We start from the raw sequence: 56,095 nt of genomic DNA on the forward strand, positions 1-56,095 counted from the left end.
TTCCAGGTTGGTATTGAACAGCGAACGCGTGGTCAGTCTCACGGGTGTTGCTTCGCGCGTTTGTGCCTGGCCGGCGTAGGTCGTCAGTTCCTGTTGGAAAATCCGTCCGATGTAGCCGGCGCCCATGAACGCCTGGCTCATGGCCGTGGCATCGACGTTGAGTTGCAGCGTCGGTTCGCGTCCGGCGAGCAGGTCGGCCTGGAAGTTGGCGGGCACGTTAATGACAAAGGTGTAGCGGCCACTGTCCATGACCTTGTCCAGTTCGGCATAGGGCAAGGCCACCGGGTGCTGGAACTCCGGCGGTTGCAGGACCTGGGCCAATTGGCGCGAAAGATGGCTCTGGTCTTCGTCCACCATTGCGACACTGGCGTTGTGGACGCCGATCACCGAGCCGGCGGCCGGCATGTAGATCGCCACGGTGAAGGCGTAGCCCAAAAACAGCAGCAGGACGGAGTCGTAGCGCAGGCTGGTCAGCTCCTTGAGCCCCAGACGCCAGATATGTGAAAGCGTGTGCATCAGGCCTCCTGCTTTTTCAGCATGATCAGGCTGAGCCCGGTGAAACCCAGGAAAAATCCGCCCAGCGCCAGGCATTGCGGCCATAGCTGTCGTAGATCCAGGGCTTTGGTGAAGGTGCCGACGGCGATATCCAGGAAGTAACCGGCGGGAAACAACTGGCCCATCACCGAAGCGGCACCTTCCAGGGACGAGCGCGGCACGATCAGCCCCGAAAACTGGATGGTCGGCAGGCTGGTGATGATCATGGTGCCGAGGATCGCCGCGATCTGGGTGCGGGTGAACGCCGATATCAGCATTCCCATGCTGGTGGTCGCCAGTACATAGAGCAGGCCGCCCACCGCCAGCGTCAGGCCGCTGCCCTTGAACGGCACGCCGAACAGCCAGCGGTTCATCGCTGTCAGCAGGGCCAGGTTGATCAGGCTGACGGCCAGGTAGGGCACTTGTTTGCCCAGCAGGAACTCCAGGCGGGTCAGCGGCGTGGCGTAGAAATTGGTGATCGAGCCCAGTTCCTTCTCCCGCACGATGCCCAGCGCCGTCAACATGGCCGGAATGAACGCCAGGATCAGCGCCATGACTCCGGGGCCGATGGCGTTGACGCTGACCACGTCCTGGTTATAACGAAAGCGCGTCTCCAGTGTCGCGCCGGGTTGCCGGGTCGGCGCGCGGCTGCTGAATTCAGCCAGTTGCTCAAGGTTGGCCTGGTGCACGGCCTGGACGTAGTTGCGACTGGTCTCGGCCCGGAACGGTATGCCGCCGTCCAGCCAGGCGCCCACCGTTGGCTGGCGGCCGGCGTAAAGGTCACGACCGAAGCCTGGGGGGATCTCCAGGGCCAGCTTGATTTCCGAGCGCTGCAAACGTCGATGCAGCTCCTTCGCGTCGCGGATGATCGGCTGCTCCTCGAAGTAGCGCGAGCTGCGGAACGCTTCCAGGTAGGCACGGCTTTGCGGGCTCTGATCCTGGTCATACACGGCGAAGGCGAGTTTCTCCACATCGAGGGAAATACCAAAGCCGAAGACCACCATCATGAACAAAGCTCCCAGCAGGGCGAAAGCCATCCGCACTTTGTCGCGCAGCAGCTCCTTGCCTTCCCGACTGGCGACGGCCCACAGGCGACCGAGGCTCAGGCCGCGCTGGTCCCGGGGGGCGTCGGCACTGTCGAGGGTCACGGGGGGGGCGTCTTGCTGCGTCTGGCCCTGGGCTTTTTCCAGGCATGTGACGAACGCGGCTTCCAGCGTCTGGCCGTTGAACTGCGCCTGCAAGGCCGCTGGTGTGTCGCATGCCAGGACCTTGCCGGCGTGCATCAGCGAAATGCGATCGCAGCGCTGGGCTTCGTTCATGAAGTGCGTGGAAAGAAAAATCGTCACGCCCTGTTCGCGAGACAGCTCGATCAACAGCCGCCAGAAATCATCCCGTGCAGCGGGGTCGACACCCGAGGTCGGCTCATCGAGGATCAGCACTTCCGGGCGATGCAGCACGGCCACCGCCAAGGACAAACGTTGGCGCAAGCCCAGTGGCAGCGCGCCGGAGGGCTGGTCCGCCAGTGCCTGAAGATTGAAACGCTGGATCAGTTCGTCGATGCGCTGGCGGCTCTGCGTCGTAGGCAGGTCGAAGAGCTTGGCGTGCAGTTCCAGGTTTTGGCGCACGCTCAGTTCGCCGTACAGCGAAAAACTCTGGGACATGAAACCCACCCGCTTGCGGGTGGCCAGATCCTTGGCGTTGACCGGGTTGCCCAGCAACTGGGCGCTGCCTTCGCTGGCGGGGATCAGCCCGGTCAGCACCTTCATGGTGGTGGTCTTGCCGCAACCGTTGGAGCCCAGGAAGCCAAAAATTTCACCGCGACCAATGGCGAAGCTGACGTTGTCGACGGCGGTGAAATCGCCGAAGCGCAAGGTGAGGTCGTGGGCTTGGATGGCAATGTCGGTGGTGTTGGCGCTCCTGGGGGGAATCACCAGCGGTTCGGCATCGCGACCGCTGTCGCCCTGGAAATGGGTGAAGGCCGCGTCGAGCTTGCCGTCCGGGGTGACCTTGGCCAGCTCTGTGCTCAGGCCCTTGGCGATCAGGCGACCGTTATCGAGCATCAGGCAATGCTCGAATTGTTCGGCCTCTTCCATGTACGCGGTGGCGACCAGTAGGGTCAGTTGCGGGCGTTGTCGGCGCACGTCTTCTATCAGTTCCCAGAAGCGTCGTCGGGACAGCGGGTCCACGCCCGTGGTGGGTTCGTCGAGAATCAGCAGGTCCGGTTCATGGATCAGCGCGCAACACAGGCCGAGCTTTTGCTTCATGCCGCCGGACAGCTTGCCCGCCGGGCGATCGGCAAAGCGCTGCAGGTCGGTGGCCAGCAGCAAGGTGCCCATGCGTTGTTCGCATTCAGCCCGCGATAGCCCGAACAGCGTGCCGAAGAACCGAATGTTCTCGCGTATCGACAGGTCCGGGTAAAGGTTGCCCCCCAGCCCTTGGGGCATGAAAGCAATGCGTCGGTAGAGGGTATTGCGATGGCGTCGGTCGTCGATCGAGGCGCCGAGCACGTCCAGTTGGCCGTGCTGGAGTTTCTTCACTCCGGCAATCAGCCCCAGCAGGCTCGACTTGCCGGCGCCGTCCGGGCCGATCAGGCCGCAGCGAGTGCCGACGGGCAAGCTGAAGGCGATATCGCTCAGCGCCACCTGCTGGCCGTAGCGATGCGCGATGCCCGAGGCGTGCAATGCCTCGTCGAGGGTAGCGCTCATTGCAAGTTGGCCGGCCAGTCGATGGGGGCGGTGCGTACGTAGCCGGCGCCGGGCATGCCGGGTTTGGCCTGGGGCACTTCGCCGGGTTGGGTCAGGCGCACTTTGACGCGGAACACCAGTTTCTGGCGCTCATCACGGGTCTCGACTTCTTTCGGGGTGAACTGTGATTTGGCCGCGACGAAGCTGACTTTGGCCGGCAGCGGTCGCTCGGGCAGGGCGTCGAGCAGCAGTCGCGCTTCATCGCCCACCGCCAGCTTCCCGGCCACCGACGCTGGCAGGTAAAGATTCATGTATTGGTCGTGCGGATCGATCATCAGCAGTACACGGCCGCCGGCTCCCAGCACTTCACCTGGCTCGGCCAGGCGCAACTGGATCACGCCGTCGAGCGGTGCCCGCAACGTACTGTCATCAATTTCACTGGTGAGCTGGGCCACTTGGGCCAGGGTCGCACCGATGGCCGCATTCGCCGCCGCTACCTGGGCCCGGGCGGCGTTGACCGCGGCGTTGGCGGTGTCGACGCGGGCTTGTTGCTGGTCGATGACCTGGCCGCTGGCGTAACCGCGCTTGAACAGTTCCTGGCTCCGCTTGAGCTCCTGGTGAGCGAGCAATTGCTCGCTCTGGCGCAACTGCACGTTGGCTTCGGTGGCGGCGACGTTCTGCCGGGCGCGCACGACTTCTGCCTCGGCCTGGTTGCGCTGGGCCTCCAGGGTGCGGGTATCCATGCGCGCCAGCACTTGGCCCTTGATGACGTTGTCGCCTTCGTCGACATGAACGTCGGCCAGGCGCCCGGGCGTCTTGCTGGCGATCTGTACTTCAGTGGCCTCCAGGCGACCGTTGCCCATGCTCAAGCCTTCCGGCAGGCGATCGTGGCGTGATTTCCAGTAGCCGAAACCGCCAGCGGCCAGCAACACCGTCATCAAGGCGAGGGCAAAAAAACGAGAGGTACGATGGTTCGTCGACATGTCCGGCATCCTGCGGCTATAGCATCGAAGTCTGCGGGATCAATGGCCGACCCAGCTTGATGTCCATCAACTCATTGGCGATCAGCGCAGGGCAATCACTGCGGCCCATTGTTCGGCCGTGACAGGCATCACCGACAGTCGCGAGCCTTTCTGCACCAGTGGCATTTCAGCCAGGGCGGTCTGTTGCTTGAGGTAGTCGAGCTTCAGCACGTGGGGAAATGTTTCGACGTGGGCCACGTCGATCGCGGTCCAGGGGTTTTTGTCCGGGCCGGCCTTGGAGTCGAAGTAATGGCTGTCGGGTTCCAGCGCCGTTGGGTCAGGATAGGCCGCGCGGACGATCCGGCCGATCCCCGCAATGCCTGGCTCGGGGCAACTGGAGTGGTAGAAAAAGAACGCGTCGCCCACCGCCATGTTCCGCAGAAAGTTACGCGCCTGGTAGTTGCGAACCCCATCCCAGCGTGCCTGGTCGAGCTTTTCCAGACCTTGGATGGACAATTCGTCAGGTTCGGACTTCATCAACCAGTAGGCCATGCTTTCTTCTCCTTGGCAGTGGGGATAAAAATAGTTCAGCGATTTTATGACAAACCGACAGTCGGTTGACGTCAGAGTTTGCGTGTCGGGGCCGGTTGCCGCAAAATGCCGGCCTTCCAAGCTTGACGCTGCTGCACGGCCAATAAGAAAACCGCTGCTGTCATCGTGTGTGATATGCCTTGAGGGGGGCAATCGATGAAACGCAAACCGGATTTGTTGTGGATCTTAGTCATTCTGTTCGGCCTGGGTGTCGTGACCACGGGTTACGCCCAAAGCCTGTGGGCCAACAAGGCCGACGCGCCGGTGGAAATCACCCAACCCGCGCCATCGCTCAAACGCTGAACCCGCGTTCCTGGCGCCGCTGATGACCGCGGCGTCTACCCCGCGATATACCAATGCCTGTCGCTGACCGTTCCCTGCAGCGGCACGTCCCAGCTTGCCTGCGCCAATCGTTCGACTTTCTGGCATTCATGGGCCAGCCCTAATAGCGTCGGCTTGCGCCACTGCTTGCGCCGTGCCAGATACGCCAGGCTGCGGTCATAAAAGCCGCCGCCCATGCCCAGTCGACCACCCGCATCGTCAAACCCCACCAGTGGCAACAACACCAGGTCCAGCGTCCAGACCTTGCGTTGCCGGGCGATGTTCTTGCGCGGCTCAGGAATACGAAATCGGTTGGGCTGCATTTTTTCGCCGGGGTGGATGCGCTGGAACACCATCTTGGTCTGCGGCCAGGGGCTGAGTACTGGCAGGTAAGTGGCCTTGCCTCGGCGCTGTGCTGCGCGCAGCAGCAGGCGCGGGTTGATCTCGCCGTCGTTGGGCAGGTACAAGGCGATGTGCCGCGCACGGCGAAACAGCGGATGCTGGGCCAGTTGTTTGTACAGCCCACGGGCGGCTTGCCGTTGCTGGGCGGGCGTCAGGGCGCGACGGGCCTGGCGCAGCAGGCGTCGAAGTTGCGGGCGGGGCAGCAACGCAGGTTCGGTCATATCAGTGCTTCACGCAGTGGCGATGCCACAGCGTAACCGCAAAACCGGCTGCTCAGAAATCCCTGCGCCAGAAACGACAATGCCAGTCCACATGGACTGGCATTGTCTGGAGTCAGGCTCCCCGGATGAACCGCTGTCGGCTTAGCCCTTGAACCCGAAAGTTCAAGGTGGAAGTTGCAGGGGGCGTTAAGGCTTTCCGTCAAGCGGACATGCACACCGGCCCCAACGTGCAACCCCCGTGGTTGTGCGTATCGGCTCAGGGACATCACCAACTGGCAAGCACCCCAGGGAGTGAGGCGAGTATACCCCAGGCAGCCTCGCGAATCAGCCTTTGCTGACATCTGGATCGGTGGCGAGCACCAGATCCACCCGATCGAGCAGGTCGCGCACCTGTTCACGGGTCGAGCCGCTGACCTGCAGGTCAGGCGTATCCTGGCGATGCAACAGGTCGTGGGTGATGTTCAAGGCGGCCATCACGGCGATGCGGTCGGCGCCGATGACTTTGCCGCTGCTGCGGATCTCGCGCATCTTGCCGTCCAGGTAACGGGCGGCGCTCACCAGGTTGCTACGTTCTTCCTGGGGACAGATGATCGAATATTCTTTGTCGAGGATCTGCACTGTAACGCTATTGCTTGAACTCATGAGTCTTGCTCCAGGGCCTTGAGGCGCGAAATCATCGATTCGACCTTACGCCGGGCGATTTCGTTTTTTTCAATGAGATGCGCGCGTTCCTCGCGCCAGGTTTTTTCCTGAGCTAATAGGAGTCCGTTTTGGCTCTTAAGTTGCTCGACCCGGTCAATTAGCAGTTCGAGTCTGGCCATCAGCGCTTGCAGGTCGGTGTCTTCCATTGTGTCCACTGAAGATTGTGTCTGATGGAGGGTATGGGTCGCACAGCCTCTGATAGTCTTGGCGAGTCTGTCGATGTAGGATACAAGGCCTCCATTCTAGACATAGCGCCGTCTGGCGCCTAGCTGCCCATGCCCATTCAGAAATCCCCGTATCAAGCATTCGCCGTCCTGCTGAGCAACAACGGTCATCCTGTCACGCCTGCCGAACTGCATGGCCTGCTGCTCGGTCGCAGCTGCGCCGGTGCCGGTTTCGATGCCGATGGCTGGTTGGTCGACGCCGCCGAGCTGCTGGAAGGCGAGCCGACGGACCAAGTGCGCAATGCGCTCATCGGCCTGCAGGAAATGGTCAAGGGTGAGTTGACCAGCGATGACATGACCGTCGTCCTGCTGCTGCCCACTGACGACGCCCCCTTGGCCGAACGCGCCGCTGCGCTGGGCCAATGGTGCCAGGGTTTCCTCGCCGGCTTCGGCCTGACCCGCCGCGAATACGCCTTGAGCGAAGAGGTCACGGAGGTGTTGCAGGACTTGGCCGCGATCTCCCAGGTCCAGGATGCCCTGGAAGAATCCGATGACGGCGAAAGCGACTACATGGAAGTGATGGAGTACCTGCGGGTCGCCCCATTGCTGCTGTTCACCGAGACCAAGAAAACCGATGCAGCGGCCCCCAAGCCGTCCTTGCATTAATTTTTAGAGGGAACCCCATCTGCCCATGATTCATATCCCGAAATCGGAATACAGCCGTCGCCGCAAGGCCCTGATGGCGCAGATGGAACCCAACAGCATCGCAATCCTGCCCGCCGCCGCGGTTGCGATCCGCAACCGTGATGTCGAGCACGTCTACCGCCAGGACAGCGATTTCCAGTACCTCAGCGGCTTTCCCGAGCCGCAAGCGGTGCTGGTGCTGATGCCGGGCCGCGCCCATGGCGAATACATCCTCTTTTGCCGCGAACGCAACGCCGAACGTGAATTGTGGGACGGCCTGCGCGCCGGCCAGGAAGGGGCGATCCGTGACTACGGCGCCGACGATGCATTTCCCATCACCGACATCGACGACATCCTGCCGGGCCTGATCGAAGGCCGCGACCGGGTGTATTCGGCCATGGGCAGCAACCCGGAATTCGACCGGCACCTGATGGAGTGGATCAACGTGATTCGCTCCAAGGCCCACCTCGGCGCCCAACCGCCGAACGAATTCGTTGCCCTGGATCATCTGTTGCATGACATGCGCCTGTATAAATCGGCGGCGGAAGTGAAGGTGATGCGCGAAGCGGCGCGGATCTCCGCCCAGGCGCACATCCGGGCGATGCAGGCGGCGCGCCCGGGGCTGCATGAGTTCAGCCTGGAAGCCGAGCTCGATTATGAGTTCCGCAAGGGCGGGGCGAAGATGCCGGCCTATGGCTCGATCGTCGCGGCGGGGCGCAACAGCTGCATTCTGCATTACCAGCAGAACGACGCGCTGCTCAAGGACGGTGACCTGGTGCTGGTCGACGCCGGCTGTGAAATCGACTGCTACGCCAGCGATATCACCCGAACCTGGCCGATCAGTGGCAAGTTTTCACCCGAGCAGAAGGCGATCTACGAAGTGGTGCTGGCGGCTCAGGAAGCCGCGTTTGCCCAGATCGCGCCGGACAAGCATTGGAATCAGGCCCACGAAGCGACGGTGCGGGTGATTACCGAGGGGTTGGTGCACCTTGGGCTGCTGGAGGGTGAGGTGGATGCGTTGATCGCCAGCGAGGCCTACAAGGCGTTCTACATGCACCGCGCTGGCCACTGGCTGGGCATGGACGTGCATGACGTGGGTGAATACCGGGTTGGTGGCGAGTGGCGGGTACTTGAGGTCGGCATGACGCTGACGGTCGAGCCGGGCATCTACATCAGCCCGAACAACCGCAGCGTAGCGAAAAAATGGCGCGGCATTGGCGTGCGCATCGAGGATGACGTGGTAGTGACCAAAACCGGTTGTGAAATCCTGAGCCACGGCGTACCGAAGACGGTCGCCGACATCGAGGCCCTGATAACCGCCGCACGGGATCAAGCGACATGAGCCGGGTCAACGTGGTGATCATCGGCGGCGGCCTGGTCGGCGCGAGCCTGGCGCTGGCTCTGCAGGTCGGTGCCAAGACCCGGGGCTGGAAGATCATGCTGATCGAGCCCTTCGCCCCCGGCGATGCCTGGCAGCCAAGCTACGATGCCCGGTCCTCGGCATTGTCCTACGGTGCCCGGCAAATTTATCAACGCTTGGGTGTCTGGCAGGAGATTTCCCGCCGCGCCGAGCCGATCAAACAGATCCATGTCTCCGACCGCGGGCGGTTTTCCACGGCGCGGCTGTCCGCCATGGAGGAGGGCGTGCCGGCGCTGGGCTACGTGGTGGAGAACGCCTGGCTCGGCCAATGCCTGTGGCAAGGCCTGGACCCTGAGGTGGTCAGCTGGCGCTGCCCGGCGCAGGTCACCCGGATGGAACCGCTGGTCGGTGGTTATCGCCTGACCCTCGACGACGAAACCACCCTGGAATGCGACCTTGCCGTACTGGCTGATGGTGGCCGCTCCGGCCTGCGCGAGCAGTTGGGTATCGGCGTGCGCAGTCGGCCCTACGACCAGAGCGCCTTGATCGCCAACATCACCCCCAGCGAAGCCCACAACGGCATGGCCTTCGAACGTTTCACCGATGACGGCCCGATGGCCTTGTTGCCGCTGCCGGAGAATCGTTGTGCGCTGGTCTGGACCCGCCAGGGCATGGACGCGCAACGGCTGGCGGCGCTCGACGAGCGCAGTTTCCTCAGCGAATTGCAGGGCGTGTTCGGTTATCGCCTGGGCACCCTGAAACAGGTGGGCGTGCGACATCTGTACCCGCTGGCGCTGGTGGAGGCCGAAGAACAGGTCCGTCCGCACTTGGCGATCCTGGGCAACGCCGCCCACAGCCTGCACCCGATTGCCGGGCAGGGGTTCAACTTGTCCCTGCGCGATGCCCAGGCCCTGGCCGATGCCTTGCTCGACAGCGAAAGCGAGCCTGGGGATTTTGCCGTGTTGCAAGCCTATCGCGAGCGCCAGCGAATGGATCAGGCCCTGACCGTGGGCTTCTCCGACCAGGTCACGCGGCTGTTCGCCAGCAGCCTGCCGTTGGTGTCCCTGGGCCGCAATCTCGGCCTGTTGGGCCTCGACTTGCTGCCTCCGGCCAAGCGCTGGTTCGCCCGTCAGGCCATGGGGCTGGGGACGCGTCCCGATGCTTGAGGCAGGGGCTGTCATTTCTTCTCATGGGCGGCTGATGTCGCCCGCAAAACAGGCTTAGAGCATGGAATTGCGTGCAGATCTGCTGATTGTCGGCGCCGGTATGGTCGGCAGCGCCCTGGCGCTGGCGTTGCAGGGCAGTGGCCTGCAAGTGCTGTTGCTCGACGGCAGCCCGATGAGCGTCAAACCCTTCGATCCCCAGGCCGCGTTCGAGCCCCGGGTCAGTGCCTTGTCGACGGCCAGCCAGCGGATCCTCGATCGCCTGGGCGTCTGGGACGGCATCACCGCCCGGCGCGCCAGCCCCTATACCGACATGCACGTCTGGGACGGTAGCGGCACCGGGCAGATCCATTTCTCGGCCGCCAGCCTGCACGCCGAGGCGCTTGGGCACATCGTTGAAAACCGCGTTGTGCAGGACGCCTTGCTGGATCGGCTGCATGACGGTGACCTGGGCCTGCTGGCAAATGCCCGGCTGGAACAGATGCGTCGTTCCGGTGACGACTGGCTGCTGACCCTGGCCGATGGCCGCACGTTGCGGGCGCCCCTGGTCATCGCGGCTGACGGCGCGAACTCCGCGGTGCGTCGCCTGACCGGCGTCGCCACGCGCGAATGGGATTACCTGCACCACGCCATCGTCACCAGCGTGCGCAGCGCCCGGCCGCATCGAATGACGGCCTGGCAGCGTTTCACCGACAGCGGCCCGCTGGCGTTCCTGCCACTTGAGCGTGACGGCCAGCACGACTGGTGCTCGGTCGTCTGGTCCACCCCCCCCGGTGAAGCGCAGCGCTTGATGGCGCTCGATGAAACTGAATTCTGCAGCGAACTGGAACGAGCTTTCGAAGGCCAGCTCGGTACGGTACTGAGTGCCGACCCGCGCCTATGCGTGCCGCTGCGCCAACGACATGCCAAGCGCTATGTGGCCGAAGGGCTGGCGCTGATCGGCGATGCCGCCCATACCATTCATCCGTTGGCCGGGCAGGGCGTGAACCTGGGCTTCCTCGACGCCGCCATGCTGGCCGAAGTGCTGTTACAAGCGGCCGGGCGTGGTGAACGTCTGGCAGGCGTGAAGGTGCTGAGCCGCTACGAGCGGCGACGCATGCCCCATAACCTGGCGTTGATGGCGGCGATGGAGGGTTTCGAGCGCTTGTTCCAGGCCGATCCACTGCCGGTGCGCTGGTTGCGTAACACCGGGCTGAAGCTGGTAGACCGGATGCCTGAGGCCAAGGCGTTGTTTGTGCGCGAGGCGCTGGGGTTGATTGGGGATTTGCCGGATCTGGCCAAGGCCTGAGATGTGCGTTGGGGCTTATGGCCTCATCGCGGGCAAGCCTTGCTCCCACAGGTGTGCAATGTGGGACGAGCTTTTGTGGGAGCAAGGCTTGCCCGCGATGGCGGACACCAAAACACAGCGCGTCTCAAGGCTGCAACATTTGGAAATGTGTCCGGCCATTGTTCGATTGAGATGCCAAATGTGACTCCTTATCATTTGCGCTTCGTTCACAATCCAGAGACCGCTACCATGTTGGCATCCAAGCGCCTGCTGTCCGTCCTCGCCTTGACCCTGATCGGTACCACTGCTGCCCAGGCCGCCGATGAGGTGGTGGTCTACTCTTCGCGTATCGATGAACTGATCAAGCCCGTTTTCGATGCCTACACCAAGAAGACCGGCGTGTCAGTGAAGTTCATCACCGACAAGGAAGCGCCATTGATGCAGCGGATCAAGGCCGAGGGCGAAAACGCCACCGCCGACCTGCTGCTCACCGTCGACGCCGGGAACCTCTGGCAGGCCGAGCAAATGGGCATCCTCCAACCGTTCACCTCGCCGGTGATCGATGCCAACATCCCTTCTCAATACCGCGCTTCTTCCCACGCCTGGACCGGCTTGAGCCTGCGGGCGCGGACCATTGTCTACTCCACCGACCGGGTTAAACCTGGTGAATTGACCACCTATGAAGCGCTGGCTGGCAAAGAGTGGGAAGGCCGCCTGTGCCTGCGGACCTCGAAAAAGGTCTATAACCAGTCCCTGACCGCCACGCTGATCGAAACCCACGGGACGGAAAAAACCGAGGAACTTCTCAAGGGCTGGGTCCGGAACCTGTCCACCGACGTCTTCTCCGATGACACCGCACTGCTTGAGGCAATCAACGCCGGGCAGTGCGACGTCGGCATCGTCAACACCTACTACTATGGCCGCCTGCACCAGCAGAAGCCGGACCTGAAGGTGAAGCTGTTCTGGCCAAACCAGGCCGACCGCGGCGTGCACATCAACCTCTCGGGAATTGGCTTGACCAAGCATGCACCGCATCCGGATGCCGCGAAGAAGCTGGTGGAGTGGATGACCACGCCAGAAGCGCAAAACATTTTCGCCGACGTGAACCAGGAATTCCCGGCCAACCCGAAAGTCGAGCCATCCAAGGAAGTGGCGGCCTGGGGCAAGTTCAAGGCCGATACCTTGCCGGTGGAAGTCGCGGGAAAACGCCAGGCCGAAGCCATTCGCATGATGGATCGCGCTGGCTGGAACTGAACCTGTGGTGAGGGAGCTCGCTCCCACCGGACCTGTCGGACCTGCGTAGGAGCTGTGTAGGAGCTGTCGAGTGCAACGAGGCTGCGATCTTTCCCCAGCCACTTGAATCTCAAGCGAAAGATCAAAAGATCGCAGGCTTCGCCAGCTCCTACAGAGCCCAGCGGGAGCAAGCTCCCTCGCCACATGACCGTTTGCTTAACGAGAGTATTCCTTGGCCCACCCCGCCCAACGCCGCTGGTATCCCCTGGTCTTCGCCATCGCCGCGCTGGTCTTGTTGCCCCTGAGTGTCTTGCTGCTGTCCTGGCAGAGCATCGACCAACAGATCTGGTCCCACTTGTGGGAGACGCAAATGCCGCGTTTGTTGGGCAACACCCTCACGTTGATCCTTGGCGTGGGTGTCGGGGTGACGTTGCTGGGTGTCAGTCTGGCCTGGCTGACCAGCCTGTGTGAATTCCCCGGGCGACGCTGGCTCGACTGGGCGTTGATGCTGCCGTTTGCGATTCCAGCCTACGTGTTGGCGTTTGTCTTCGTTGGCCTGCTGGACTTTGCAGGCCCCGTACAGACGCTCATGCGTGAATGGTTCGGCAGCGACCTGCGCCTGCCCCGGGTTCGTTCCACCGGTGGGGTGATCCTGGTGCTGGTGCTGGTCTTTTACCCTTACGTCTATCTGCTGGCGCGCAGTGCATTCCTGGCCCAGGGCAAGGGTTTGATGGAAGCTGCCCGAGTGCTCGGGCAGTCGCCGTGGCAGGCGTTCTGGCGCGTGGCGCTACCGATGGCCCGGCCGGCCATCGGTGCGGGCGTGGCGTTGGCGCTGATGGAGACCCTGGCGGATTTCGGCGCGGTGTCGGTGTTCAACTTCGACACCTTTACCACCGCGATCTACAAGACCTGGTATGGCTTCTTCAGCCTCTCCAGCGCTGCCCAGCTGGCCAGCTTGCTGTTGCTGGCGGTGATGCTGGTGCTCTACGGCGAACGCCGGGCCCGCGGTGCCCACCGAGCGAGTAACGAGCGCCCCCGAGCCAAGGTTTTGTATACGTTGCGTGGTCTCAAGGCCGTGGCAGCCAGCAGTTGGTGCTTCCTGGTGTTCGCCTGTGCCTTTGTCATTCCGATGCTGCAGTTGGTGGTGTGGTTCTGGCAACGCGGTCGTTTCGACCTGGACGAACGTTATGCCGGGCTGATCGTCCACACCCTCTACCTGGGCGGCCTGGCCGCGCTGATCACCGTTTGCGTGGCCTTGCTGCTGGCGTTCGCCCGCCGGCTGGCGCCAACCCGCCCGATTCGTGCCGGCGTCGGCCTGGCGAACCTGGGCTATGCCTTGCCCGGTTCAGTGCTGGCGGTCTCGATCATGCTTGCATTCAGCTACCTGGACCGTGAGTTGGTCATCCCGCTGTCGACCTGGCTCGGCGGGGCAGGCAAGCCGTTGTTGCTGGGTAGCCTGTCGGCGCTGTTGCTGGCGTATCTGGTGCGCTTCCTGGCCGTGGCCTACGGTCCGTTGGAGAGCAGCCTGGCGCGGATTCGGCCGTCCTTGCCCGAGGCGGCACGCAGCCTTGGGGTCAGTGGGCCACGACTGTTTTTCAAAGTGTATCTGCCCTTGCTGTTGCCCGGCACCTTGAGCGCGGCGTTGCTGGTGTTCGTCGACGTGCTCAAGGAAATGCCCGCGACCCTGCTGATGCGCCCGTTCGGCTGGGACACGCTGGCGGTGCGGATCTTCGAGATGACCAGCGAAGGGGAGTGGGCCCGGGCCGCGCTACCGGCGCTGACGTTGGTACTGGTGGGGTTGTTGCCAGTCATCGGATTGATACGACGTTCGGCCCATCGAAACAGCTAGGTGCCAGTCCCACCTCATGCGGCTACAATGCGCGGCATTCGGTGCGGTCCGTCTGTCGGACCGGGCAACTGAGAACGTCAGAAAACTCCTTTTTTCAAACGTTCGCGCTATGCAGTGCCCGTCCGCACCTTCGCCAAGCCCGGAAGGAGAAACCCATGGGACAGCGTACGCCTCTGTATGACCTTCATCTCGCCCTCGGCGCAAAGATGGTCGATTTTGGCGGTTGGGATATGCCTTTGCATTACGGCTCGCAAGTCGAAGAGCACCATCAGGTGCGTCGAGACTGCGGAGTGTTCGATGTATCCCACATGACCGTGATCGATGTCGACGGCCCCCAGGCCAAGGTTTGGCTGCAGCGTTTGCTGGCCAATGATGTCGATCGTTTGCAGGACACAGGCAGTGCCTTGTACAGCGCGATGCTCAATGAGCGCGGCGGCATCGTCGACGACATGATCATCTACCGTGTCGAGGACGGTTATCGATTGGTTTTCAACGCCTCGACTCGCGATCAGGATCTGGCCTGGATGCAGGCACAGCTCGGTGGCTACGACGTGCAGTTGCATGAGCGCCCCGAACTGGCGATGCTGGCGATCCAGGGGCCCCAGGCCCGGCAGAAGATAGCCGAACTGGTGACACAGCCGCGTGGGCAAATCATCCAGCAACTCAAGCCTTTCGAAGGTCGCGCCGACGGTGAATGGTTCATCGCCCGGACCGGCTACACTGGCGAAGATGGCTTGGAAATCGTCCTGCCCGCCCAGGAGGCGCCGGGTTTCTTCAACGACCTGGTAGGTGCTGGTATTTCGCCGATTGGCCTCGGCGCCCGCGATACTTTGCGCCTGGAGGCCGGCATGAACCTCTACGGCCAGGACATCAGCCAGGACGCTTCGCCGTTGGCCTCGAACATGGCCTGGAGTATCGCCTGGGTGCCGGCGAGCCGCCAGTTCATTGGGCGCAGCGCCCTGGAAGCCGAGCTTGCCAGCGGTGTGCAGCACAAATTGGTCGGGCTGGTGCTGGAAGAACGGGGTGTTTTGCGCGCCCATCAGGTGGTTCGCATCGCCAATGTTGGCGAAGGGGAGATCACCAGTGGTAGCTTTTCTCCTACGCTTAGCAAGTCGATCGCTCTGGCACGTGTTCCGATGGCTACGGCTGACCGGGCCGAGGTGGAAATTCGCGGTAAGTGGTACCCGGTACGGGTGGTCAAACCGACCTTCGTCCGCCATGGCAAAACCCTGATCTAACCTTTTTGCGGCGGGCCGCTGGCCGCTGACACTTTCTCTTGAGGACACAGAATATGAGCGATATCCCTGCCGAACTGCGTTTTGCCGAAAGCCATGAGTGGGCGAAAAAGGACGACGACCTGATCGTCGTGGGCATCTCTGACCATGCCCAGGAGGCACTGGGTGACGTGGTGTTTGTCGAGTTGCCGGAAATCGGCAAGGTGTTCGCGGCCGGTGATGCGGCGGGTGTGGTGGAGTCGGTGAAGGCTGCCTCGGACATCTATTCGCCCGTGGCAGGTGAAGTCGTCGAAGTCAACGAAGCCCTGGGCAGCGAGCCGGAAGCATTGAACAACAAGCCTTACGATTCGTGGATCTTCAAGGTCAAGCCATCCAATGCTGAGGCTGACCTGGCCAACTTGCTTGATGCGGCGGGCTACAAGGCCGCTATCGGCGAGTAACGCCTGATACCTGTGGGACAGCCTGGGGTGTTCACCGGGCAAAAAAATGCCGCTCAATCGAGCGGCATTTTTTATTGGCCGGGCATCAGTCCTGGGCGCCGGCGTTTTTCGCCAGGATCGCGTTGGCCAGTTCCATGTCGGTGGCTTGCAGGCCTGGGTTGTCGGCACGCACTTTCTGCATCGCCGCTTCCAGGTAGGGGCCCCGAATACCGCCGTCACTGGCGACGAAGCTGCCGGCGTCGTCCTGGGCGGCGGCGATCAGCTTGTGATCCTTGAAAGTCAGGTAGGTGGAACCGGTGGTCGCACCGGATGAGATGACGTTACGCCAAAACGTGTCGGCCATTGCCGAGCCAGCAGAAAGAGATAGCAAGGCTAGGGTCGCGACAGCAAGTTTGAGACGCATGATAGGTGACTCCACTGGGTTAACTATGACGTTGGATTACCTGCGCCGTTGTTCAGTTCCATGGCTTCTCAGTCAGCCCGTTCCACCTGCAGCACCACGCCTTCCTGCGCCACCACCCTGACCCGCGTGCCCACGGATGACTCGGGCCCCTTGGCCAGCCAGACGCTGTCGGCCACCTTGATCTTGCCGCGGCCATCGATAATCGCTTCATGAACCTGGAAGACCTTGCCGATCAGCTCTTGCCCGCGCAGGTTCAGGTGCGGTTGATCGCTTTGGCGCACCGCGCTGCGCTGGCGCCGCCACCAGTACAATGCTGTTGCGATGGAGAAGAGGCCGAACAACAGGAACTGCAGCTCCCACGGCATCTGCGGCAAGATGAACGTGAGCACACCGACTGCCGCGGCGGCCATGCCGATCCACAACAAGTAGCCGCCGGCGCCGAACACTTCAAGGATCAGCAGGATGACGCCCAGCGCCAGCCAGTCCCAGTACGACATGTGTTGCAGGAACATCCACATACGCGTGCCTCAGGCTTTCTTGCTGTCGAAGGTGGCCTTGACGATCTCGCCAATGCCGCCGACCGCACCGATGACCTGACTGGCTTCCAGTGGCATCAGGATCACCTTGCTGTTGTTGGCCGAAGCCAGTTTGCCCAGCGCATCGATGTATTTCTGCGCGACGAAGTAGTTCACGGCCTGGACGTTGCCGTCGGCAATTGCCTGGGACACCACCTGGGTGGCCAGCGCTTCGGCTTGTGCCTGGCGCTCGCGGGCCTCGGACTCCAGGAACGCGGCCTGGCGGCTGCCTTCGGCCTCGAGGATTTGCGCCTGCTTCTTGCCTTCGGCGGTGAGAATCGCCGACGCTCGCAGGCCCTCGGCTTCGAGGATCTGGGCACGCTTGATACGTTCGGCTTTCATCTGCCCCGACATGGCGGCCATCAGGTCGGCCGGCGGGCTGATGTCCTTGATCTCGATCCGGGTGATCTTGATGCCCCACGGCGCTGTGGCTTCATCGACGGTGCGCAGTAATTTTTCGTTGATACCATCGCGCTGGCTCAGCATCGCGTCCAGTTCCATGGACCCCAGCACGGTACGGATATTGGTTTGCAACAGGTTACGGATGGCGTGCTCGAGGTTGTTGACCTCGTAGGCCGCCTGGGCCGTATTGACCACCTGGAAGAAACACACGGCGTCGATCTGCACGGTGGCGTTGTCGGAGGTAATGACTTCCTGCGGCGGGATATCCAGTACGCTTTCCATGACATTGATCTTGTGCCCGATACGATCCATCACCGGAATGATGATGTTCAGGCCGGGCTTGAGCGTGTTGGTGTAGCGGCCAAAGCGTTCGACGGTCCATTGGTAGCCCTGGGGCACGACCTTGAAACCCATGAAGAGAATGGCGACCACGAGGCCGATGAAAAGTAAAAGTACGCTACCAATCTGCATGACGGTTCCCTGTGCGAATTGAGATGGACCTGCGAGCCCTGAGTGTAAGGCAAGCGACCATTATCTTCCCTATAGTCCTTGTGCCGTGGAGATTTAGTGACACGTTGAGCCCTGTAGGAGCTGCCGAAGGCTGCGATCTTTTGATCTTGATCTTGATCTTTCGCTTCCGGCTCAATTGTCTGGGACAAGATCGCAGCCTCGTTGCACTCGACAGCTCCTACCCAGCCCCTACGGCTCAGCGGGGATCAACTTCCCGTCGCTATTTCTGTTCGCTCTGCGGCGTCACCCGCAGCACTTCCTCAACGGTGGTCAAGCCTGCCGCCACTTTTTGCGCCCCGGACAGTCGCAGGCTGCGCATGCCTTCCTTGAATGCCTGGTGGCGCACCGCCAGGAGGTCGGTGTCGGGGTGGATCAAGGCCTTGACGCTGTCGGTCAGTTGCATGATTTCGTAGACGCCGGCACGGCCGCGGTAACCGGTGTCACGGCATTCCAGGCAACCGACGGCTTGTTGGGCATTGCCCGGCAGCGGCGCCTGCCAGGGCCGGGTCAGGGCTTGCCAGTCATCTTCATCCAGGGTCAGGGGGGCCTTGCATTGCGGGCACAGGACGCGCACCAGCCGCTGGGCCATGACCCCGAGCACGGTGGCCTTGATCAGGTAATGGGGCACACCCAGCTCCAGCAGGCGACTGATGGCGCTCGGCGCGTCGTTGGTGTGCAGCGTCGACAGGACAAGGTGCCCGGTGAGCGCCGCCTGGATCGCCATTTCGGCGGTCTCCAGGTCGCGGATCTCACCGATCATGATGATGTCCGGGTCTTGTCGCATCAGCGCCCGCACCCCGGCAGCGAAGGTCAGGTCGATGTTGTGCTGGACCTGCATCTGGTTGAAGGAGGCCTCGACCATTTCAATCGGGTCCTCGATGGTGCAGAGGTTCACTTGCGGCGTCGCCAGTTTCTTGAGGGTGGTGTAGAGCGTGGTGGTCTTGCCGGAACCGGTGGGGCCGGTCACCAGGATGATGCCGTTGGGCTGGCGGGTCATGTCCTGCCAGCGACGCAGGTCATCGGCGGAGAAACCGAGTTGGTCGAAGTCCTTGAGCAACACTTCCGGGTCGAAGATCCGCATGACCATTTTTTCGCCGAACGCGGTGGGCAAGGTCGACAGGCGCAATTCCACTTCGCCGCCGTCCGGGGTCTTGGTCTTGACCCGACCGTCCTGGGGTTTGCGTTTTTCCGCGACGTTCATCCGCCCCAGGCTCTTGAGACGACTGACGATTGCCATCGTGACCTGCGGCGGGAACTGATAGACGGTGTGCAGCACCCCGTCGATGCGAAACCGCACGGTGCCCTGCTCGCGGCGCGGTTCGATGTGGATATCACTGGCGCGCTGCTGGAAGGCGTACTGGAACAGCCAGTCGACGATATTGACGATGTGGGCGTCGTTGGCGTCCGGCTCCTGGTCGCTGGCGCCCAGGTTGAGCAACTGTTCGAAATTGCTCAGGTTGCTCGGTTGCTGATCGACCGTGGTGGCGCCGCTGACCGATTTGGCCAGGCGATAGAACTCCACGCTCAAGCGCTGGATGTCCACCGGGTTGGCGACCACCCGCTTGATCGGCAGTTTGAGCACGTGGGTCAGGTCGGCTTCCCAGCTGTTGACGTAGGGCTGTGCGCTGGCGATGGTGACGGCGTCACGATCGACCGCCACCGCAAGGATCTTGTGGCGCTGGGCAAAGGCATAGGACATCAAGGGCGTCACGGCCGCGACGTTGATTTTCAACGGGTCGATGCGCATGTACGGCTGGTCGGCCTGCTGGGACAGCCACAGGCTCAGGTTCTCCAGGTCCAGGTGCTTGCCAGGTCGGCTGAGATCGTCCAGGTGCTGGTTGGCGATGAACTCCAGCGGATGCAACTGGCTATTGGCGCTGTGACGTCGGCGGGCGTTCAGCGCGGTTTCGGCTGAATCCTGGCTGATGAGGCCCTGGGCGACCAGTTGGCGTAGCAGATCGTTGAGGTCCAGCCAGCGGTCCTGAGTGGCGTGTTTGGTGGACATGCGGGTTCCTATTGGACAATTGCAGCAAAGCCGCGATACAGACGCTTCGGCGTCCTCGCTCGGTCTGCAAAAGAATAGTCCCGACGCCGTAGGCCGTTGGGCCACTACCTGAACAATGCGTTACCAATTCTTGCCCGTAGGCGTTCAGCAGACGGCTTGGGCCGGCCCAGCGTGCGCAATATCGGCGTCCTGCAGGTCCACCGAGCAGACGCTGATCAAGTTACGTAATTTTTCAGCGATGACCTGGGCACGGTGCCAGCTCAGTCCATCCATGACGATGTCCAGCGACAGCATCTCGTCGAGGCGTTCGATACGAACCTGCTGCGGCGTCAGGCCCTGCAAGGCAAACAGGTTCAACGCCCGGCACAGTAAATCCGGCTCGGCTTCGGCCAATATCTGGTACTGCACCCGGCAATGGGGATTGGCTGCGTGCCAGACGTCGGCGCGGGTCGGGGTTATGGCAATGGCTTCGAGTGGGGGCATGTTCGTCTCCTTGGTGGCGGGAGAAATATTTACATGCGCTCCGGGGTATTTCTTATCTAAGATGAGTGATTATCGCGATATTTCGATTCCCTTTATTCTCAAAATCAATCATTTCGGGTTTGATTATGCACGGCGAACTGGATAGCTACGACCGCAGGATACTGGCACTGCTACAGGAGGACGCCTCGCTATCCAGTGCGCAGATCGCCGAACAGGTCGGTTTGTCTCAATCGCCGTGCTGGCGGCGGATCCAGCGGATGAAGGAGGAGGGCATCATTCGCGGCCAGGTGACCTTGCTGGATCGCAAGAAAATTGGCCTCAACACGCAGATCTTCGCCGAAATCAAACTCAACGCCCACGGTCGCTCGAACTTCACCGAGTTCACCGAGGCGATCCGCGGCTTCCCCGAAGTGCTGGAGTGTTACGTGCTGATGGGGTCGGTGGATTTTCTGCTGCGCATCGTCACGGCGGACATCGAGGCGTATGAGCGATTCTTTTTTGAAAAGCTGTCGATGGTGCCGGGGATCCAGGAAGTGAACTCGATCGTGGCGCTGTCGGAGATCAAGTCGACGACGAGTCTACCGGTGTTGCGCTGAGTTCTATGGAGGATGTGCTGGCCTCTTCGCGAGCAGGCCCGCTCCCACCATGGATCCTTCAGTGAACACGAATAGCGCGTACGACCGATAGCCCATATGGGAGCGAGCTTGCTCGCGATGGCGGTATTACAGGCGCAGCAAAGTCTTCCAAGCCCGATTCTGGTAAACCGCGATTGCCTGCTGCTTACGCGCATCCAGCGTTTCGTCGGTGATCGGTTGGTTGGCCAGTTGCGCTAGTTTGTTCAGCTCGCCGTAGAGGCGATCCATTTCCGGGATATCCAGCGCAAGGCGGGCGTGGTGTAGCCAGGCCTGGATGCGCTCGATGCGCGGCAGTTGCTCGGCCAGGTCTTCCGGCTGCTGCTGGTAGCGTTGCAGTTGCAGGGACGAGGATTCTTCGCCGAGCAGGCGCGGCAGCCAGCTGCCCAGTTGCGCCGCGCCCTGGCGATTGCCCCGGGTGTTGCGCTCGGCGGCCCAGCTGCGAGCCAGCAGCCAGCGTGAAGTGTTGAGGGAAAACAGGCCCCAGCGTGGGTCTTGCAGCTCTTCCAGGAACTGTTCCGGCGCCGCCTTGCGCACGTCTTCGTCATCCAGGCCGGCCTGGACCAGTGGGCGCCAGTCTTCCAGCAACGCGTCCAGGGCCAGGCGCAAGTCGTGGGTCGATTGGCGCGGCGCGGCCTGGCCGAGGCTGCTGAGCAAGGCACGCAGCTCGGCGAGGTTTTCCACCCAGTCCTGCAGCAGGCGCCAGTGGCCGTTGAAACGGTATTGTTCGGCCAGGCGCTGGCTGCTGCCGAGCAAATGCCAGCTCAGCGCGGCGAAGGCGTCATCCAATGGCGTTTCGGCGGTCAGTTGCGGGGCCGGCAGGCTCAGGGCGTAGCTGCCTGCGTCATACAGGCGATAGCCACGCTCGGCCTTGCTGATGTCGCAAGGCATCAAGGGCAGGGTCGCGGCCAGCTCGGCGGCCAGTTCCAGCAGGGCGGCGGGTTCACCTTCGCGCAGTTCCAGCTCCAGTTCGCAGATTTCTTCCTTCTGCTTGCCGACCACGACGTAGCCCAGGTCCAGGGCGGCTTCAATGACCACCTTGCTTTTGCCACGGCCCCAGGCGATTTCAGCGCGTTCGCGAACGAAATCGGTGGTGAAGATGGCCTTGAGGGTTTTCTTGTCCAGTTCGGCCAAGGCCTCGGGCCAGCATTCGCCGTCGAGTTTTTTCAAGTCGAGCTTGGCCTTGGGCAGGTGCCAATCGTACTCGTTGCGCTCGGACAGGCCGGCAACGCTCTGGCCGCGGGTCTTGAGGGTCTGGATCACCTCTTCGCCGTCGCGACGCAGGCGCAGGGCGACCTTGGCCCGGGCCAAGTCACGCTCCGGCGTGTCGAAATACTGGTTCATCAGTTCGTGGCGTTCCCAGCCACTCTTGTTGCGTTTTTTCAGCAGCGGATGCTCGCGCAAGGCTGCCAGGGTCTCGCGGCTGACGCGGAGTTTGATTTCGGTTTCTTTCTGCATGGCCGGAAAATCCAGGGATCGGGTGCGCAGCCGGGGGAAAGTGTGGCTGCCAAGGCCGTGCAGTGTACAGGAGTCACCCGCCCTAGGTGCTGCGACGGTTTATTCCTGGCGTCGGATGGTTCTATGATGGACATCAATCTGTAAGCCCGGAGTCAGCGATGCCTTTGCCGTCCATGAAAGATCAATTCGCTGCCCTGATCGCCACGCCTTCGGTCAGTTGTACCCAGCCTGGGCTGGACCAGTCCAACGGTGCCGTGATCGAGCTGCTGGCAGGCTGGCTCACTGAGCTTGGGTTCTGCTGTGATATCCAGCAGGTCAGCCCCGGCAAATTCAACCTGCTGGCCAGTTTCGGCAGTGGCCCCGGCGGCCTGGTGCTGGCTGGCCACAGCGATACGGTGCCGTTCGACGGCGCGTTGTGGCAGACCGATCCGTTGAAGCTCACCGAGGTCGATGGCCGTTGGGTTGGCCTGGGCAGCTGTGACATGAAGGGCTTTTTCGCCTTGGTCATTGAAGCGGTCAAGCCGCTGCTGGACCAACCGTTCAAGCAACCGTTGCTGATCCTCGCCACCTGTGATGAAGAAAGCTCCATGGCCGGCGCCCGGGCCCTGGCCGATGCCGGGCGACCGCTGGGGCGTGCGGCGGTGATCGGTGAGCCGACGGGCTTGCGGCCGATTCGCCTGCACAAAGGCGTGATGATGGAGCGCATCGACATTCTCGGGCGCAGCGGCCACTCCTCCGACCCGAGCCTGGGCCACAGCGCGCTGGAAGCCATGCACGATGCCATGGGCGAACTGCGCGGGCTGCGCCTGCAATGGCAGCGTGAGTTCCGTAACCCGCAGTTCACTGTGCCGCAACCGACCCTGAACTTCGGCTGCATCCATGGTGGCGACAACCCCAACCGGATCTGCGGCCAGTGTTCCATGGAATTCGACTTGCGGCCCTTGCCGGGCATGGACCCGCAAGTGCTGCGGGCAGCGATCCAACAGAAGCTCGACCCCATCGCCGAACGCCATAAAGTCAAGATCGACTACGCACCGCTGTTCCCTGAAGTGCCACCCTTCGAGCAGGCCGAAGACTGCGAGCTGGTACGGGTGGCCGAGCGACTCACCGGCCATCGTGCCGAAGCAGTGGCGTTTGGCACCGAAGCGCCTTATCTTCAGCGCCTTGGCTGCGAAACCCTGGTGCTCGGCCCTGGCGATATCGCCTGCGCCCACCAGCCGGGCGAGTACCTTGAAATGTCACGTTTGCAACCTACCGTACAGCTGTTGCAACAATTGATCGGTCATTACTGCCTGACACCGGCCACGGTCGGTTAAATTGCCCCCTCGCGGGGCCGTATTCATCACTTGAGGAGAGCGCGCGTGTCGCCAAGCCTGTTCCGACGATAACCACCAGCCCGTTGTGCGTTCTGTTTCGTCTTTTTTTTGGCTGTTATTTATTACAGGTCCAGGTTCATGCCCGAATACGTCAATTGGCTTCGTCACGCTTCGCCCTACATCAACGCCCACCGCGATTGCACCTTCATCGTCATGCTGCCCGGCGACGGGGTGGAACACCCTAATTTCGGCAACATCGTCCATGACCTGGTCCTGCTGCACAGCCTCGGCGTGCGCCTGGTGCTGGTCCATGGTTCGCGGCCGCAGATCGAGACCCGCCTCGCCGCACGGGGCCTCACGCCCCATTACCACCATGGCATGCGCATCACCGATGCCGAGACCCTGGAGTGTGTGATCGACGCGGTCGGTCAGTTGCGCATCGCCATCGAGGCTCGCCTGTCCATGGACATGGCGTCCTCGCCCATGCAGGGCTCGCGGCTGCGGGTTGCCAGCGGCAACCTGGTCACGGCACGGCCGATCGGTGTGCTCGAAGGCGTGGATTATCACCACACCGGTGAGGTGCGCCGGGTCGATCGCAAGGGCATCAATCGTTTGCTGGACGAGCGCTCCATCGTGCTGCTGTCGCCGTTGGGTTATTCGCCCACCGGAGAGATCTTCAACCTCGCCTGTGAAGACGTTGCCACCCGGGCGGCCATCGACCTGGCAGCCGACAAGCTGCTGCTGTTCGGTGCCGAGCAGGGGCTTATCGGTGAGGACGGGCGGCTGGTTCGCGAATTGCGCCCGCAACAGGTTCCGGGCCATATGCAACGCCTGGGCGGCGACTATCAGGCCGAATTGCTGGATGCGGCAGCCCAGGCCTGTCGTGGCGGCGTGGCCCGCAGCCATATCGTCAGCTATGCCGAGGACGGTGCGCTGCTGGCCGAACTGTTCACCCGCGATGGCAGCGGTACGCTGGTGGCCCAGGAGCAATTCGAGGTGGTACGCGAAGCGGCCATCGAGGACGTTGGCGGCCTGTTGGACCTGATCAGCCCGCTGGAAGAACAGGGGGTCCTGGTGCGTCGCTCCCGCGAAGTGCTGGAGCGCGAGATCGAGCAGTTCAGCGTGGTCGAGCGCGAAGGTATGATCATCGCCTGCGCGGCGTTGTACCAGATTGCCGATTCGGATGCCGGGGAACTGGCCTGCCTGGCCGTGAACCCGGAGTACCGCCACGGTGGCCGGGGCGATGAACTGCTGGAGCGGATCGAAGCCCGGGCCCGCGCCAAGGGGCTCAAGACGTTGTTCGTACTGACGACCCGGACTGCCCACTGGTTCCGCGAACGCGGTTTCGAGCCCAGCAGCGTCGAGCGCCTGCCGGCGGCGCGGGCATCGCTCTACAACTATCAGCGTAATTCGAAGATTTTCGAAAAATCCTTGTAGGCGATCTTCGGGAAATTCTCCCTGCCGCGATCTTCTTGATTTCAGACAATGAGCAGCTAGCCTGGAACACGTCAAGATCGCGGCATGCGCGAGCTGTCGTGAACAGGAATCGAAGGCGCAGGAGGCGCGCAAACATAGCTCGCTGCCAAGAATTCTCGGCCTTGTAAATTCCCGACGAGTCATCGTTCAGTAATCCCCTGCGTCGCCGATAAGTCCTGTCACGGCCTGATGGTGCTGTGGCAGTGGCCTTATGTCGAAGCGGGCTGAAAACTGTTGAAACAATTATTTTTTGAATGATAAAGAATTCATTGTCCTGCGGGCCGGTGTAGAGGAGTTAGACCTTGGTCGTAGTCATAAATGGTTACGATTGACTTGTCAGTCACGGTCTGGCGCTAATCGCGCATCCGCGGATTCCGGGCGTTCGACCCGGAGCCAAAGGCACACAAGAATTAGAAAACGAGAGGAGCGAAGCATGAACAAGTCCACCTTGGCCCTGGCTGTGGCCGTTGGGGTTTTGGCGCAGCAGGCAGGCGCCGCTGGTTTTATCGAGGACAGCAAGGCGTCTGTCAGTTCTCGTACGTTGTATTTCAATAATGACAACCACGAAACGGGCAAAGAAGACCTGCGCGAAACGGGTACCGGCCTGAAGTTCGACTACAAGTCCGGCTTCACGCAAGGTGTTGTGGGTTTCGGTATCGACGCTCAGGCACTGGTGGGCATTCGTCTCGATGGCGGGAGAGGCCGTAACGCTAGCTCCTATATGCCAGCCGATACTGATGGTTCGGCGGTCCATGACTGGAGCCGTTTGTCCGGTAACGTAAAGGCACTTTTCTCCAAAACCGAAGCTCACCTGGGTGGTGCACTAGCGCCTGCCTTGCCGATCCTGGTTTCCAACGACAGCCGTCTGCTGCCACAGACCTTTGAAGGTGGCACCATCACCTCCAAGGAAATCGACAACGTCACCTTCAACGCTGGTCAGTTGGAACACGCCACAGGCCGTGCATCGAGCAACAGCACTGGTCTGGCAGTGGCGGGCGGTACCGAGGACAGCAACCAGTTCCGTTATGCCGGTGCTGACTGGAAGGTCACCAAAGACCTTACGCTGCAGTACTACTACGCCAACCTGCAGGATTACTACAAGCAGCACTTCCTGGGCGCGGTTCATGTGTTCCCGATCAGCGAAGGCCAGTCGTTCAAGACCGACTTGCGTTACTTCGACAGCAGTTCCGACGGTCGCAACGGTGACGCTACCCATTTCTTCAACAACAACAATGGTTATGCGAAGAATCGGGGCGAGGTCGATAACAAGACCTGGAGCGCGATATTCACTTACACCCTCGGCGGCAGTGCCTTTCTGCTGGGTCACCAGCAAGTCGGTGATGACGGTGGCTTTGTATACCTGAACCAGGGCAACGTGGTTGACAGCAACGGTCGTCCCGAAGGTGCCGGTGGCGCGAGTTTCTACCTGTTCACCGACAGCATGATCAACGGGTTTGTCCGTGCCGGTGAAAACACCACCTTTGGCCAATACTCCTACGACTTCGCTTCCTTGGGCGTTCCAGGCCTGAAAGCCTCGGTTTCCTACCTGCGTGGTGACGATGTCAAATCCGCCACTGCTGGTGGAAGCGATTACTCCGAGTGGGAACGCGACATGCGTGTGGATTACGTAGTCCAACAAGGTGCGTTGAAAGGCTTCGGCACTACCTTGCGTCAGGGTACCTACCGTAGCAGCGGTGCCGGCGACAGCCAGGATCAAACCCGCCTGATCTTCAACTACACTTACAACTTCATGTAAGACGTAGCGAAGTAAAAAAAGCCCCGCCCGGCAACACGCCGGGCGGGGCTTTTGCGTTTCGGGTCTGGCCCACCCCTGTAGCCTTCCCCGAACCTTCTCCTCTTTACAGCAACTCGAGGCCTTCTCGAACCTCGCTGACGATCTTGTGCCGGTATGCGTTATGGCGCCAGTGAACAGTTTTTTATATTCACTAAAGATCTACATAAATGGATATTCATTCTTTTTAAAGCAATCGAAAGCGGTGCAAAGTTTGGACTCACAACCCTCTCATCCAGGAGCCGCACCATGAGCCTCAGACTCGGCGACATCGCCCCCGACTTTGAACAGGATTCCAGCGCCGGCAAGATTCGCTTCCACGAATGGCTCGGCGACAGCTGGGGCGTGCTGTTTTCCCACCCGGCGGACTTCACGCCGGTCTGCACTACCGAACTGGGCCTCACCGCCAAGCTCAAGGACGAGTTCGCCCAGCGCGGAGTCAAGGCTATTGCCCTCTCGGTGGACCCGGTGGACTCACACCACAAGTGGATCGAGGACATCAACGAGACGCAAAACGCTGTGGTCAATTTTCCGATCCTGGCCGATGCTGACCGCAAGGTGTCGGACCTGTACGACCTGATCCACCCCAACGCCAGCGACACTTTGACCGTGCGCTCACTGTTCGTGATCGACCCGAACAAAAAAATTCGCCTGACCATCACCTACCCGGCCAGCACCGGGCGCAATTTCAACGAAATCCTGCGAGTGATCGACTCCCTGCAACTGACCGACAACTACAAAGTCGCCACCCCGGCCAACTGGCAGGACGGTGATGACGTGGTGATCGTGCCGTCGCTCAAGGATGAAGAGGAACTCAAGCAGCGCTTTCCCAAGGGCTACCGCGCTGTGAAACCTTACCTGCGGTTGACCCCCCAACCTAACCGCTAACGCAAAAACTTGTGGGAGCGAGCCTGCTCGCGAGGGTGTCGGATCTGCCTGCGTCGAGGTTGGCTGATAAACCGCTATCGCGAGCTGGCTCGCTCCCACAAGGTGCTCTGTGCACCAAGGGTTTTGGCTGTTTCGACGGCCTTTTTTTGTATTGCGCCAAGGAAACTGAGTTGCATATCTCTAAACTGCATAACCAAATGAATAAATATAATTTAAAGGTATATAGATCCCCTGGTATGGTTTGACCCATGCAGCGAGATCGCCCACCGCGAATCGCACGTGACAGTTAAGGAATAGCAGGCATGTTGGTCGTCTCACTCGGTGGCAGTCCCAGCCAACGCTCCCGCTCCGGAGTGCTGTTGGAGCGCTCGCAACGCTGGTTGCAGCAGCAAGGTGTGGACGTGGTGAGTTATCAGGTGCGCGACTTCCCGGCCGAAGACCTGCTCCATGCCCGTTTCGACAGCCCAAAGGTGGTCGACCTGCTCCAGCAGATCGAAAATGCCGACGGCCTGTTGATCGCCACGCCGGTGTACAAGGCGTCTTTTTCCGGTGCGTTGAAGACCGTGCTGGACCTGCTGCCTGAATGGGCCCTGGCCCATAAAGTGGTGTTGCCGATGGCAACCGGCGGCAGCATCGCCCACATGCTGGCAGTGGATTACGCACTCAAGCCGGTGTTGTCGGCGCTCAAGGCCCAGGAAATGCTCCACGGGATCTTTGCCGAAGACAACCAGATCGCTTATGGCGAAGGCAGCGCCCAGGCGCAATTGGCAGCGGCCCTGCAACAGCGCCTGGACGAGGCGCTGGAACAGTTTTTCAGCGCCATGGCCCGCCGGCCCCCAGTGTATTGAACGAACGTTTGTTGAGTGCTCGCTGGAGCATTTGAACCCCGAATACCCTGATTCAACTCACCTTACTCAGCCGCCAACGGCCCAGCAGGTGCAGCCAAAACCCCACAGCAAAAAGGAGAGGCGCCATGCGCACTGTCATTTTGCGTCGCGGGCTGGTCGCTCTGTTTGCTGCGGCTGTGTCCCTCGGCGTCATCACCCAAGCTCAAGCCGAAACCTTGCGGATCGGTTATCAGAAACACGGCACCCTGGTGCTGCTCAAGGCCAAGGGTTCATTGGAGAAACGTCTCGCAGTCCTCGGCGTGGATGTGCAATGGACCGAGTTCCCCGGCGGCCCGCAGTTGCTTGAAGGCTTGAACGTCGGCTCCATCGACTTCGGCGTGACCGGTGAAACCCCGCCGGTGTTTGCCCAGGCCGCGGGCGCCGACCTGCTCTACGTCGCTTACGAGCCACCGGCGCCCACCAGCGAGGCGATCCTGGTGCCCAAGGGGTCGGCCATCCAGTCGGTGCAAGACCTCAAGGGCAAGAAAGTCGTGCTGAACAAAGGCTCCAATGTCCACTACCTGTTGGTGCGGGCGCTGGAGGATGCAGGCCTGAAGTATTCCGATGTCCAGACCGTTTTCCTGCCGCCGGCCGACGCCCGCGCCGCCTTCGAGCGTGGCAGCGTCGATGCCTGGGTGATCTGGGATCCGTACCAGGCTGCCGCCGAACAACAGTTGCAGGCATGCACCCTGCGTGATGGTAAAGGCATCGTCGATAACCACCAGTTCTACCTCGCCACCAAACCTTACGCGCAAAAAAATCCCCAGGTCATCACGACGCTGGTGGAAGAGGTGCGCGCAGTGGGGGAGTGGTCCAGGGCCAACTCTGAAGACGTGACCAAGCAACTATCGCCGCTGCTCGGTCTGCCCGCCGACATCACCCTGACGTCGGTGAAACGCCAAGGCTATGGGGCGTTGTTCCTCACGCCGGAAGTGGTGGCGGCGCAGCAGAAAATCGCCGACAGCTTCTACCAGCTCAAATTGATTCCCAAACCCTTGAGCATCAAGGACGTGATCTGGACGCCGCCGGCGACCGTTGCGAACGCGCAGTAATTCGATCCCTTAGGAGACCACACCATGAGCCTCAATATTTTCTGGTTCCTGCCTACCCACGGCGACGGCCATTACCTCGGCACTGCCGAAGGCGCCCGCGCCGTCGATCACGGTTACCTGCAACAAGTTGCCCAGGCTGCGGATCGACTGGGTTTTGGCGGCGTGCTGATCCCCACCGGGCGTTCCTGCGAGGACTCTTGGCTGGTGGCCGCTTCGTTGATTCCGGTGACCCAGCGCCTGAAATTCCTCGTCGCCCTGCGCCCCGGGATCATTTCCCCGACGGTGGCAGCGCGTCAGGCCGCAACCCTGGACCGATTGTCCCGCGGGCGCGCGCTGTTCAACCTGGTGACCGGCGGCGACCCGGATGAGTTGGCCGGCGACGGCCTGTTCCTCGACCACGAGCAACGCTACCAGGCGTCGGTGGAATTCACCCGCATCTGGCGCCGGGTGCTGGAAGGCGAAACCGTGGATTACGACGGTGAGCACATCAGTGTGAAGGGCGCCAAGTTGCTCTATCCACCGATCCAGCAACCGCGTCCGCCGCTGTATTTCGGTGGCTCGTCGCAAGCCGCCCAGGACCTGGCGGCCGAGCAGGTGGACATGGTGCTGACCTGGGGCGAGCCGCCCGCGGCCGTTGCGCAGAAAATCGAACAAGTGCGAGCCAAAGCCGCGAAGCTTGGCCGTACCGTGCGCTTCGGCATCCGCCTGCATGTGATCGTGCGTGAAACCAACGCCGAAGCCTGGCAAGCGGCCGACCGGCTGATTTCCCACTTGGACGACGACACCATTGCCGGTGCCCAGGCTTCCCTGGCGCGCTTCGACTCAGTGGGCCAGCAACGCATGGCCGCCCTGCACGGTGGCAGTCGCGACAAGCTGGAAGTCAGCCCCAATCTCTGGGCCGGCGTTGGCCTGGTTCGCGGCGGTGCCGGTACGGCGCTGGTGGGCGATGGTCTGACCGTGGCGGCGCGGGTCAAGGAATACGCCGACCTTGGCATCGACACCTTTATCTTTTCCGGTTATCCACACTTGGAAGAGGCCTATCGCGTGGCGGAACTGCTGTTTCCCCACCTGGACGTAGAGCGTCCGGAGTTGCCCAAGAGCCAGGGCTATGTGAGCCCGTTCGGTGAAATGGTCGCCAACGATATTTTTCCCAAAACCGCATCCCAGAGCTGAGGCAACCATGAAGAAAATCATTCACAGCCTCGCCCCCTGGGTGGTGCCGCTGCTGTTGCTGGCGGCATGGCAACTGTCGGTGTCGGCCGGTGGGTTGTCCACGCGGATCCTGCCGGCACCCGTGGCCGTGATCGAGGCCGGGGTCAACCTGGTGCGTAGCGGTGAGATCTGGACGCACCTGGCGATCAGCGGTTGGCGCGCAGCGGTGGGCTTTCTGATCGGCGGCGGCATCGGCCTGGCGCTGGGCTTCATCACCGGTTTGTCGAAATGGGGCGAGCGCCTGCTGGACAGTTCCGTACAAATGCTCAGGAACGTCCCGCACCTGGCGCTGATTCCGTTGGTGATCCTGTGGTTTGGCATTGATGAGTCGGCGAAGATTTTCCTGGTGGCGCTGGGCACGTTGTTCCCGATCTACCTCAACACCTACCACGGGATTCGCAACGTCGATCCGGCGCTGGTGGAGATGGCCCGCAGTTATGGCTTGTCCGGCTTGCGCCTGTTTCGCCAGGTGATCCTGCCGGGCGCCTTGCCTTCGATCCTGGTGGGCGTGCGCTTCGCCCTGGGCTTCATGTGGTTGACGCTGATCGTGGCGGAAACCATCTCGGCCAGCTCCGGCATTGGCTATCTGGCAATGAATGCCCGGGAGTTCCTGCAAACCGATGTGGTGGTGCTGGCGATTCTCCTGTACGCCGTGCTGGGCAAATTGGCTGACCTTGCCGCCCGCGGGCTTGAGCGGGTCTGGCTGCGCTGGCACCCGGCGTACCAAGTGAACAAGGCAGGTGCCGCATGAACGCCCAACAACCTTCGCGCCTGCTGCGTGGCATCCCGCTGGCCGTGCGCAAGCTGCAAAAAACCTTCGGCACGCGCCAAGTGCTGCGTGATATCGACCTGCATGTCCCGGCCGGACAGTTCGTGGCCGTGGTCGGTCGCAGCGGCTGTGGCAAAAGTACCTTGCTGCGGTTGCTGGCCGGCCTCGATCAACCCACGGACGGCCAACTGTGGGCGGGCTCGGCAGCGTTGAGTGCTGTGCAACAGGAAACACGGTTGATGTTCCAGGAAGCGCGCTTGCTGCCCTGGAAAAAAGTCATTGATAACGTCGGCCTCGGGCTCAAGGGCCACTGGCGTGCGCAGGCGTTGCAGGCACTGGAAGCCGTCGGCTTGGCCGACCGTGCCCATGAGTGGCCGGCGGCGTTGTCCGGCGGACAGAAACAACGGGTGGCCCTGGCCCGCGCGCTGATTCATCAGCCACGCCTGTTGCTGCTCGATGAACCCTTGGGAGCCCTGGACGCCCTGACCCGTATCGAGATGCAGCAACTGATCGAAAATCTCTGGCAACAGCACGGCTTCACGGTGTTGCTGGTGACCCACGATGTCAGCGAAGCGGTGGCGATTGCCGATCGGGTGATCTTGGTCGAGGACGGCCAGATCGGCCTCGACCTGCCCATCGACCTGCCACGCCCACGGGTTCGCGGCTCTCATCGCCTGGCGAGCCTGGAAACCGAAGTCCTCAACCGCGTGCTGTCCTTGCCCGGTCAACCGCCGGAACCGGAACCCGTTTCACCCTTGCCCACGCAATTGCGTTGGGCGCAATAACATCCTCCAGACAGGAATCGACACCATGACCATCAAAGCCATCAACGTACGCAACCAGTTCAAAGGCACCATCAAGGAAATCGTCGAAGGCGACGTGTTGTCGGAAATCGACGTGCAGACCGCGTCGGGCATCGTCACTTCGGTCATCACCACCCGCTCGGTCAAGGAGTTGGAACTGGCGATCGGCAGCGAAGTGATTGCCTTCGTCAAATCCACCGAGGTGTCTATCGCCAAGTTGTGAGCGATGCCTGACCCACAGCCCCGGACGGTGTGAGCCCTTCGGGGCTTTCTGGTTCCTGGCGATCAGCGATCAATCAGAGCGCTTGGGCAAATACGGCGGCAGATACAGCCCCAGGTACGCATCGAACACCCGCATGCCTTCTTCGGCCATGCGCGGGGTGATCTGGCCATGTTGTTGTACCGAGCGGGCGTAGACGCGGTCGGCCAGTTCCATGGCCAGGGCGAACACGTCGACATCGCCGGGCAGGGGCGGCAGGGCGAAATGGTGATCGAACACCTTATGCATCAGGTCGCCCAGTTCGAGGTCGTGCTGGCGGTCGGCCTGAGTGACTTCGGTCAGGCCGTGCTGGGCCAGGATCAGTTGGCGAGCGGCGGCATCCTGGCTGTAGATGATGAGCATGCGCTGTTCCACCAGCCGTGACAGGTCGTGCCAGTGGTTCAACGTCGCGTGATCGATCGGTGCTTGCAGGCTGGCGCGAAAGGCGGCGTGGACGTCGGCGGTCAGGGCTTCGAGCAGGGCCGGGACGCTGGCGAAGAAGTGGTACACGGAAGAGGGCGGGATCCCGGCGCGCTCGGCGACGCTGTAGATCGATAGGCTGGCCACGCCTTCGGCTGCAAGCAGCGTACGGGCGGCATCAAGAATGCTGTCGATCCGGGCCTGGCTGCGTGCGCGGGGTTTGCGGGGGGGGGCGATGCGCGTCATGGGCGTCTCCTGCGGGGCTGCCGGGCATTGTACGAGTCGGGTCCTGTGTTGTCTGCCAGGCTGGCATCGCGGGCAGCCTTGCTCCCAGAGCAATATATTGTGAATGAGACCAAATGATCACAAAGAGCCCCTGTGGGGGCTGAGCTTGCTCGCGATCCGCCGAAGGCGGCCATTCACCCAAATAAGAAAACGCCGCAGGCCATAAGGCCTGCGGCGTTTCTTTGTTTACCGCAGCCGCTTACACGGTATGCAGGTACCAGTTGTACTCGAGGTCAGAGATGGAGTGTTCGAACTCCTCCAGCTCGCTCTCCTTGCAGGCCACGAAGATATCGATGTATTTCGGGTCGATGTACTTGGCCATGACTTCGCTGTCGTCCAGCTCGCGCAGAGCATCGCGCAAGTTGTTCGGCAAGCTTTGCTCGTGCTGCTCGTAGCTATTGCCTTCCACCGGCGCACCGGGCTCGATCTTGTTGACCAGGCCATGGTGCACACCTGCCAACACGGAGGCCATCAGCAGGTACGGGTTGGCATCGGCACCGGCGACGCGGTGTTCCAGGCGCACGGCATCGGCCGAACCGGTAGGGACGCGCAAGGCCACGGTGCGGTTGTCCAAACCCCAGGTCGGCGAGTTCGGCACATAGAACTGTGCGCCGAAACGACGGTAGGAGTTGACGTTCGGGCAGAGGAAAGCCATCTGCGCGGGCAGGGTCTCGAGCACACCGCCGATCGCATGACGCAATGCGGCGTTCTGCTCGGGATCCTCGCTGGCAAAAATATTCTTGCCATCTTTATCAAGAATCGAGATGTGGACGTGCAGACCATTACCCGCCTGGCCCGGATAAGGCTTGGCCATGAAGGTGGTGTCCATTTCATGGTCGTAGGCGATGTTCTTGATCAGGCGCTTGAGCAGGACCGCGTAGTCACAGGCCTTGATCGGGTCGGCCACGTGGTGCAAGTTCACTTCGAACTGCGCCGGGGCACTTTCCTTGACGATGGCGTCGGCGGGGATGCCTTGCTCCTTGGCCCCTTCCAGAATGTCCTGGAGGCAATCGACGTATTCGTCGAGGTCATCGATCAGGTAGACCTGGGTCGAATGCGGGCGTTTGCCGGAAATCGGCGAGCGGGGCGGTTGTGGGCGTCCATTCACGTTCTCCTGGTCGATCAGGTAGAACTCCAGCTCGAATGCGGCGCAGATAGTCAGGCCCAGTTCATCGAACTTGGTCACGACTTGACGCAGGACTTCACGCGGGTCGGCGAAGAAAGGCTCGCCTTCGAGTTCGTGCATGGTCATCAACAGTTGCGCAGTTGGGCGCTTCTGCCAAGGCTCGTTGCACAGGGTGTCAGGGATTGGATAACAGATCCGGTCGGCATCGCCGATGTCCAGACCCAGGCCGGTGCTTTCCACCGTAGAGCCATTGATATCCAGGGCAAATAAAGAGGCCGGCAGGTTGATGCCTTTCTCGTAAACCTTGTGGAGGCTGGTGCGTTCTATGCGCTTGCCGCGCACCACACCATTCATATCCGCAATCAGAAGGTCAACGTACAGAACCTCAGGATGTTCCTTAAGGAACGCGTTCGCTTCGTTAAGCTGAACGGCACGCGGGGGTACCGACATGATGCAACACCTTTGTTGTTAAAAATATCAATCATTGATCTCTTTGAAAGCCAGTCAACCCGAACGGCATGCCGAAGTCAAGCAGGGCGTTTTTTGCCCTAAAAAAGCACCGGCAGGGCTTTTTTGAGGCAATTTAGGGCGTTTTTTTCCCTTTAAGGGGCTTGGCGCCCGCAGCCTTGAGCGGGCCGTGTTGTATTTTTTACGGGGGTGTTGTGTAAAAAAATGAACAAGGCTAAGCTCGATTCAAACCCATAACAGCAATAATACCGGGGTGCTTCATGTCTCGCCTGCCGTTAATCGGCGTCACCACCTGCTCCAGGCAGATTGGTCTGCATACTTATCACACCAGTGGCGATAAATATTCCCGGGCTGTCGCGACAGCCGCCAAGGGCCTGCCAGTGCTGCTTCCGTCCCTGGCGGATCTGTTCCCGCCGTCCGATATTCTGGACGCCCTGGACGGTATTCTTCTGACGGGCTCTCCTTCTAATGTAGAACCTTTTCATTACCAGGGCCTGGCCAGTTCACCTGGCACTGCTCATGATCCTGCACGGGACGCCACCACCTTGCCGCTGATCCGCGCCGCTGTCGCTGCGGGCATCCCGGTGCTGGGCATTTGCCGTGGTTTCCAGGAGATGAACGTAGCCTTTGGCGGCAGCCTGCATCAGAACGTTCATGAAGTCGGAACGTTCATCGATCATCGTGAAGACGATACTCAAGCGGTGGATGTTCAATACGGCCCTGCTCACGCCGTGCATGTCCAGCCTGGCGGTGTACTGGCAGGCCTGGGGTTGCCTCAACAGATAGCGGTCAATTCGATCCACAGCCAGGGCATCGAGCGCCTGGCGCCTGGGTTGCGGGCCGAAGCGGTGGCGCCCGATGGCCTGATCGAGGCTGTTTCGGTGCCAGAAGGCAAGGCTTTTGCTTTAGGTGTGCAATGGCACCCCGAATGGGAGGTAAGCTCTAACCCGCACTACCTTGCGATTTTCCAGGCATTTGGCGATGCCTGCCGAGCAAGGGCAGTACAACGCGACGCCGATGCGTCAAACAACGCCTGACGACTAATAGCAGTCAGGAAACTCACGCCTAGAGGCATTTATGAGTAACAACCTCGACCAGCTCACCGATTGGTTGAAAGACCACAAGATCACAGAAGTCGAATGCATGATTGGCGACCTGACCGGTATCACCCGGGGCAAGATCTCGCCGACCAACAAGTTCATCGCCGAGAAAGGCATGCGCCTGCCCGAGAGCGTTCTGCTCCAGACCGTTACGGGCGACTATGTCGAAGACGACATCTATTACGAACTGCTCGACCCCGCCGACATCGACATGATCTGCCGTCCGGACGAGAACGCAGTATTCCTTGTGCCCTGGGCCATCGAGCCCACAGCCCAAGTCATTCACGACGCCTACGACAAGCAGGGCAACCCCATCGAGCTGTCGCCGCGCAACGTGCTCAAGAAAGTGCTCAAGCTCTACGCCGACAGAGGTTGGCAGCCGATCGTCGCGCCGGAAATGGAGTTCTACTTGACCAAGCGCAGCGACGACCCGGACTTTCCGCTGCAACCGCCCGTTGGTCGCTCCGGCCGCCCCGAAACCGGCCGGCAGTCCTTCTCGATCGAAGCGGCCAACGAGTTCGACCCACTGTTCGAAGACGTCTACGACTGGTGCGAACTGCAGGAACTGGACCTCGATACCCTGATCCACGAGGACGGCACGGCGCAGATGGAAATCAATTTCCGTCATGGCGATGCCCTGTCCCTGGCCGACCAGATCCTGGTGTTCAAGCGCACCATGCGCGAGGCAGCACTCAAGCACGACGTGGCCGCCACCTTCATGGCCAAGCCCATGACTGGCGAGCCGGGCAGTGCGATGCACCTGCACCAGAGCATCATCGACAAGGAAACCGGCAAGAACGTCTTCTCCAATGAAGACGGGACCATGAGCGATCTGTTCCTGCACCACATCGGTGGCCTGCAGAAATTCATCCCCGAGCTGTTGCCGCTGTTCGCCCCCAACGTCAACTCGTTCCGCCGCTTCCTGCCGGACACGTCGGCGCCGGTGAACGTGGAGTGGGGCGAAGAGAACCGCACCGTGGGCCTGCGCGTGCCGGATGCCGGGCCGCAGAACCGTCGGGTGGAAAACCGCTTGCCGGGCGCCGATGCCAACCCGTACCTGGCGATTGCCGCCAGCCTGCTGTGTGGCTTCATCGGTATGGTCGAAGGCATCAACCCGAGCGCGCCAGTGGTGGGCCGAGGCTACGAACGCCGCAACTTGCGTTTGCCGCTGACCATCGAAGACGCCTTGGAACGCATGGAAAACAGCACCACCATCGAGAAATACCTGGGCAAGAAATTCATCACAGGCTACGTCGCGGTCAAGCGGGCCGAGCATGAAAATTTCAAGCGCGTCATCAGTTCGTGGGAGCGGGAATTCCTGCTCTTCGCCGTCTGAAGCGCCGGACGGGGCTGCTTCAGGCAGCTTCGCCCTCACCGATTAAAGGAGAACTGGCATGACCCGCAACAACCCGCAAACCCGTGAATGGCAGGCCCTGAGCAACGATCACCACCTGGCGCCGTTCAGCGATTTCAAGCAGCTCAAAGAGAAAGGCCCGCGCATCATCACTCACGCCAAGGGTGTCTACCTCTGGGACAGTGAAGGCAACAAGATCCTCGACGGCATGGCCGGCCTCTGGTGCGTGGCCGTCGGTTATGGCCGGGAGGAATTGGCCGACGCCGCCAGCCAACAGATGCGCGAGCTGCCGTACTACAACCTGTTCTTCCAGACGGCCCACCCGCCGGTGCTGGAATTGTCCAAAGCCATCGCCGACATCGCTCCTGAAGGCATGAACCACGTGTTCTTCACCGGCTCCGGCTCCGAGGGCAACGACACCATGCTGCGGATGGTCCGCCACTATTGGGCAATCAAGGGCCAACCGAACAAGAAAGTCATCATCAGTCGCAAGAACGGCTATCACGGCTCCACCGTGGCCGGCGCGAGCCTGGGCGGCATGACCTATATGCACGAACAGGGCGACCTGCCGATCCCGGGCATTGTCCACATCGCCCAGCCTTACTGGTTCGGTGAAGGCGGCGACATGAGCCCCGAAGAGTTCGGCGTGTGGGCGGCCAACCAGTTGGAAGAAAAGATCCTGGAGATCGGTGTGGACAACGTCGGCGCCTTCATCGCCGAGCCGATCCAGGGCGCCGGTGGCGTGATCGTGCCGCCGGACAGCTACTGGCCGCGCATGAAGGAAATCCTCGCCAAGTACGACATCCTGTTCGTGGCCGACGAAGTGATCTGTGGCTTCGGCCGTACCGGTGAGTGGTTCGGTACCGACCATTACGGGTTGAAACCGCACATGATGACCATCGCCAAGGGCCTGACCTCCGGCTACATCCCCATGGGTGGGCTGATCGTGCGTGATGACGTGGTCGCGGTGCTCAACGAAGGCGGCGACTTCAACCACGGGTTTACCTATTCCGGTCACCCGGTGGCCGCGGCGGTGGCCCTGGAAAACATCCGCATCCTGCGCGACGAAAAGATCATCGAGCGCGTCCATGCTGAAACGGCACCCTATTTGCAGAAGCGTTTGCGGGAACTGAACGATCATCCGCTGGTGGGTGAAGTGCGCGGGGTCGGTTTGCTGGGGGCAATCGAGCTGGTCCAGGACAAGGTCACGCGCAAGCGCTACGAAGGCAAGGGCGTGGGCATGATCTGCCGGCAGTTCTGCTTCGATAACGGGCTGATCATGCGCGCAGTGGGCGACACCATGATCATTGCGCCGCCGCTGGTGATCAGCAAGGCCGAGATCGATGAATTGGTGACCAAGGCGCGGCAGTGCCTGGACCTGACGCTCAGTGCGTTGCAAGGCTAAGTGCTAGGCTCTGAGCGAGGTGCCTGCAAGGGCCTCTCCCAGCGAGAATAAAAGGCTGGACTTGTGTTGAAAGCCTGGCCCGTAACTTGCCAGACTGGTGTCCTGTATCACCAATACGTTCCTTTTTGACGAATGGCTGTTGTCGTCAAGCAAGGCGCCGCGGCGAGTCATAGCCCGCTACGGCGAGGAGCGGCAACGCAGCATGACGGCCACTGACGCCGTCAAAAAGGAACAAGATTTGTGATACAGGACACCGATGGCCGTTCAAGTTGCCCGCGAGCCGGCTACTGAACTGTGGCTAAGAAGAATAACTGGAGCATTTTTCATGAAGGCATTAGGTATGAAGATAGCTGGCAAGACCCTCCTCGCCATGTCCCTGATGGGCGTGATGGCGGGCGCTGTCCAGGCGGACGACAAAGTGCTGCACGTCTATAACTGGTCTGACTACATTGCGCCGGACACCGTCGCCAAGTTCGAGAAAGAATCGGGGATCAAAGTCGTCTACGACGTGTTCGACAGCAACGAAACCCTGGAAGCCAAGTTGCTGGCCGGTAAGTCCGGTTATGACATCGTGGTGCCGTCGAACAACTTCCTCGCCAAGCAGATCAAGGCCGGGGTCTACCAGAAACTCGACAAGTCCAAATTGCCTAACTGGAAAAACCTGAACACCGACCTGCTCAAGGCCGTTTCGGTGAGCGACCCGGGCAACGAGCATGCCTTCCCGTACATGTGGGGTTCGCTCGGCATCGGCTTCAACGCCGAGAAGGTCAAGGCGGCCCTGGGGGCCGACGCGCCGACCAACTCGTGGGACCTGCTGTTCAAGCCGGAAAACGCCGCCAAGCTGAAATCCTGCGGCATCAGCTTTCTCGACTCGCCGACGGAGATGATCCCGGTGGCGCTGCATTATCTGGGCTACCCGACCGACAGCCAGGACAAGAAACAACTAGCTGAAGCCGAGGCACTGTTCCTCAAGATCCGTCCTTCGATTGGTTACTTCCATTCCTCCAAGTACATCTCCGACCTGGCCAACGGCAACATCTGCGTAGCGGTCGGCTACTCGGGCGACATCTACCAGGCCAAGTCCCGTGCTGCCGAAGCCGGCGGCAAGGTTAAAGTCAGCTACAACATTCCGAAGGAAGGTGCTGGCAGCTTCTTCGACATGGTCGCCATCCCCAAGGATGCCGAGAACGTCGAGGGTGCCTACAAGTTCATGACCTTCCTGCAAAAGCCGGAAATCATGGCTGAAATCACCGACACCGTGAGCTTCCCGAACGGCAACGCGGCCTCCACGCCGCTGGTCAGCAAGGAAATCACCAGCGACCCGGGCATCTACCCGCCGGCAGACGTGCAAGCCAAGCTTTACGCGATTGCCGACCTGCCCGCCGCGACCCAGCGGATCATGACCCGCAGCTGGACCAAGATCAAATCCGGTAGATAAGCCGGCCTGAAGCATCTTCCTGTTGTCGCTGCCATCGCGGTGGCGGCAACAGGAGCCATTAAATAACTAAAAGTTTTGCTGGATCGGTTTATCGAGGGTAAGTTGCGCGCCGGTTTTGTTGCAGGGCCTCTCTTGGCCAAGTAACGGGGGCAACTTGGGCCCAACTATTTAAGAGGACCTCCACGTGCCAGTCTTTTCTTTGTTACGTAACGCCTTGCTGGTCGGTGCCGGCCTGACGCTCGCCGTCAGCGTCCAGGCCGCCTCCACCGTGCATATTTATAATTGGTCGGACTACATCGGCGAGACCACCCTGGCGGATTTCGAAAAAGCCACTGGCATCAAGCCGGTGTATGACGTGTTCGACTCCAACGAAACCCTGGAAGGCAAGTTGCTGGCCGGGCGCACCGGCTACGACGTGGTGGTGCCGTCCAACCACTTCCTGGGCAAGCAAATCAAGGCCGGAGCGTTCCAGAAGCTCGATAAGGCGCAGTTGCCCAACTACGCCAACCTCGACCCTGTGCTGCTCAAGCGCCTGGAAAAGAACGACCCGGGCAACCAGTACGCCGTGCCTTATCTGTGGGGCACCAACGGCATTGGCTACAACGTCGAGAAGATCAAGGCGGTGCTGGGGGTCGAAAAGATCGATTCGTGGGCCATGCTGTTCGAGCCGGAAAACATCAAGAAGCTGTCCAGCTGCGGCGTTTCGTTCCTCGACTCGGGTGACGAGATGATCCCGGCGATGCTCAATTACCTGGGCCTGGATCCCAACAGCGAAGACCCTGAAGACTACAAGAAGGCCGAGGCCCAGCTCCTCAAGATCCGGCCTTACGTGACCTACTTCAACTCCTCCAAGTACATCTCTGACCTGGCCAATGGCGAGATCTGCGTGGCCGCCGGTTTCTCCGGTGACGTCTTCCAGGCCCGCGCCCGTGCCAGTGAGGCCGGTAAAGGCATCGAAATCGTCTATGTGATCCCCAAGGAAGGCGCCAACCTCTGGTTCGACATGCTGGCGATCCCGCGCGACGCCACCAACGTCAAGCAAGCGCATGCCTTCATCAACTACCTGCTCAAGCCTGAGGTCATCGCCCAGGTCAGCGACGCAGTCGGTTATGCCAACCCCAACCCGAGGGCTGGCGAACTGATGGATCAGGAAGTACGCACCGACGAAGCGGTTTACCCACCGCAAGCGGTCGTCGACAAGCTCTACGTCAACTCCGAGTTGCCGCGCAAGATCCAACGACTCATGACCCGCAGCTGGACCAAGGTCAAGTCGGGTAAATAACGTCAACACTCTTAAGGTTCGTCCGCGTGGGGCGAACTGAAAATCTGCAAAATCTGTGGGAGTTTCGTAAATGGCAGTTGCCTCCGGCGCCTATAAGAAAGCCCTCGAGGGCGACCAGACACCCAAGCAGGTGTTGGTCAAAATCGACCGGGTCACGAAGAAGTTCGACGAGACGATTGCCGTGGACGATGTGTCCCTGGAAATCAAGAAAGGCGAGATATTCGCCCTGCTCGGCGGTTCGGGATCGGGCAAGTCCACCTTGTTGCGCATGCTGGCCGGTTTCGAGCGGCCCACCGAGGGGCGCATTTTCCTCGACGGTGTAGACATCACCGACTTGCCGCCTTATGAGCGGCCGATCAACATGATGTTCCAGTCCTACGCCTTGTTCCCTCACATGACCGTGGCGCAGAACATCGCCTTCGGCTTGCAACAGGACAAGATCCCGAGAGCCGAGGTCGATGCCCGTGTGGCTGAAATGCTCAAGCTGGTGCAGATGAGCCAGTACGCCAAGCGCAAGCCGCACCAGCTCTCCGGCGGCCAGCGTCAGCGTGTGGCCCTGGCTCGTTCCCTGGCCAAACGGCCCAAGCTGTTGTTGCTCGACGAGCCGATGGGGGCTCTCGACAAGAAACTGCGCTCGCAAATGCAGCTTGAGCTGGTGGAAATCATCGAGCGGGTCGGCGTGACGTGTGTCATGGTGACCCACGATCAGGAAGAGGCCATGACCATGGCCGAACGCATTGCGATCATGCACCTGGGCTGGATCGCCCAGATTGGTAGCCCGATCGACATCTACGAAACCCCGACCAGTCGGCTGGTCTGCGAGTTCATCGGCAACGTCAACATCTTCGAGACCGAAGTGGTGGACGACGCCGAAGGCCACGCGGTGCTGACTTGCAAGGACCTGGACCGCAACATCTACGTGGGTCACGGCATCAGTACTTCGGTGCAGGACAAGTCCGTCACTTACGCCATCCGCCCGGAAAAACTGCTGGTCACCGCCGAGCAGCCGGATTGCGAGCACAACTGGTCCAGCGGCAAGGTCCATGACATCGCCTACCTGGGCGGCCACTCGGTGTTCTACGTCGAGTTGCCGAGCGGCAAGCTGGTGCAGTCCTTCGTCGCCAACGCCGAACGTCGCGGCCAGCGCCCGACCTGGGGCGATCAGGTGTTCGTCTGGTGGGAAGATGACAGCGGCGTGGTGCTTCGCTCATGAACCTGCGCAAATTCAAACGCCGACTCGATCGAATAACGCCCGGTGGCCGCCAGTTGGTCATCGGGGTGCCCTTCATCTGGCTGTTCCTGTTCTTCATGTTGCCGTTCTTCATTGTCCTGAAGATCAGCTTCGCCGAAGCCGACGTGGCCATCCCGCCGTACACCGAGATCTACAGCTACGTCGATCAGAAACTGCAGGTGCTGCTCAACCTCGCCAACTACGTGTTGCTGAGCGAGGACGAGTTGTACATTGCCGCCTACCTCGGCTCGCTGAAGATGGCGCTGATCAGCACCGTCTTGTGCCTGCTGATCGGTTATCCAATGGCCTACGGCATTGCCAATGCCCGCAAAGAGATGCAGACGGTGCTGGTGCTGCTGATCATGATGCCGACTTGGACCGCGATCCTGATCCGCGTCTATGCGTGGATGGGCATCCTCAGCAACAACGGCTTGCTCAACAGCTTTTTGCTGGGCATGGGGTGGATCAGCGAACCGCTGCAGATCCTCAATACCAACTTGGCGGTGTATATCGGGGTCGTCTACTCCTATCTGCCGTTCATGATCCTGCCGTTGTACGCCAACCTGGTGAAGCATGACCCCAGCCTGTTGGAAGCCGCGTCGGACCTGGGTTCGAGCACCTTCAACAGCTTCTGGAAAATCACCGTGCCGCTGTCCAAGAACGGCATCATCGCAGGCGCAATGCTGGTGTTCATCCCCGTGGTGGGCGAGTTCGTGATTCCGGAACTGCTGGGTGGCCCGGAAACCCTGATGATCGGCAAAGTGCTGTGGCAGGAATTCTTCAATAACCGAGACTGGCCGGTGGCATCCGCCCTGGCGGTGGTGATGCTGGCGATCCTGATCGTGCCTATCATCCTGTTCAACCGCAGCCAGGCCAAAGAAATGGAGGGCAAGGAATGAAGCGCTTCAGTTTTTCAAGCCTGATGCTGGTGCTGGGTTTTCTGTTCATCTACGCGCCAATGTTGATCCTGGTGATCTACTCGTTCAACGCCTCGAGACTGGTGACCGTGTGGGGCGGCTGGTCGATCAAGTGGTACGTCGGCCTGCTGGACAACAGCCAGTTGATGGGGTCGGTGCTGCGCTCGCTGGAAATCGCCTGCTACACGGCGATTGCCGCGGTGGCCCTGGGTACCCTGGCAGCCTTCGTACTGACCCGCATTACCCACTTCAAGGGCCGCACGCTGTTCGGTGGCCTGGTCACCGCGCCGCTGGTGATGCCGGAAGTCATCACTGGTCTGTCGCTGTTGCTGCTGTTCGTGGCCATGGCACAGACGATCGGCTGGCCCCAAGAGCGTGGCATCGTCACGATCTGGATCGCCCACACCACGTTCTGCGCGGCCTATGTGGCGGTGGTGGTCTCGGCGCGCTTGCGTGAACTGGACCTGTCCATCGAAGAAGCGGCCATGGACCTCGGTGCGCGGCCGTGGAAGGTGTTCTTTTTGATCACCATCCCGATGATCGCGCCGTCACTGGCGGCGGGGGGCATGATGTCCTTCGCGTTGTCCCTGGATGACCTGGTGCTGGCGAGTTTCGTCTCCGGCCCCGGCTCGACGACCTTGCCGATGGAAGTCTTCTCGGCCGTGCGCCTGGGTGTGAAACCGGAAATCAACGCCGTGGCGAGCCTGATCCTGCTGGCGGTGTCGCTGGTGACCTTCCTGGTCTGGTACTTCAGCCGTCGCGCCGAAGAAAACCGCAAGCGCGCGATCCAGCAAGCCATCGAAGAAAGCGCCGCCGACTCCTGGAAACAACCGGAAGTCCGCCGGGCCGAGACCACGTCGGTCTAACCGACACAGGGAGCAAATGTGGGAGCGAGCAAGCTTGGCTCCCACAGGTTTTTTGGATTGCCTATAAATCCGCAGCCGAATGCAGATCCCATTGTGTGGGAGCCTGCTCGCGATAGCGGCGGGCAGGCTATTGGTCCTTCACTTCTTTAACGCGTCGTGAGCCTCCAGCGCGCGCAGGGAGTAGATGTACGCCGCGCCCGCGTTCAGGGACACCGCGGTGGCCAGGGTGGCGGCGATTTCTTCGCGGGTGGCGCCGGCCTTGATGGCCGCGTCGGTGTGTACGCCAATGCAACCGTCACAGCGCGTGGTGATGGCGACGGCGATGGAGATCAGCTCACGGGTCTTGGCATCGAGCACGTCGTTTTCAGCCGCGGCTTCATCCAGGGCCATGTAGGCCTTGACCATCTTCGGATTGCTTTTGCCCAGGGCGCCAAAGGCGCTCTTGATGGTGGGCAGCAGTTCGGACCAGTTATTGAACATCGCGTTGACTCCTATGAGAGGGGGGGCGTTGACCCCCGGTAGTCTTGACCAACAATGACGATTGAGCGCGTTGGCGATGAAAAATTACACTGGCCAGAATCAGGGTGCGGCCCGGCCCGGTAGCAGCTTCAGGGTCGAGTGGGTATTGGCCAGCACTTCCTCCTCGGCCAAGTGCGCCTGGTGATAGACCCCCTCGATGTACGCCTCGGCCTGGTCCGCGTAATGCTTGTCGAACGCCACGCCGCTCTGGCCAACGGGGTTGATGGTGACGCTGTGGCTCGGGTCGGCGAAATCGATGATGCGCCGCGTCGAAGGCCCATAGGTCACCGGCCACGGTGCCGGACCGATTTTGGCGGAGAGGTTGTTGGGCACCTCGTGGGTGCCGGGTGCCGCGAAGGGGCCGACGTTGAAGAGCCGGTCCAGCGGCTTTTGCAGGCCCAACGGGTGGCCGTGGGTCAGGGTATGGGCCTTGCCCCATTGCCATTGCGTGGCATCGTCGCCGAGGGTGACCTTCAGGTGGGCCAGGCTCTTGTCCCAGGCCTTTTTTACGGTGTCGGCACGGGTCTCTGTGCCGAGGGTCGTGCGGTCATCCCACCACGGTGAATCCTTTGAGGCCGCCAGGCGTGGCAGGGCCGCATCGATGACCCGGGTCGACAGCGAGGTTTCGAAGAAGCCGTCGCCCAGTTCATCGTGCAGGGCGGCGTCGGCCAGGTTGAACAGGAACTGGTTGAACAGCGTGGCGCTGGTGGAGTCCAGGGGGTAATCGCCTGGCCATTGGGCCAGTTGTTCCACCCATTTGCGTTCCTGCGGGTCGCTGACCCCTTCACGCAGCACCGGCAGCAAAGGCGCGAGCAGGCGAGGGCCATAGGCGGTGGTGGTGCCCAGTTGCAGTTTCTGGGTGGTTTCGATGTCCCACTTCGCCTGCTTGTCGCTGAGCTGACGGTTGAGTTGCTGGCCGCGGTCGGCGAGGTTGTAGTACCCCGGGATCTCGATGCCGCCGGCCGGTACGGGTTGGAAATTGGCCGAGACGATGTAGCCCCGCGCCGGGTTTTCTTCCTGGGGGTTGCTGCTGAACGGATAGAAACCTTCCTTTTCCGCCTCCGGGCTGCTGCCGTCGAGGATGAACCCAGGCTTGACGCCGGCCGGCCGCTTGGGCAATTGCGCGGCGGCCCACCAGCCGATGTCCCCCTTGGCGTTGGCCCACACCACGTTCAGCCCGGGGGCGTGGATCTTGGCCGAGGCGCCACGGGCCTTGGCCAGGGTATCGGCGCGGTTGAGCTGGTAAAAGGCGCCGAGGATCGGGTTGCGACTTTCCAGGAATCCCCACCACATGGCGACCGGGGTCTTGCCGGCGTTCGCACCGAGGGCATCGTTGACGATCGGACCGTGGGGCGACTGGCGCAGCACCAGCGTCACCGGCGCCTGGCCCTTGACCGCGATCTGCTGTTCGCTGCGGGTCATGTCCGCCCATTTGTCGCGATACCAGACCTGCTCGGGATTGTCCGGGTTGACCTTCTCGGCGATCAGGTCAAGGTCGTCGTTCTGGAACATGGTGACGCTCCAGCCGAAATCCTTGTTCATGCCCAGCGTCGCAAAGGGCATCAAGGCCTGATAGTGCCCGTAGAGTTCGAAACCCGGCGCGGACAGATGCGCTTCGTACCACACCGACGGCGCGGAAAAACGGATATGCGGGTCACCCGCCAGTAAAGGCTTGCCGCTGTGGGTTCGACTGCCAGAGACCGCCCAGGCATTGCTGCCCTCGAACTGCGGCAGGCCGTTATCGGCCAGGGCCTGCTCGCTCAGGCGGGCCAGGGCGTTGAGGTCTTTCCAGTCGGCGGCGGCCAGGGGCAGGCCGACCTTGCGACCTTCGGCCAGCACGCCCTGGGGCTGCCAGTCGAGGTCGAAGATGCTCAGGTACTCGGCGCCCAGTTGATCACGCACGTAGGTCAACAGGGGTTCGGTGCGAAAGGCGGCGGCGAAGCTATAGGCCATGTAGCCGGTAATGCTCACGGTGTCTTCGGCGGTGAAGGGGCGCTTGGGAATACCCAGCACATCGAACTCCACGGGCCGGGTGTGACTGTCCTGATAGGCGTTGACCCCGTCCAGGTAGGCTTGCATGGCGAGCCAGGCCGGGGATTGTGGGTCCTGCTCGGTCACATAGGCCGCGGCGCGTTCGCGGATTCGCAGGCTGCGCATCAGTTTGTCGGTGTCGAGCAGTTTCGGCCCTAGCACCTCGGCCAGTTCACCACGGGCGAGGCGGCGCATGATCTCCATCTGGAACAGCCGATCCTGGGCATGGACATAACCGAGGGCGCGGTACAGGTCGGTTTCGGTCTCCGCGTGGATATGCGGCACACCGCGTTCGTCGTAGCGCACCGTCACCGAGCCCTGCAACCCTTGCAACTGCACCGTGCCTTGGCGGGTGGGCTGCTTGCTGTAGAGGTAGCCGCCCGCGACGATGATGGCGGTGACGATCAATGACAGGAAGGCGATGAGGGTGCGTTTCATAAAAGTCCTTTTCCTAAATACCGATGGGTATCGATAAACAGCGTAGGGCATTGATCTTGAAAAAATAATAACCCGGCCCGCGACTTGATTTCTACTAAAACAAATTTAGTGTAAGAAGCTTCCTTCGATTTTTTGGGAATTTAACTACAAGAATTCCGTTGCTGGGTGTGAGGGCGAAGCCTATAAAAGATACGGGTGGTTAAATGTTTCATTCATGTTGAGATGGATCTCGAAAAAGCCGTATGGAGGTGGGTGTGTCCGGACTTATGAAGTATGTTTCTCAAAAAATAACAGGCGCTGAACTGGTGAGTGAGCCGTTCAGTTTTTTTGAAGTAAAGGACTTTGTTCCAGCAGAATTGTACAGAGAGTTTATTTCCAGCTTGCCAGCGTTGGATTTATACAAGCCGTTGATGCATAAAAGCACCTTGAGAAATGGGAGTTCGACTCGTTTTGAATTGCCTTTGTCTCTGGAAGGAATTTCGATTGATCTTGGTAAGGTTTTTTCGAGGTCTAAAGTTGCTATTGATATTGTTGAGCTTCTTTGCAGTGAGCCATTCAAGCGTCTTTTGCTGGGAAAGTTTGGCTCTGATCTTGATGTGACACCTTATCCGCATTTGTATAAAGATTTTGCCGGTTTTGATTTGCCTCCGCATACGGATATTGTTGAAAAGGCAATGACATTTGGATGGTATTTGCCAGAAAGTGCGGATTATAAAGAATCAGGGCTTGGGCTGTTTGTAAAAACTGAAGGTGGCTTTGAAGAATTCAGAAGAATTCCTTATGAACCTAATATAGCGTTTGCTTTTTTGAGATCAGACGATAGCTGGCATGGCGCTACACACCATCCCAGTGTTTCTTATGAGAGAAATAGTCTTTTCGTGACATTTTACCGAAGAAGTCATTACAGGGATGGCGCACTGTTGGTCAATGATCCAAATGTCGACCGTAAGGAGATAAGAATCCATGAATGATAAATCGTTGTCAGAAATGGGGGCTGACAGGCATCTACTAACCTTGGGGAGAGAGGTGTTAATCAGTGAGGGTCGGGCATTGATAAAACTTTCCGATGAGTTGGAGGGTAACGGTTTTGTCGATGTGGTTCGACTTATATTGGCCTGCAAGGGACACGTGGTGATTCTTGGTGTTGGAAAAAGTGGCCATGTCGGTAAGAAAATTGCGGCAAGTCTAGCCTCTACGGGGACGCCCAGCTTTTTTATACACCCATCCGAGGCTAAGCATGGGGACTTGGGCATGATTACGGCGCATGACCTCGCATTACTAATATCCTACAGCGGTAGAAGTGAGGAGGTTTTGTCTCTGCTTCCATATCTTCATGATCTGGGTGTGAATACCGTAGCGTTGACAAATTTTTCAAACTCGGAATTGGCATGTAAAACAAATGCGAATGTGGCGTTGAAAGTTGATAGGGAAGCCTGTCCGTATAATCTTGCGCCAACCGTAAGTTCTAGCGCCACATTAGGTGTCGGAGATGCCATTGCTATGGTGCTGATGAAAATCAAGCGCTTCACGAAGGAAGAGTTCTCAAGGAATCATCCCGCCGGCAATCTAGGCAAGGTTCTGACGGTGAAAGTTCGTGACGTGATGGTGAGGGGGGATAAAATCCCTGCGCTGCCGCCTGATACATTGTTCTTGGATGCGGTTAGTTATATGGCGAATAAGCGCCTTGGATTTGTCGTCGTGGTAGATACCTTCTCTCGGCCTTTGGGAGTGTTTACAGATGGAGATATGGCTCGAGTGTTCAAGGGGAATGATAGTGTTGCTGGTCTTAAAGTTTCGGATGTTATGGAGGTTGATTTAAGATGCGTGCATGAGAGCGAGCTGATTGCAGACTGTATTGGTATTGATGTGTCTGCAATTTTGGTCGTTGACCACAAGGGAAAACTTTTAGGTGTTTCGCACAAGCATGATCTTGTCGCGTCTATTGCTTTGTAAGTTATCGGGAGAATGATGACTTTTATTGGGTATGTGCGTTCGTTTGGTTGTTGCTGAACGGCAGGGTGGACTAATTATGTTGATGTTGTCGCTGAGCTCAACGTTGTCAATATTTGTTTTGATATTGTTAGGTTGTTTGCTTTCGTTTGCTGGTCTCGTGCGTCGCGGTGCTGATGAAGTACTGAGTGACTATGTTTTTTATGTTGCGCTCCCCGTAGAAATTTTTTTGACGACGCTGAGGTCCGACTACACGCCAGACGTCAATGTAGATGCTTATGTTCAGGCGTATGGTTTGGGTATCTTTGTATTGTGGATCGTAATTTATATCATATATAAAGTTTGCCTTAAGAAGAGTCTGGTGGAGGTGGGTTTAAATTTTATTGCTGTTGGGCAAACCAATACCGCTTTTTTGGCAGTGCCTATCTTCATATTGCTGTTGGGTGACTCGGCTTTGGTTGTGCCAATAATTATTTTTCAGTCCGTTGTTCTTACGAGCATTGCGGTATTTGTCATGGAGGTTTCCTCTTTTTCGCAAATTGGATCTTTGAGCGCTTTTCTAAAGAATGCCCTGCTGGTCGTGTTCAAAAATCCATTGATCATTTCCGCGTTGACGGGGACGCTCATTTCGCAAATTAAGCTCTCGCACATGATCGATACAGATTTTTTTATCATCGAGAGCATGGACATGATTGCTGATACCGCGGCGCCTATTGCACTAATAGCATTGGGTGCTTCGTTCTATGCTGGTCGCGTAACGTCCACCATGAGAAACGACTGTAATGAAATAGTGCTGGGTGTGTTTGTAAAGAATTTTTTGCATCCCGCGATTTCTTTCGTGGTGGGACAGTACATTTTTGGACTGTCTGGATTGCTGTTGTTCGCATTGATACTGATATCGGCAATGCCCTCTCCAAAAAATACTTTTATCTTTGCGCAAGCCTATGGTGTGTCGGTGCAGAAGTTTAATTTAATACTTCTGGCTACCACGTGTGTCTCTTTTTTTGTGGTCAATGTGGCTGGCTATTTTTTTCTTCCTCATGTGGTCTGAGGTTGTGCGTAAATCGAATGGTAAACTTAATGCGGAGAGGGTGGATGATCAATATCAAACAAGTTTTAGAAGGCGTTGCAGAAATGAAAGCTAATTTGTCCGCGCGGGGTGTGGGTTTTGATTTGGATCAGTTTCTTTATTTATACGATACAGTGAAAACGCAAAAGCAGAGCCTGGAAGAAATGCAGCGCAAGTTAAATGCGATTTCAAAAACTATAAGAAATAATCCGTTGAAGAATGAGTTTCAATATGAGCATTCTGAGGCGTCGACGCTGAAGGGGGATGTCCTACGCGCCAAGGAGTCTTACAACGTGCTCCTTGAGGAATTTGATTTGCTTTCGCGCCAACTGCCCAATTGGACCTCCCCCGATGTGCCTGTTGGCGAAAGTGACGAAGATAATTTAACTATCAAGTTCAAAGGCCAGGCTCCAAAATTTGGGTTTTGCCATAAGGACCATGTCCAACTAGGCCAAGAGCTAGATTTGATCGATTTTGATTCAGGTAGGAAGGTGTCCGGTGCAAAATTTTATTGTTTAAAAAAATCAAGCGGTTTTTCTCCAGCATGCGCTTAAGGGGTTCATTTTCAATAAGGCATTAAAAGCTGGGTTCACGCCACTGCAAACGCCGGATATCTCTTACAACCATATTTTGGAGGGGGTCGGGTTCGCTCCAAAGGGTGATGAAAGCAATACGTATGGTCTGGATGGGCTTGATAAAAGCCTCATCGCTACAGCTGAGATTTGCGTGGCCGGTATGCACGCTGGGGACGTTATTGATGAATCTAAATTGCCTTTGCTCTACATTGCCGAAAGCCATTGTTTTAGACGTGAGGCCGGCGCATCGGGAAGATCCAGCAAAGGGCTTTATAGGGTCCACCAATTTGAAAAGCTGGAGCTGTTTGTAATATGCAAGCCAGAGGATAGCGTTACATATCATGACAAGATTCTTGAACTGCAAGAGGGGATCTATAGTGAGTTGGGTGCTCCCTATAAAGTCGTTATAAACTGCACGGGTGATTTAGGGGCGCCTGCGTATAAGAAGTATGATATTGAAGCCTGGATGCCCGGGAAAGGCATCGCGGGGGAGTACGGTGAGATTACCTCCGCCAGTAACTGCACCGACTATCAGGCTCGACGGCTGAATATCAAGTACAGGGATTCTGCTTCAAAAAGTAATCGGTATGTTCATACCCTTAACGGCACTGCATCCGCGTTGGGCAGAACGATGGTGGCTATTTTAGAGAATTATCAGTGCGCTGATGGCTCGGTGAAAATACCTGAAGCGCTGAAGCGTTACCTCGATTTTGACCAGATTGCTCCAGTGGTCAACGATTTACATAGAGCATAAGCCGGAGCGGAGCAAACCCATCTTATTTGAGATGGGTTGCTCATTTGTCCGGCGCAGCCCACGGGCAATAACAGCCCACCGCCAACGTGTGAGTCGCATTAACGTCCCGGCCGCCGCTCAACGCCTCAAGAATCGGCTCGATGAAGCTGTTGCTCGAATTGCAGGTCAGGCCTTCGCTGTAGGGGCCGAAGTACGCCAATTTGCCGCTGCGATCCCAGATCGCCACGGCCGGGCTTGCAGGAATCTGGTTTGATCCGGGAAGGGCCGAGAGGGATTTCAAGTGGCTCAACGTGGCCGGCAGCCGACCTTGGCTGCCGGCTTTTTGTACCGCATAAAACTCGACGCCTTGCGGTACATATTTATCCACCAGTTCGGCCAGGTGCTGCTGATTGCCGACGTTGCACGGGCACGCCGGATCCCAGAAATGCACCAGGCGGATCGCGCCGGGGCCGGCCAGATCGGCAGGCAGGCGCAGAGGGTCGCCGGAAAACACCGCGGTGTGTTGGCTGAAAGCCCGCAGGAAACGGCCCTGGAACCAGTCGTAGGCGGCCCACAGGACGACGGCGCATCCGAGGGCGAGCAGGCTGGTGAGCAAGGTCGTGCGGTGGGACGGGCGCATGGAGTCGATCCTCTGAGGCCGCGTAGCTTGCCATGCTTGCCGCGACAGATGAATATCGCAGGCCTACAAAGTCTGTTTCGCGCGATGCGCCTATGCCTGGAATTTTTGATGCCTGCCACTTTCGACCCCGATCTCCTGCGTGCCAGCCTGCAGCCGCTGGCCCAGTGGCAAGCCCTGTCCGAGCAAGCCCAGGCCTACCAGCGATTCTATGGCCTGGACTTTCCCCAGCGCAGCGTGCGCAAGGGATTGGGGCGCTTCGAGGTAGGCGGGTATGAGCTGGTGAGCCAGGTCTGGTGGCCGGAAAAAGCCGTGGCGACGTTGTTTGTGTTCCACGGTTACTACGATCACATGGGGCTGTATCGGCACTTGATCGAGTGGGCCCTGGAGCAGCAGTTCGCGGTGATCGCCTGCGACCTGCCGGGCCATGGCCTGTCCAGTGGCGAACGCGCCAGCATCGGTGACTTTGCCGAGTACCAGGCTACCCTGCAGGGCCTATTGGCCGAGGCTGGGACGCTGGACCTGCCGCAACCCTGGCATCTGTGCGGGCAAAGCACCGGTGGGGCCATTGTCGTCGATCATGTGCTCAGTCAGGGCGCGCAGAGCCCGGCCCAGGGCCAGGTCATCCTGCTGTCACCCCTGGTGCGGCCGCGGGCCTGGGGCTGGTCGCGCCTGAGTTATTACCTGCTCAAGCCCTTCGTGAGGGAGATCGCCCGGCGTTTCAGCGAGAACTCCACCGACCCGGACTTTCTGCCATTCCTGCAAGCCGACCCACTGCAACCACTGCGCCTGCCCACCGCTTGGGTGGGCGCATTGGGGCAATGGATCAAGCGTATCGAAGCCGCCCCGAGCAGCCCGCGCCAACCGTTGATCGTGCAGGGGCAGGCGGACATGACGGTGGATTGGGTGCACAACCTGCAAGTGCTGCGTAGCAAGTTCGATCGGCCGCAGGTGTTGATGTTGCCCGAGGGACGCCATCACTTGGCGAATGAGGCACTGGCGATGCGGCAGGAGATGTTTGGGTTCTTGACCAAGCGGATGAGCAGGATCCGGCGGTGACTGGGCTATTGCTATCGCGAGCAGGCTCGCTCCCACACTGGATCTTAATCGATCACAAAACCTGAGTTCATCCAAATACCCTGTGGGAGCGAGCCTGCTCGCGATAGCGGTCTCAGGGATACTGAAGAACTACTGCCCGAGACTCTGCCCCACCGCCAATCCCGCCCGAATCGCCGCCAGGGCCGCTTGATAATAAGCCTGGCCCTCGGTCGATTCGGCGAAGGTGGCGAACTCCTCCAGCTCGGTATCGGTCAGGTCACGGTAGACGTACAGCAGGGTGTTGTTCAGGTCTGCGCCGATCTGTTCCATTAACCGTTGGCGTTGGCCATTCAACATGCCTTGGGCCTGGCCGGCGCCCAAGAGTCCCGGGATCATCGAACTCAGGCTGTCGGCCGCCACGCCGGCGATCGCCAGGCTGACTTCGGCGCCGGCCTCGCGGGCGGGCAGGGCCTGGGCCAGGTGGCCGATGATCAACAGGCGGTTGTCGCTGGCTGGCATCTTCGGCAGGCCCTTGGCGTTTTTTGCCAATTGATCACGCCGGGTCGCCAGCAGCTCGGCCGCGACGACCTTGCGGCCCAGGGGCGACTGGAAAAAGGCCAGGGCCGGGTTCGGGTCTCGAAGGTTGCTGCGCATTTGCGCCTCGGCCCGCTGGTCCATGGCCTGGGGGGCGAAACGTTGATTGCTGTTGTTCACCAGGGCCTGGAACACCGCCGACGGCAGGCTGCTCTGATAGCGCTGCTGAGCGGCGCTCAAGGCGTCATTGAAATGCGCCCGCTGTCCCGGCCAGCCGGCGACCTTGTACAACTGGTCGTAGCTGTCTGCCCAGGTGGGCAAAACGCAGAACATCAACAGTGAGAAAAGCAAACGACGCATAGGGGCTCCTGTCAGCAGCCGACTATTCTCCGTGGGGTGTGGGGTCTTGTCGAGAATTCGTATCAAGTTCATACGGCGGTGCAATTTGACGCAGCAAACTGACGCAGCGAACCCGCTGCGTGGCGCTGTCGGTTTTGCAGGCACAGGCATACTATGCGCGCCATGCAAATACCTTCTGATCACCCGCTGCTGTTACGTATCGTCGACGACCTGGCCGAGCGTGGCTGGTCGCAGCAGAACCTCTTCCTGCCGGATGCGCTGACTCGCGCCCTGGCGGCCGAATGCCGCCAGCGTGCAGCCGAGGGCGAACTGGCCCCGGCAGCGGTTGGACGTGGACCATTCTCGGAGATCCGCGAAGGGATTCGGGGTGATCACATCCAGTGGATCGAACCCGGCCAGGCGCAAGCCTGCGATCATTACCTGGCGCTGATGGACAGCCTGCGCGAGGCGATGAATCGCGGGCTGTTCCTGGGCCTGGAAGACTTCGAAAGTCACTTTGCCCTCTATCCACCCGGCGCGTTCTACCTCAGGCACGTCGACCGCTTCCGCGATGACGACCGACGCATGGTGTCGGCGGTGCTCTACCTCAACGACGATTGGTTGCCGGAACACGGCGGCCAGTTGCGCATGTACCTGGACGAAAACCTGGAACAGGACGTGGAGCCCATCGGCGGTTGCCTGGTGGTGTTCCTGTCGGGGGACATTCCCCATGAAGTACTGCCGGCCATGCGTGATCGCCTGTCCTTAACCGGTTGGTTCCGCCGTCGTGGCAACGAGTTGTTCTGAGATGGAAAAGATCCTGGTCAGTCGCTGCCTGCTCGGGCATCGCGTGCGTTACGACGGCGGTGCCAGCGGGCCGTTCGATCAACTTCAGCAGTGGCTCGACGAGGGCCGGATCGTGCCGCTGTGCCCGGAAGTCGCCGGCGGCTTGCCTACGCCTCGGGCGGCGGCGGAGATTCCGGGTGGGCAGGGCGGGCAAGTGCTCGACGGCCAGGCACGGGTCATCACCACCGACGGCGAGGATGTGAGCGCGCAGTTCCTGTCAGGCGCGTATCAAGCATTGGAGCGGGTGCGTGAACACGACATCCGTATCGCCGTGCTCAAGGCCAACAGCCCGTCGTGCGGCAATGTGCTGACCTATGACGGAACGTTTAGCGGTGTGAAGGTCAGTGGCGCAGGCGTGACGGCGGCGTTGCTCAAGCGGCATGGCGTGAAGGTGTTCAGTGAGCTGGAGTTGCCTGAAGCGGCGGCGGCTCTCCAGGCCTTGAACAACGAATAACCTTGAGCCGCGTCGCGCTCTGCGGCAGGGACTCTCTGTGGGAGCAAGGCTGCCCGCGATACAGGCGCCTGGGTCTCTGAAAGACCGCATCGATTTCATCGCGGGCAAGCCTTGCTCCCACAAAATCGCTTGCGACAGGGCTATAGCTGCGCGGCCAACTGCTCAATCTGCTCCTGACGCTCGGCCTGGCTCAATCGCGGTTGAGCATTCAGGGATGACCATTGCGGATGCGCCCGCGCCTTGTTCAAGACTTCGGGCAGCTTGCCTTCGCGCCAAGTCTGGTCCTGGGGCGTGGCGATGCGGATG

At 60.1% G+C, this 56,095-nt stretch carries 55 protein-coding genes, 1 other RNA gene and 1 pseudogene (2 of these 57 only partly in view); 36 read left to right on the forward strand and 21 right to left on the reverse strand.

Annotated features, from left to right (window positions below):
• The 4 genes from AACY31_RS08525 to AACY31_RS08540 all read right to left on the reverse strand — a co-directional run.
• Positions 1 to 516, reverse strand: the start of a protein-coding gene (locus AACY31_RS08525) for an ABC transporter permease (protein WP_339504326.1). Its footprint begins 603 nt before the window's first position; only the first 516 of its 1,119 coding nucleotides appear in the window; it begins with the start codon at positions 514 to 516; its stop codon lies beyond the left edge, outside the window.
• Complete coding sequence (rbbA, locus tag AACY31_RS08530) at positions 516 to 3,239, reverse strand: ribosome-associated ATPase/putative transporter RbbA (protein WP_339479516.1); 2,724 nt, start codon at positions 3,237 to 3,239, stop codon at positions 516 to 518. The genes AACY31_RS08525 and rbbA overlap by 1 nt, the downstream gene beginning before the upstream one ends.
• Positions 3,236 to 4,201 carry an HlyD family secretion protein gene (locus tag AACY31_RS08535; protein WP_339479515.1) on the reverse strand — a complete coding sequence of 322 codons (966 nt, stop codon included), beginning with the start codon at positions 4,199 to 4,201 and terminating at the stop codon, positions 3,236 to 3,238. Before AACY31_RS08535 ends, rbbA begins: the two co-directional genes overlap by 4 nt.
• Positions 4,202 to 4,282: 81 nt before the next feature.
• The gene (locus AACY31_RS08540) at positions 4,283 to 4,732 is read right to left on the reverse strand and encodes an EVE domain-containing protein (RefSeq protein ID WP_339479514.1); all 450 of its coding nucleotides are present in this window, start codon (positions 4,730 to 4,732) and stop codon (positions 4,283 to 4,285) included.
• A 195-nt stretch (positions 4,733 to 4,927) separates the two neighbouring features.
• On the opposite strand from AACY31_RS08540, the gene AACY31_RS08545 reads away from it, so the two are divergent.
• A complete protein-coding gene (locus AACY31_RS08545) occupies positions 4,928 to 5,074 on the forward strand; it encodes a hypothetical protein (protein ID WP_018610636.1) in 147 nt (48 codons plus the stop codon).
• A 35-nt stretch (positions 5,075 to 5,109) separates the two neighbouring features.
• Here AACY31_RS08545 and AACY31_RS08550 read toward each other — a convergent pair whose 3' ends face one another.
• The 4 genes from AACY31_RS08550 to AACY31_RS08565 form a co-directional block, all read right to left on the reverse strand.
• Complete coding sequence (locus AACY31_RS08550; protein WP_339479509.1) at positions 5,110 to 5,715, reverse strand: 5-formyltetrahydrofolate cyclo-ligase; 606 nt, start codon at positions 5,713 to 5,715, stop codon at positions 5,110 to 5,112.
• 114 nt (positions 5,716 to 5,829) lie between these two features.
• Positions 5,830 to 6,009: non-coding RNA, 6S RNA (gene ssrS / locus AACY31_RS08555), on the reverse strand.
• Positions 6,010 to 6,039: 30 nt separating this feature from the next.
• Positions 6,040 to 6,357 carry a cell division protein ZapA gene (locus AACY31_RS08560; RefSeq protein ID WP_003177364.1) on the reverse strand — a complete coding sequence of 106 codons (318 nt, stop codon included), beginning with the start codon at positions 6,355 to 6,357 and terminating at the stop codon, positions 6,040 to 6,042.
• Positions 6,354 to 6,563, reverse strand: a complete 210-nt coding sequence (locus AACY31_RS08565; RefSeq protein ID WP_003177365.1) for a TIGR02449 family protein — start codon at positions 6,561 to 6,563, stop codon at positions 6,354 to 6,356. The genes AACY31_RS08560 and AACY31_RS08565 overlap by 4 nt, the downstream gene beginning before the upstream one ends.
• 129 nt (positions 6,564 to 6,692) lie before the next feature.
• Here AACY31_RS08565 and AACY31_RS08570 point away from each other — a divergent pair, with 129 nt between their 5' ends.
• The 8 genes from AACY31_RS08570 (at position 6,693) to gcvH (ending at position 15,812) form a co-directional block, all read left to right on the forward strand.
• Positions 6,693 to 7,247 carry a YecA/YgfB family protein gene (locus AACY31_RS08570; protein ID WP_339479507.1) on the forward strand — a complete coding sequence of 185 codons (555 nt, stop codon included), beginning with the start codon at positions 6,693 to 6,695 and terminating at the stop codon, positions 7,245 to 7,247.
• Positions 7,248 to 7,272: 25 nt separating this feature from the next.
• Entirely contained in the window at positions 7,273 to 8,607 is a 1,335-nt protein-coding gene (pepP, locus tag AACY31_RS08575) for a Xaa-Pro aminopeptidase (RefSeq protein WP_339479505.1), read from the forward strand.
• Entirely contained in the window at positions 8,604 to 9,791 is a 1,188-nt protein-coding gene (ubiH, locus tag AACY31_RS08580; protein ID WP_339479503.1) for a 2-octaprenyl-6-methoxyphenyl hydroxylase, read from the forward strand. Before pepP ends, ubiH begins: the two co-directional genes overlap by 4 nt.
• Positions 9,792 to 9,858: 67 nt before the next feature.
• Positions 9,859 to 11,076, forward strand: coding sequence for a 2-octaprenyl-3-methyl-6-methoxy-1,4-benzoquinol hydroxylase (locus AACY31_RS08585; protein ID WP_339479718.1), 1,218 nt, complete (start codon positions 9,859 to 9,861; stop codon positions 11,074 to 11,076).
• A gap of 228 nt (positions 11,077 to 11,304) precedes the next feature.
• Positions 11,305 to 12,309, forward strand: coding sequence for an extracellular solute-binding protein (locus tag AACY31_RS08590; protein WP_339491592.1), 1,005 nt, complete (start codon positions 11,305 to 11,307; stop codon positions 12,307 to 12,309).
• 211 nt (positions 12,310 to 12,520) lie between these two features.
• Complete coding sequence (locus tag AACY31_RS08595) at positions 12,521 to 14,137, forward strand: ABC transporter permease (RefSeq protein WP_339479501.1); 1,617 nt, start codon at positions 12,521 to 12,523, stop codon at positions 14,135 to 14,137.
• A 155-nt stretch (positions 14,138 to 14,292) separates the two neighbouring features.
• Positions 14,293 to 15,375 (forward strand): glycine cleavage system aminomethyltransferase GcvT, encoded by a 1,083-nt coding sequence (gene gcvT, locus AACY31_RS08600; protein WP_339479499.1) that lies wholly within the window; start codon positions 14,293 to 14,295, stop codon positions 15,373 to 15,375.
• Positions 15,376 to 15,428: 53 nt separating this feature from the next.
• Complete coding sequence (gene gcvH / locus AACY31_RS08605) at positions 15,429 to 15,812, forward strand: glycine cleavage system protein GcvH (protein ID WP_339479498.1); 384 nt, start codon at positions 15,429 to 15,431, stop codon at positions 15,810 to 15,812.
• Positions 15,813 to 15,897: 85 nt separating this feature from the next.
• On the opposite strand, the gene AACY31_RS08610 is transcribed toward gcvH, so the two are convergent.
• The 5 genes from AACY31_RS08610 to AACY31_RS08630 all read right to left on the reverse strand — a co-directional run bounded on the left by AACY31_RS08610 (position 15,898) and on the right by AACY31_RS08630 (position 20,190).
• Positions 15,898 to 16,218 (reverse strand): DUF2388 domain-containing protein, encoded by a 321-nt coding sequence (locus AACY31_RS08610; RefSeq protein ID WP_339504349.1) that lies wholly within the window; start codon positions 16,216 to 16,218, stop codon positions 15,898 to 15,900.
• 65 nt (positions 16,219 to 16,283) lie between these two features.
• Positions 16,284 to 16,733 carry an NfeD family protein gene (locus AACY31_RS08615; protein ID WP_339479496.1) on the reverse strand — a complete coding sequence of 150 codons (450 nt, stop codon included), beginning with the start codon at positions 16,731 to 16,733 and terminating at the stop codon, positions 16,284 to 16,286.
• A gap of 9 nt (positions 16,734 to 16,742) precedes the next feature.
• Positions 16,743 to 17,663 (reverse strand): SPFH domain-containing protein, encoded by a 921-nt coding sequence (locus AACY31_RS08620; RefSeq protein ID WP_339479495.1) that lies wholly within the window; start codon positions 17,661 to 17,663, stop codon positions 16,743 to 16,745.
• A 259-nt stretch (positions 17,664 to 17,922) separates the two neighbouring features.
• Entirely contained in the window at positions 17,923 to 19,707 is a 1,785-nt protein-coding gene (locus tag AACY31_RS08625) for a GspE/PulE family protein (protein ID WP_339479494.1), read from the reverse strand.
• Between the two features lie 144 nt (positions 19,708 to 19,851).
• A complete protein-coding gene (locus AACY31_RS08630) occupies positions 19,852 to 20,190 on the reverse strand; it encodes a hypothetical protein (protein WP_339479493.1) in 339 nt (112 codons plus the stop codon).
• Positions 20,191 to 20,315: 125 nt separating this feature from the next.
• Here AACY31_RS08630 and AACY31_RS08635 point away from each other — a divergent pair, with 125 nt between their 5' ends.
• On the forward strand, positions 20,316 to 20,786 hold the full coding sequence (locus AACY31_RS08635) for an Lrp/AsnC family transcriptional regulator (RefSeq protein ID WP_339479492.1): 471 nt from the start codon (positions 20,316 to 20,318) through the stop codon (positions 20,784 to 20,786).
• A 126-nt stretch (positions 20,787 to 20,912) separates the two neighbouring features.
• On the opposite strand, the gene AACY31_RS08640 is transcribed toward AACY31_RS08635, so the two are convergent.
• Positions 20,913 to 22,280: a CYTH domain-containing protein gene (locus AACY31_RS08640; protein ID WP_339479491.1), complete on the reverse strand. Its 1,368-nt coding sequence runs from the start codon at positions 22,278 to 22,280 to the stop codon at positions 20,913 to 20,915.
• A gap of 158 nt (positions 22,281 to 22,438) precedes the next feature.
• On the opposite strand from AACY31_RS08640, the gene argE reads away from it, so the two are divergent.
• From argE to AACY31_RS08690, 10 genes and pseudogenes are all read left to right on the forward strand, one after another.
• Entirely contained in the window at positions 22,439 to 23,596 is a 1,158-nt protein-coding gene (gene argE, locus AACY31_RS08645) for an acetylornithine deacetylase (RefSeq protein WP_339479490.1), read from the forward strand.
• 138 nt (positions 23,597 to 23,734) lie between these two features.
• Positions 23,735 to 25,033 (forward strand): amino-acid N-acetyltransferase, encoded by a 1,299-nt coding sequence (gene argA / locus AACY31_RS08650; RefSeq protein WP_339479488.1) that lies wholly within the window; start codon positions 23,735 to 23,737, stop codon positions 25,031 to 25,033.
• Between the two features lie 472 nt (positions 25,034 to 25,505).
• Complete coding sequence (locus tag AACY31_RS08655; RefSeq protein WP_339504328.1) at positions 25,506 to 26,828, forward strand: OprD family porin; 1,323 nt, start codon at positions 25,506 to 25,508, stop codon at positions 26,826 to 26,828.
• A gap of 285 nt (positions 26,829 to 27,113) precedes the next feature.
• Positions 27,114 to 27,752, forward strand: coding sequence for a peroxiredoxin (locus AACY31_RS08660; protein ID WP_339479485.1), 639 nt, complete (start codon positions 27,114 to 27,116; stop codon positions 27,750 to 27,752).
• Between the two features lie 302 nt (positions 27,753 to 28,054).
• Positions 28,055 to 28,635 (forward strand): annotated as a pseudogene (gene ssuE, locus AACY31_RS08665) (NADPH-dependent FMN reductase).
• A gap of 90 nt (positions 28,636 to 28,725) precedes the next feature.
• Positions 28,726 to 29,691 (forward strand): sulfonate ABC transporter substrate-binding protein, encoded by a 966-nt coding sequence (locus AACY31_RS08670; RefSeq protein WP_339491596.1) that lies wholly within the window; start codon positions 28,726 to 28,728, stop codon positions 29,689 to 29,691.
• A gap of 24 nt (positions 29,692 to 29,715) precedes the next feature.
• Positions 29,716 to 30,864 carry an FMNH2-dependent alkanesulfonate monooxygenase gene (gene ssuD / locus AACY31_RS08675; protein ID WP_339479481.1) on the forward strand — a complete coding sequence of 383 codons (1,149 nt, stop codon included), beginning with the start codon at positions 29,716 to 29,718 and terminating at the stop codon, positions 30,862 to 30,864.
• A gap of 7 nt (positions 30,865 to 30,871) precedes the next feature.
• On the forward strand, positions 30,872 to 31,654 hold the full coding sequence (ssuC, locus tag AACY31_RS08680) for an aliphatic sulfonate ABC transporter permease SsuC (protein WP_339479479.1): 783 nt from the start codon (positions 30,872 to 30,874) through the stop codon (positions 31,652 to 31,654).
• A complete protein-coding gene (ssuB, locus tag AACY31_RS08685) occupies positions 31,651 to 32,457 on the forward strand; it encodes an aliphatic sulfonates ABC transporter ATP-binding protein (protein ID WP_339479477.1) in 807 nt (268 codons plus the stop codon). Before ssuC ends, ssuB begins: the two co-directional genes overlap by 4 nt.
• 25 nt (positions 32,458 to 32,482) lie before the next feature.
• The gene (locus tag AACY31_RS08690; protein WP_003177394.1) at positions 32,483 to 32,698 is read left to right on the forward strand and encodes a TOBE domain-containing protein; all 216 of its coding nucleotides are present in this window, start codon (positions 32,483 to 32,485) and stop codon (positions 32,696 to 32,698) included.
• A gap of 69 nt (positions 32,699 to 32,767) precedes the next feature.
• Here AACY31_RS08690 and AACY31_RS08695 read toward each other — a convergent pair whose 3' ends face one another.
• Both AACY31_RS08695 and AACY31_RS08700 read right to left on the reverse strand, forming a co-directional pair.
• Positions 32,768 to 33,400 carry a TetR/AcrR family transcriptional regulator gene (locus AACY31_RS08695; RefSeq protein WP_339479476.1) on the reverse strand — a complete coding sequence of 211 codons (633 nt, stop codon included), beginning with the start codon at positions 33,398 to 33,400 and terminating at the stop codon, positions 32,768 to 32,770.
• Between the two features lie 238 nt (positions 33,401 to 33,638).
• Complete coding sequence (locus AACY31_RS08700; RefSeq protein ID WP_339479475.1) at positions 33,639 to 35,015, reverse strand: glutamine synthetase family protein; 1,377 nt, start codon at positions 35,013 to 35,015, stop codon at positions 33,639 to 33,641.
• A gap of 278 nt (positions 35,016 to 35,293) precedes the next feature.
• On the opposite strand from AACY31_RS08700, the gene AACY31_RS08705 reads away from it, so the two are divergent.
• The 8 genes from AACY31_RS08705 to AACY31_RS08740 all read left to right on the forward strand — a co-directional run bounded on the left by AACY31_RS08705 (position 35,294) and on the right by AACY31_RS08740 (position 44,626).
• Positions 35,294 to 36,070, forward strand: a complete 777-nt coding sequence (locus AACY31_RS08705) for a gamma-glutamyl-gamma-aminobutyrate hydrolase family protein (protein WP_339479474.1) — start codon at positions 35,294 to 35,296, stop codon at positions 36,068 to 36,070.
• A gap of 40 nt (positions 36,071 to 36,110) precedes the next feature.
• Positions 36,111 to 37,469, forward strand: coding sequence for a glutamine synthetase family protein (locus AACY31_RS08710; RefSeq protein ID WP_339479472.1), 1,359 nt, complete (start codon positions 36,111 to 36,113; stop codon positions 37,467 to 37,469).
• A 58-nt stretch (positions 37,470 to 37,527) separates the two neighbouring features.
• A complete protein-coding gene (locus AACY31_RS08715; RefSeq protein ID WP_339479471.1) occupies positions 37,528 to 38,892 on the forward strand; it encodes an aspartate aminotransferase family protein in 1,365 nt (454 codons plus the stop codon).
• Between the two features lie 340 nt (positions 38,893 to 39,232).
• Positions 39,233 to 40,330, forward strand: coding sequence for a polyamine ABC transporter substrate-binding protein (locus AACY31_RS08720; protein ID WP_339491602.1), 1,098 nt, complete (start codon positions 39,233 to 39,235; stop codon positions 40,328 to 40,330).
• Between the two features lie 184 nt (positions 40,331 to 40,514).
• Positions 40,515 to 41,612, forward strand: a complete 1,098-nt coding sequence (locus AACY31_RS08725; protein WP_339479469.1) for a polyamine ABC transporter substrate-binding protein — start codon at positions 40,515 to 40,517, stop codon at positions 41,610 to 41,612.
• A 70-nt stretch (positions 41,613 to 41,682) separates the two neighbouring features.
• Positions 41,683 to 42,825, forward strand: a complete 1,143-nt coding sequence (locus AACY31_RS08730) for an ABC transporter ATP-binding protein (protein WP_339479468.1) — start codon at positions 41,683 to 41,685, stop codon at positions 42,823 to 42,825.
• A complete protein-coding gene (locus AACY31_RS08735; protein ID WP_339479466.1) occupies positions 42,822 to 43,742 on the forward strand; it encodes an ABC transporter permease subunit in 921 nt (306 codons plus the stop codon). The genes AACY31_RS08730 and AACY31_RS08735 overlap by 4 nt, the downstream gene beginning before the upstream one ends.
• On the forward strand, positions 43,739 to 44,626 hold the full coding sequence (locus tag AACY31_RS08740) for an ABC transporter permease subunit (protein ID WP_339479464.1): 888 nt from the start codon (positions 43,739 to 43,741) through the stop codon (positions 44,624 to 44,626). Before AACY31_RS08735 ends, AACY31_RS08740 begins: the two co-directional genes overlap by 4 nt.
• A 138-nt stretch (positions 44,627 to 44,764) precedes the next feature.
• Here AACY31_RS08740 and AACY31_RS08745 read toward each other — a convergent pair whose 3' ends face one another.
• Together AACY31_RS08745 and AACY31_RS08750 are read right to left on the reverse strand one after the other, a co-directional pair.
• The gene (locus AACY31_RS08745; protein WP_003206631.1) at positions 44,765 to 45,106 is read right to left on the reverse strand and encodes a carboxymuconolactone decarboxylase family protein; all 342 of its coding nucleotides are present in this window, start codon (positions 45,104 to 45,106) and stop codon (positions 44,765 to 44,767) included.
• A 99-nt stretch (positions 45,107 to 45,205) separates the two neighbouring features.
• Entirely contained in the window at positions 45,206 to 47,614 is a 2,409-nt protein-coding gene (locus tag AACY31_RS08750; RefSeq protein ID WP_339491597.1) for a penicillin acylase family protein, read from the reverse strand.
• 254 nt (positions 47,615 to 47,868) lie between these two features.
• Between AACY31_RS08750 and AACY31_RS08755 the strand changes: the two genes are divergently transcribed.
• From AACY31_RS08755 to serS, 5 genes are all read left to right on the forward strand, one after another.
• Positions 47,869 to 48,585, forward strand: coding sequence for a hypothetical protein (locus tag AACY31_RS08755; RefSeq protein ID WP_339479461.1), 717 nt, complete (start codon positions 47,869 to 47,871; stop codon positions 48,583 to 48,585).
• Positions 48,578 to 49,567, forward strand: coding sequence for a KpsF/GutQ family sugar-phosphate isomerase (locus tag AACY31_RS08760; RefSeq protein WP_339504330.1), 990 nt, complete (start codon positions 48,578 to 48,580; stop codon positions 49,565 to 49,567). The genes AACY31_RS08755 and AACY31_RS08760 overlap by 8 nt, the downstream gene beginning before the upstream one ends.
• Positions 49,568 to 49,643: 76 nt before the next feature.
• Positions 49,644 to 50,615 (forward strand): AEC family transporter, encoded by a 972-nt coding sequence (locus AACY31_RS08765; protein WP_339504331.1) that lies wholly within the window; start codon positions 49,644 to 49,646, stop codon positions 50,613 to 50,615.
• 44 nt (positions 50,616 to 50,659) lie between these two features.
• Positions 50,660 to 51,187 (forward strand): hypothetical protein, encoded by a 528-nt coding sequence (locus AACY31_RS08770; RefSeq protein ID WP_339504332.1) that lies wholly within the window; start codon positions 50,660 to 50,662, stop codon positions 51,185 to 51,187.
• Positions 51,188 to 51,194: 7 nt separating this feature from the next.
• Entirely contained in the window at positions 51,195 to 51,962 is a 768-nt protein-coding gene (serS, locus tag AACY31_RS08775; RefSeq protein WP_339504351.1) for a serine--tRNA ligase, read from the forward strand.
• A gap of 40 nt (positions 51,963 to 52,002) precedes the next feature.
• On the opposite strand, the gene AACY31_RS08780 is transcribed toward serS, so the two are convergent.
• Positions 52,003 to 52,581 carry a DUF6436 domain-containing protein gene (locus tag AACY31_RS08780; RefSeq protein ID WP_339477659.1) on the reverse strand — a complete coding sequence of 193 codons (579 nt, stop codon included), beginning with the start codon at positions 52,579 to 52,581 and terminating at the stop codon, positions 52,003 to 52,005.
• A 108-nt stretch (positions 52,582 to 52,689) separates the two neighbouring features.
• On the opposite strand from AACY31_RS08780, the gene AACY31_RS08785 reads away from it, so the two are divergent.
• A complete protein-coding gene (locus tag AACY31_RS08785; protein ID WP_339477657.1) occupies positions 52,690 to 53,637 on the forward strand; it encodes an alpha/beta hydrolase in 948 nt (315 codons plus the stop codon).
• A gap of 129 nt (positions 53,638 to 53,766) precedes the next feature.
• Here AACY31_RS08785 and AACY31_RS08790 read toward each other — a convergent pair whose 3' ends face one another.
• Positions 53,767 to 54,510 carry a DUF2059 domain-containing protein gene (locus tag AACY31_RS08790; RefSeq protein WP_339477654.1) on the reverse strand — a complete coding sequence of 248 codons (744 nt, stop codon included), beginning with the start codon at positions 54,508 to 54,510 and terminating at the stop codon, positions 53,767 to 53,769.
• Between the two features lie 153 nt (positions 54,511 to 54,663).
• On the opposite strand from AACY31_RS08790, the gene AACY31_RS08795 reads away from it, so the two are divergent.
• Complete coding sequence (locus tag AACY31_RS08795) at positions 54,664 to 55,296, forward strand: 2OG-Fe(II) oxygenase (RefSeq protein ID WP_339477652.1); 633 nt, start codon at positions 54,664 to 54,666, stop codon at positions 55,294 to 55,296.
• 1 nt (position 55,297) lies between these two features.
• Entirely contained in the window at positions 55,298 to 55,789 is a 492-nt protein-coding gene (locus tag AACY31_RS08800; RefSeq protein ID WP_339477649.1) for a DUF523 domain-containing protein, read from the forward strand.
• A gap of 140 nt (positions 55,790 to 55,929) precedes the next feature.
• On the opposite strand, the gene AACY31_RS08805 is transcribed toward AACY31_RS08800, so the two are convergent.
• Positions 55,930 to 56,095 carry the end of a GTPase/DUF3482 domain-containing protein gene (locus AACY31_RS08805; protein ID WP_339477647.1) on the reverse strand. It continues 1,208 nt past the right edge of the window, so 166 of the gene's 1,374 nt are visible here — the last part of the coding sequence; its start codon lies off the right edge, out of view — the gene reads right to left on this strand; it ends in the stop codon at positions 55,930 to 55,932.

The sequence above is a fragment of the Pseudomonas sp. RL_105y_Pfl2_101 genome (genome assembly GCF_963970585.1).
Lineage (GTDB): Bacteria > Pseudomonadota > Gammaproteobacteria > Pseudomonadales > Pseudomonadaceae > Aquipseudomonas.

Coding starts and splice junctions, on each gene's coding strand:
- rbbA (WP_339479516.1), bottom strand. CDS start 3,239: ATGAGCGCTACCCTCGACGAGGCATTGCACGCCTCGGGCATCGCGCAT.
- AACY31_RS08535 (WP_339479515.1), bottom strand. CDS start 4,201: ATGTCGACGAACCATCGTACCTCTCGTTTTTTTGCCCTCGCCTTGATG.
- AACY31_RS08540 (WP_339479514.1), bottom strand. CDS start 4,732: ATGGCCTACTGGTTGATGAAGTCCGAACCTGACGAATTGTCCATCCAA.
- AACY31_RS08545 (WP_018610636.1), top strand. CDS start 4,928: ATGAAACGCAAACCGGATTTGTTGTGGATCTTAGTCATTCTGTTCGGC.
- AACY31_RS08550 (WP_339479509.1), bottom strand. CDS start 5,715: ATGACCGAACCTGCGTTGCTGCCCCGCCCGCAACTTCGACGCCTGCTG.
- AACY31_RS08560 (WP_003177364.1), bottom strand. CDS start 6,357: ATGAGTTCAAGCAATAGCGTTACAGTGCAGATCCTCGACAAAGAATAT.
- AACY31_RS08565 (WP_003177365.1), bottom strand. CDS start 6,563: ATGGAAGACACCGACCTGCAAGCGCTGATGGCCAGACTCGAACTGCTA.
- AACY31_RS08570 (WP_339479507.1), top strand. CDS start 6,693: ATGCCCATTCAGAAATCCCCGTATCAAGCATTCGCCGTCCTGCTGAGC.
- pepP (WP_339479505.1), top strand. CDS start 7,273: ATGATTCATATCCCGAAATCGGAATACAGCCGTCGCCGCAAGGCCCTG.
- ubiH (WP_339479503.1), top strand. CDS start 8,604: ATGAGCCGGGTCAACGTGGTGATCATCGGCGGCGGCCTGGTCGGCGCG.
- AACY31_RS08590 (WP_339491592.1), top strand. CDS start 11,305: ATGTTGGCATCCAAGCGCCTGCTGTCCGTCCTCGCCTTGACCCTGATC.
- gcvT (WP_339479499.1), top strand. CDS start 14,293: ATGGGACAGCGTACGCCTCTGTATGACCTTCATCTCGCCCTCGGCGCA.
- gcvH (WP_339479498.1), top strand. CDS start 15,429: ATGAGCGATATCCCTGCCGAACTGCGTTTTGCCGAAAGCCATGAGTGG.
- AACY31_RS08615 (WP_339479496.1), bottom strand. CDS start 16,733: ATGTGGATGTTCCTGCAACACATGTCGTACTGGGACTGGCTGGCGCTG.
- AACY31_RS08620 (WP_339479495.1), bottom strand. CDS start 17,663: ATGCAGATTGGTAGCGTACTTTTACTTTTCATCGGCCTCGTGGTCGCC.
- AACY31_RS08625 (WP_339479494.1), bottom strand. CDS start 19,707: ATGTCCACCAAACACGCCACTCAGGACCGCTGGCTGGACCTCAACGAT.
- AACY31_RS08630 (WP_339479493.1), bottom strand. CDS start 20,190: ATGCCCCCACTCGAAGCCATTGCCATAACCCCGACCCGCGCCGACGTC.
- AACY31_RS08635 (WP_339479492.1), top strand. CDS start 20,316: ATGCACGGCGAACTGGATAGCTACGACCGCAGGATACTGGCACTGCTA.
- AACY31_RS08640 (WP_339479491.1), bottom strand. CDS start 22,280: ATGCAGAAAGAAACCGAAATCAAACTCCGCGTCAGCCGCGAGACCCTG.
- argE (WP_339479490.1), top strand. CDS start 22,439: ATGCCTTTGCCGTCCATGAAAGATCAATTCGCTGCCCTGATCGCCACG.
- argA (WP_339479488.1), top strand. CDS start 23,735: ATGCCCGAATACGTCAATTGGCTTCGTCACGCTTCGCCCTACATCAAC.
- AACY31_RS08655 (WP_339504328.1), top strand. CDS start 25,506: ATGAACAAGTCCACCTTGGCCCTGGCTGTGGCCGTTGGGGTTTTGGCG.
- AACY31_RS08660 (WP_339479485.1), top strand. CDS start 27,114: ATGAGCCTCAGACTCGGCGACATCGCCCCCGACTTTGAACAGGATTCC.
- AACY31_RS08670 (WP_339491596.1), top strand. CDS start 28,726: ATGCGCACTGTCATTTTGCGTCGCGGGCTGGTCGCTCTGTTTGCTGCG.
- ssuD (WP_339479481.1), top strand. CDS start 29,716: ATGAGCCTCAATATTTTCTGGTTCCTGCCTACCCACGGCGACGGCCAT.
- ssuC (WP_339479479.1), top strand. CDS start 30,872: ATGAAGAAAATCATTCACAGCCTCGCCCCCTGGGTGGTGCCGCTGCTG.
- ssuB (WP_339479477.1), top strand. CDS start 31,651: ATGAACGCCCAACAACCTTCGCGCCTGCTGCGTGGCATCCCGCTGGCC.
- AACY31_RS08690 (WP_003177394.1), top strand. CDS start 32,483: ATGACCATCAAAGCCATCAACGTACGCAACCAGTTCAAAGGCACCATC.
- AACY31_RS08695 (WP_339479476.1), bottom strand. CDS start 33,400: ATGACGCGCATCGCCCCCCCCCGCAAACCCCGCGCACGCAGCCAGGCC.
- AACY31_RS08700 (WP_339479475.1), bottom strand. CDS start 35,015: ATGTCGGTACCCCCGCGTGCCGTTCAGCTTAACGAAGCGAACGCGTTC.
- AACY31_RS08705 (WP_339479474.1), top strand. CDS start 35,294: ATGTCTCGCCTGCCGTTAATCGGCGTCACCACCTGCTCCAGGCAGATT.
- AACY31_RS08710 (WP_339479472.1), top strand. CDS start 36,111: ATGAGTAACAACCTCGACCAGCTCACCGATTGGTTGAAAGACCACAAG.
- AACY31_RS08715 (WP_339479471.1), top strand. CDS start 37,528: ATGACCCGCAACAACCCGCAAACCCGTGAATGGCAGGCCCTGAGCAAC.
- AACY31_RS08720 (WP_339491602.1), top strand. CDS start 39,233: ATGAAGATAGCTGGCAAGACCCTCCTCGCCATGTCCCTGATGGGCGTG.
- AACY31_RS08730 (WP_339479468.1), top strand. CDS start 41,683: ATGGCAGTTGCCTCCGGCGCCTATAAGAAAGCCCTCGAGGGCGACCAG.
- AACY31_RS08735 (WP_339479466.1), top strand. CDS start 42,822: ATGAACCTGCGCAAATTCAAACGCCGACTCGATCGAATAACGCCCGGT.
- AACY31_RS08740 (WP_339479464.1), top strand. CDS start 43,739: ATGAAGCGCTTCAGTTTTTCAAGCCTGATGCTGGTGCTGGGTTTTCTG.
- AACY31_RS08745 (WP_003206631.1), bottom strand. CDS start 45,106: ATGTTCAATAACTGGTCCGAACTGCTGCCCACCATCAAGAGCGCCTTT.
- AACY31_RS08750 (WP_339491597.1), bottom strand. CDS start 47,614: ATGAAACGCACCCTCATCGCCTTCCTGTCATTGATCGTCACCGCCATC.
- AACY31_RS08760 (WP_339504330.1), top strand. CDS start 48,578: ATGAATGATAAATCGTTGTCAGAAATGGGGGCTGACAGGCATCTACTA.
- AACY31_RS08765 (WP_339504331.1), top strand. CDS start 49,644: ATGTTGATGTTGTCGCTGAGCTCAACGTTGTCAATATTTGTTTTGATA.
- AACY31_RS08770 (WP_339504332.1), top strand. CDS start 50,660: ATGATCAATATCAAACAAGTTTTAGAAGGCGTTGCAGAAATGAAAGCT.
- AACY31_RS08780 (WP_339477659.1), bottom strand. CDS start 52,581: ATGCGCCCGTCCCACCGCACGACCTTGCTCACCAGCCTGCTCGCCCTC.
- AACY31_RS08785 (WP_339477657.1), top strand. CDS start 52,690: ATGCCTGCCACTTTCGACCCCGATCTCCTGCGTGCCAGCCTGCAGCCG.
- AACY31_RS08790 (WP_339477654.1), bottom strand. CDS start 54,510: ATGCGTCGTTTGCTTTTCTCACTGTTGATGTTCTGCGTTTTGCCCACC.
- AACY31_RS08795 (WP_339477652.1), top strand. CDS start 54,664: ATGCGCGCCATGCAAATACCTTCTGATCACCCGCTGCTGTTACGTATC.
- AACY31_RS08800 (WP_339477649.1), top strand. CDS start 55,298: ATGGAAAAGATCCTGGTCAGTCGCTGCCTGCTCGGGCATCGCGTGCGT.